Source organism: Rhizobium sp. CRRU65 (assembly GCF_048551595.1).
Taxonomy (GTDB): Bacteria; Pseudomonadota; Alphaproteobacteria; order Rhizobiales; family Rhizobiaceae; genus Rhizobium; species Rhizobium leguminosarum_J.
Window position 1 is genome coordinate 1 of sequence record NZ_JBLYZH010000021.1, and the last position, 55,001, is coordinate 55,001.

Consider the following 55,001-nt stretch of genomic DNA (forward strand, 5'->3'; position numbering starts at 1 on the left):
TGGTCTTGACCAGGCTGAAGATCGTCATCCTTGCTCCCAACGTTGGCTTTGACCAGTGCGTCGAGAGGCGAGACTGTCGCATCTCTAACTGGCCCAACTGTCGCATTACTAAATAGCCCTTACACAAATTTGCGGCGTAATATATATTATGGAACATAAGATTGCTCCTGTCTCGAAGCGAGACTTCGTTGATTGAACCAGCTGACGACGCTGGTCGAACGGCGTAGCAAGCCTGAAATGAGGGATTGGCCTGGCGTGGGTGAATTCGCAGTCTACATCTCCACACAGCCAACGTTGTCACATTTTGTTGCATTGCAAGATGCCCTCGGCAGGACTAACTAAATGCTTCAATGGTTGCGACGAATGCGCAGCTTTTGACTAGCAAGCCTCTGAAATAACTTAGAATACGATTACTGAAGAAGCTTTTCTGCATTACTAAAACTTAATCTGCCCTGTGCAGCTCGATGGCCTTCCCTGTGCTATTTGTTAGCAGCTGCAGCATTTAAGGAAAAGCGTCCCGTGAGTAGTATTCCGACAGAGAAAACCGTGCTGGTGTTTCAGGGCGGTGGTGCTTTGGGTGCCTACCAGGCCGGCGCTTACGAAGCTTTGCATGAGGCTGGCATCCGCCCCGACTGGCTGGCCGGGATATCCATCGGCTCGATCAACTCAGCCATCATTGCCGGAAGCCCCGTCGATCAGCGTGTCGATAACCTCAGGACCTTCTGGCATCGGGTATCGTCCGGCCTGCCCGGCCATTTTCTCGGCAATGGCAATGCGATGCGCAAATGGTTCAACGAATCCTCCGCTTTTCTGGGATCTTTGACCGGCGTTCCCGGCTTTTTCACGCCGCGCGTCTTTGCGCCATGGAACATCCCGGGCGACCCGATGGCCGCGATCAGCCTTTACGACACCGCGCCGTTGCAGGAGACCCTCGCCGGTCTGGTCGATTTCGACCTGATCAATTCAGGTGCCATCCGTCTCAGCCTCGGCGCAGTCGACGTTGTTAGCGGCAACTTCAATTATTTCGACAACCGCGATTGCGCGTTTTCGCCCAAACACGTGGCCGCCTCCGGGGCGTTGCCGCCGGGTTTTGCGCCCGTCGAGATCGACGGCCGCTATTATTGGGATGGAGGTATCGTTTCCAATACGCCGCTGCAGCGCATTCTCGGTGGTAGCGAGTTGGAGACAGATCTCTGCATCTTCCAGGTCGATTTGTTCAGCGCCAAGGGCGTGCTGCCCAAGGATGTCTTTGACGTCGATGCCCGCGAGAAGGAAATCCGTTTTTCCAGCCGTACCCGGCTCAACACCGACCAGTTCCGCAAGCTTCAGTCGGTGCGCATGGCGGCCAAGCGGCTGATGGAAAAGCTGCCGCCTGAGCTGAAGGACGATCCTGATGCGAAGCTTCTTGAAAGGATCGGCAATGATTGCGCCGTCACCATGGTGCACCTGATCTATAGGCGTGCCGCCTACGAAACCGGATCCAAGGACTATGAGTTTTCGCGGCTCTCCGTGGAGGAACACTGGAAGGCCGGCCATGACGATGTGGTCGAGACGCTGAACCATCCAGAGTGGCTCAACCGGACGCGTCCGACCAATGGGATACGGATTTTCGACCTTGCCGAGCAACGCCTGCGTGGGAAAAACCATGAAAATTGAAGATGTCGTTCGTAATGCCTTTGCCATGCCGCTGACGAGTCCATCCTACCCGCCAGGGCCGTACCGGTTCGTCAATCGCGAATACATGATCATCACCTATCGCACCGATCCGGAGGCCCTGCGCCGGGTCGTGCCGGAGCCGCTGCAGTTCGATGAGCCGCTGGTGAAGTACGAATTCATCCGCATGCCGGACTCGACCGGCTTTGGCGACTATACCGAATCCGGCCAGGTCATCCCGGTGACCTATGAAGGCGTACACGGCGGTTACGTGCATTCTATGTACCTCAACGACGACGCGCCGATCGCCGGTGGCCGCGAGATTTGGGGCTTTCCGAAGAAACTGGCCGAGCCGTCGCTGACATCCGTCAAGGATGCGCTGGTCGGCACGCTCGACTATGGCGGTCAGCGCGTCGCCACCGCAACGATGGGCTTCAAGCATCGAACACTTGACAAGGCGAAAATCCTCGAAAGCCTGAAGCAGCCGAATTTCATGCTGAAGATCATTCCACATGTCGATTGCACACCGCGCATCTGCGAACTGGTGCGCTACTATCTGGAGGATCTGACGGTGAAAGGCGCGTGGGAAGGTCCGGGCGCCCTGGCGCTGTTTCCGCATGCGCTGGCGCCGGTCGCCGACCTGCCGGTGCTTGAGGTCAAATCCGCCATCCATATTCTCTCGGACCTGACGCTGGGCCTCGGCGAAGTGGTCCATGATTATCTTGCAAAATAGGGAGTCCAAACCATGAAGCTCAGGGACAAGGTCTGCATCGTCACGGGCTCGGCCAGCGGTATCGGGCTGGCGATCGCAAGGAAATACGTTTCAGAGGGTGCCAGGGTCGTCATTGCCGACCTGAAGCTCGAGGCGGCGCAAGCGGCGGCCAAGGATCTGACGGCTGCCGGCCCGGGCGAGGCGATCGGTCTTGCGATGGACGTGACCAGCGAGGAAGCCGTGAACGCCGGCGTCGCCGCCGTCGTAGCCAAGTGGGGCCGGGTGGACGTGCTCGTCTCCAATGCCGGCATCCAGATCGTCAACAAGATCGAGGACTACGCCTTTTCCGACTGGAAGAAGATGCTTGCCATCCATCTCGATGGCGCGTTCCTCACCACCAAGGCTTGCGTTCCCCACATGAAAGCGCAGAAGGGCGGCGCGATCATCTATATGGGCTCGGTGCATTCGCATGAGGCTTCGCCGCTGAAATCGGCCTACGTCACCGCCAAGCACGGCTTGCTCGGCCTTGCTCGTGTGGTCGCCAAGGAAGGCGGACCGGATGGCGTGCGTGCCAACGTCATCTGCCCCGGCTTCGTCCGGACGCCGCTGGTCGACAAGCAAATTCCGGAACAGGCAAAGGAACTCGGAATTTCCGAAGACGAGGTCATCAAGAAGGTAATGCTCGGCGGCACGGTGGATGCACAGTTTACGACGGTCGACGATGTCGCAGAAGTGGCGCTGCTCTTTGCCGGTTTCGAAACCAATGCTCTCACCGGCCAGTCACTCGTCGTCAGCCATGGCTGGTACATGCAGTAACGGTCGCGCTGAGGCATCGCATCTGGGACCGTTAAGGCTCAACCCTGTTGAATGTTGCGGTCGATACCGCGTTGCTCCCGACTTCGTCAGTGCCGGCAATCTCTGATCTACAGCGCTGCGTGTCGGAAAAGACGCGCAAAGGACGCTGTAGTCCTTTGAATTGCTGCATAATTTTAATCCTGAAGTCGATTCCAGTTTAAGCAATTATGCAGTAGTCTCGAATTCTCTCCGCCGGGCAATTCAGCCGCAGGCTCATGACATTCGAACGAGCGAGAGCTGTATTTCATGACCACTCACCGCTTCATTCCGACGAGATTTCACAATGTCATCGGCTCTCTTCCGCCGGCCCTGCACATCGCCGACGGCGATACCGTGGTCACCGAGACGCTCGACGCCGCCGGGCATGACAAGGACGGCACCAAGCAGGCATCCGGGCCCAATCCGGTGAACGGCCCGATCTTCGTGGAAGGTGCTGAGCCCGGGGATGCGCTGAAGGTCGAGATCATCAGCATGATCCCGACCAGGGACACGGGGTTTACCCGCAGCGTCGTCGCCGCCAATGTCGTCGATCCCGAGGCGGTTCGCGACCTGCCGCCGCGCGACATCGCCATCTGGGCGATCGACCGTGAGGCATTGACCGTCCGGCTTTCCGAGCCGGTCGGCGGCCTCGAAAATTTCGTTCTGCCTCTCGCCCCGATGATCGGCTGTTTCGGCGTGGCGCCCAGCCTCGGCCAGGCGATATCGACCGCGACCAGCGGCGAATATGGCGGCAACATGGACTATCGGCTGTTCGGTCCCGGCACCACCGTCCGCTTGCCAGTAGCGGCCCCCGGCGCCCTTTTCTTTCTGGGCGACTGCCATGCCGTGCAAGGGGATGGCGAGATCGTCGGAACCGGTGTCGAGACGACGTTCCAAGTCATGGTGCGGCTGACGGTGGAAAAGAAGGCCGGACTGGTCTGGCCGCGCGGGGAAACCGCCGAAGACATCTTCACCATCGGCAACGCCCGGCCCCTCGATCAGGCGCTCCAGCACGCGACCAGCGAAATGTTGAACTGGCTGGCATCGGATTATGGTCTGGACAGAACGGCGGCCAGCCATCTGCTCGGCCAGGTGGTGCGTTACGATGTCGGCAACGTCTTCGACCCGGCCTACACGATGGCTTGCCGTGTCGCCAAGAAATGGCTGGTTCGCCCATAGAGGGTCCCGGCAGGACGCCTCCCCATGCGTGATTGAGGCTATCGCGACACAGCCTGCCGAACGTCAGGACGAAATGTTTCGAGGGCAGCGGAAAGCTCCGTGCGGCCACGGCGGATTTCGCCGATGCCGGCTTCGGCTCCGATCAGGCCCTTGTTGTGCGCGTCACTGAGCCTGACGATCAGCTCGGCGTAACTTTCCGAGAGTCCTGTGCGGATCAACGTTGCCGGCCACTCGGCACGCGGCAGTTCGTGTGCGACAACGCGCCGGGTCAACAATCGCCCCAGGGCCGCAGCGATCTCAAGCGCCGTGTATTCGCGCGGCCCCTCGCCATGGACGATCCGCGGCGAAGGGCCATGATCCTCATCAGCCAGCAGAAGGTCGGCAGCCATATCGCCGATATCGGCGGCGGAGACGGTCGGAAAGGGTCGTGCCAGCGGCTGGTGCATGCTCGGCATCACGCCGGTCTCATTGGCGATCTTCAGGTAGCGTGCCCAGTTTTCCATATGTTCGGCCGAACGCAGAAAGACCATCCTGGCGCTGCACTGCCGGAACCGCTCCTCCATCAAACGGAACAGCCTGGTAATGCCGGTATCGATCGTCAGATGCGCACCGTAATCCGAGATCGCCAGGACGCGCGGCGGCCGGGCGGCATCGACCGCCTCCGCCATCCGCTCGATAGACTGCAGCATCTGGCGGCTGGCATCGGCGGCGCGAGGGTCGATCGGGCAGATGAGCTGTACAGCCGTCGCATCTCTCATCGCGAGCGCCATGGCATCGGCATCGCCGACCTCAGCCATGGCAATCTCGCATCCGAGCGCCGCAAGGGGTGCGGCCTTGGCGGGATTACGGAGCACCGCCGTGACGGGAGAGCCCTCGGCCCGAAGCCTTGTTATCGTTGCCTTGCCGATTTTGCCGGTGGCGCCGAAGATGACAAACATGATCATTCCTTCCTCTGCTCGCAGTCGAAGGAAGATGCACTGCCGCTAAGGGGCATTGCCTGCGCATTCGGCCGATCCGTTGCAGGATCGGCCAATTTTTTTAATTGCGCGCGCGGGTGATGGTGCCGGGGCTGATGCCAAGCAGCCGCTTCATGCTGTTTGCCATATGGCTTTGATGCGCAAAGCCTGCTTCCAGGGCGATCTGGCTCAAGGGCAGGCCGGAGCTTCGGATCAGCACCTCGACGCGAGCCACCCGGCGGTGCAGCACATATTGATGCGGCGGCATACCGAAACTATTTCGAAACTGCGTCTTCAGATGCGAGAGGCTCAGTCCGGCAAGAGCTGCCAGTTCCGCAAGCGAAAGCGAGGTGTCGAGATTATCCTCGATGTAGTCGGCAAGCATCCGCTTCTGACGGGGCGAGAGCGCTCTGCCGCTATCCACTGGGCGAGAGCTGCCGCTGCCCGCCTCGACCAGACGGAGCGCCAAAGCTGTCGCCAGCGTATCGGCATAGAGGTTGTCGGACGGCACATCCGCTTCGAGTTCCGCTTTCAAGGCCCAGACGATGGCCTCGAGCCGCGGATCGCGGAGTTGAAATTGCGGCACGATTGCCGTCGCGGGGTCGCGGCCGAGGTCGATGGCAGCCCGATGGAAAAGATCCTTGCTGATCTTCAGTCGCAGGATCATGCATTCGCGGTCGTCCTCCCAGACGCCATCAAGGCCGGCTGGCACCACGTCGATATCGCCATGCTTCTGCAGTCGGCGATGCTCCCGCCCGTCACAGCGGCATTGCGCCCGCACCGGCCGGCCGACGTGGACCCCGAGACGATGGTAGGGCGTGCCTGAAATATGCGTGCTGCCGGGCGGAATGCGTAGCAGCTCAGCCTCCAGACCGTGCCAGCCGCGCCCCCTGCTCGTTGCGAGGATTGTCGCGCTTCCTGTCGGCGAATGATCGTTCATCGGTCCGTTCCGTTCGCTCGAATGGGACCAAGACTATCTCAAGCGTCACCTCCGCGGCAAGAAATGGTGCTGTCGGCGGGAACGATTTTTCTCAGTCGTGCCGGGACAGGAAACCGGAAACGGTCGCCAGGCAAAGCTGCTTTTCCTCGACATGCGGCATATGGCTGGAATTTTCGAAGAGCACCCATTCGCAGCCCGGAACGCGTTCGAGATAGGGCCTTACCACCAGGGGCGTCGCCTCGTCGTATTTTCCCGAGACCAGCAGCGTCGGGGCTTCGATGCGGTCCAGCCTGTTCTCGATCGTCCAGTCTTTCATCGTACCGATGACGTGAAATTCGGTCGGGCCGTTCATGTTGCGGTAGACGGTGTTGTCCTCGTCCATGATTGCAAAGGTCCGCGCCACTTCAGGCGGCCACGGCACCACGCGGCAGACATGGCGGTCATAGAAGACGCGTGAGGCGGCGATATAGTCCGGATCGGTGAGGCTTCCCGCCAGCTCATGCTTCAGCAGCGTGTCCTGCACCTCTTTCGGCAGTTCCTGCCTCAGCCGGTTCGCCTCCGAAACCCAGGTGTGCATGTTGGCCGGCGAGTTGGCGATGACAAGCGCCTTCAGACCTTGCGGCTGGCGCACCGCATGTTCGGCGCCGAGCATGCCGCCCCAGGACTGGCCGAGGAAGGCATAACGATCCCGAATGCCGAGATGGGAAAGTAGCGTGTCCAGCTCCTCGAGGAACAGGCCGACCGTCCAGAAATCCGGGCCTTTTTCCGGAAGTCGGGTGGAATTGCCATTGCCGAGCTGGTCGTAATGGATGACCGGACGGCCGTCGAGGGCGGCGATATCCTTGAAGGAATCGACATAATCATGGGTGCAGCCAGGCCCGCCATGGGCGACGACGAGGGGCAGCTTGCCGCTCTCCAGCGAACCGGTGACGCGATACCAGGTGCGATAGTCGCGAAAGGGCAGGTAAGCTTCTTTGGTCGTGACTTCGCCCACCGGTGTCTCCATCTCTTGGCGTCATGAAAAAAGCATAACGCGGCGGCAACGGTGAAGGCAGCTATCACAAGTTATAGGGTGGCCAATTATGGGTAGGCCGGTCTTCGAGCAGGCGGTAATGGGTGGCGCGCACCACGGCCTGGGTTCGGTTGCGGGCGCCGAGTTTCTTTGTCGCGGCGTTCAGATGCATCACGACGGTCGGTACCGAACGGTCGATGATGCGGGAAATTTCCTTGGCGGAGTAACCTTCCGCCGAATGGCGCAGGCATTCACGTTCCCGCTCGGTCAGGCGGATCGTGCCGACGCTCTTCGCCCGCGTGTCGAAAAGCGAATAGGCGGTCTCATGGAAAACATGGGCAAGCAGGTTGAAGTCGGCGATATAGCGCAGTGCGTGCCGTTCGAAATCTTTGTTCCGGCCGAAGCGGATGCCGGTGACGGTCGCATAGTCGCCGCGTGGCATATGAACCGGAACGGTGACGCCGGTCGACATATCGCGTTCGCTCAAATAGCGCGTCACCGGCGCGGTGTCTTCGGTCATGAAACGGTTGATCAGCGTGTCGGCGTCCGGGTCGTAGTTCCAGAAGAAGGGCGCGGAGGTGCGCAGCGCCACCTGCTGCACCGGATCGATACGGAAATAGCCGCGATTGAACCAGTAATCGTGCATATCGTCGGAGATATTCCGCAGCTTCAGCAGCGATGGTATCATGATCGCGCCGTCGAGATCGTAAGGCACCGGTGTATAGTCGTAGATCAGCGCCTCGAAGCCGATCTGCTTCATCGCCTCGAAGGCCTGGTCGATGCGTCCATCAAGCGTTTCGTGCGCTGTAAACTGCCGTCTGATCGTTCCGATATCGTCAAGAATGGGGTCGTCAAGCATGGGCTGCTCCCGGGGTTCGGCATTGCGGCCCACCCTATCACTTCTTATAGCTGGCACTGAATGCGGTTTAAGGTAAAAATTTAGCCGTGCCCAAATATTGAGCAAGCGAAATCTTCTGCCGGAGCGATCAATGTGGCGTGAAATACGGCCGGACGAGCGATTCGAGATCGATGTCGATGGCTATCGCGTCGTTGCCTATAGTTTCGGGACCGGCAGCGAGACGGTTTTCTGCCTGAACGGCGGGCCGGGTCTGCCCTGCGATTACCTGCGCGAGGCGCATTCCTGTCTCATCGACAAGGGCTATCGCGTCGTCGCCTTCGACCAACTCGGCACCGGCGCTTCCGACCGGCCGGACGATCTCTCGCTCTGGACGATCGGCCGTTATGTCGAAGAGACGGAGACGGTGCGCAAGGCGCTGGGGCTCGGCAAGGTCCACATGCTCGGCCATTCCTGGGGCGGCTGGCTGGCGATCGAATACGCGCTGACCTATCCCGAAAACCTCAAGACGCTGATCCTCGAAGATACCGTCGCCGATATGCCGCATCTGATCTCGGAACTGGAACGGTTGCGCGCGGCACTCGGTCCCGAAACTGTCTCGATGATGCAGAAGCACGAGGCGCAAGGCACCTACAATCATCCGGAATATCTCGCCGCCGTCACCATCCTCAACTACCGCCATGTCTGCCGTCTGCCGGAATGGCCGGCGCCGGTGCGCCGCTCGCTCGACGATTGGAACATGGCGCCCTATGAGACGATGCAGGGGCCGAACGAGTTTCTCTATATCGGCAACCTCAAGGACTGGAACCGTATACCCGACCTGCCGCGGCTGACGCCGCCGGTGCTCATCACGACGGGAGAACATGACGAGCTGACGCCGGCCTGTGCGCTGAGGATGAAGCTTGCGCTGCCGAATGCCGAGCTGAAGGTATTTGCCAATGCCAGCCACATGCCGTTCTATGAGAACCCGCAGGATTATTATCCGGCGCTTCTCGATTTTCTCGCCCGGCACGAGGCAGGCTGATGCAAGAGGGAGCGGACCGAACCCGACGAAGACAAAGGGGCGATCGCCGACATGCATCGCTATAAATTCGTTCTGACGCGACCGTTGCAGTTCCTCCCCGTGATCTTCGGCATCAGCGTCATTACTTTCATTCTGGTCCGGCTGATCCCCGGCGATCCGGCGCGCAATATCCTCGGGACGCGTGCGACGCCGGCGGCCCTTGCCAGCATTCGCGCCCAGTACGGCCTCGACCAGCCGATGTGGCTGCAATATGTCTATTTCCTCAAGAACCTCGCCAATGGCGAGATGGGCAAGTCGATCCTCTACAAGATCGACGTGCTGAAGCTGATCGTCACCCGAATCGAGCCGACGCTTGCGCTCGTCGTCTCCAGCGTCGTGCTTTCGGTCCTGATCGCAGTGCCGATGGCGGCGATTGCCGCACGCAATGCCGGCCGGGCGCCGGATCATGCGGTGCGCATCGTCTCGACCTTCGGCATCGGCTTTCCGCCCTTCTGGCTGGGGTTGATGCTGATCATCCTCTTCAGTGTCGAACTCGGTGTGCTGCCGGTTTCGGGCTATGGTGCAACGATCGGCGAAAAGCTGTCGCATCTGGTGCTGCCGAGCCTGACGGTCGCGCTGTCGCTCTCGACGGTGCTGACGCGCAGCCTGCGGGCGGCGATGATCGAGCAACTGAAGTCGGATGTCGCGACGGCGGCGCGCGCTCGCGGCATGCCCGAAGGCATCGTCTTCTGGCGACACGTCCTGCCGAATTCGCTGGTGCCGACGATCAATCTGCTTGCCGTCAACATCGGCTGGCTGATCGGCGGCACGGTAGTGGTCGAGAGTGTCTTTGCGCTGCCCGGCATGGGGCAGCTGCTGGTCAGGGCGATCTTCTCACGCGACTACATGGTGGTGCAGGGCGTCGCCATGGTCTTTGCCTGCGCCACCGTGCTCATCAACTTCATCGCCGACATCGTCACTGTCGCCGTCGATCCGAGGGTGAAGCTATGAGCATCGAGGCGATCGCCCCCGCATCCCCCGGCTGGCGCCGGTTCTTCGGCCGGCGGCCGATGCTTGTGCTCAGTGCCGGCCTACTGCTGTTCTTCGTGCTGGTGGCGATCGGCGCGCCCCTCGTCGCGCCTTACGACCCGATCATGCAGAATGCCGAGGTGCGCCTGCAGGCGCCTTCGCTGTTGCACCCCTTCGGCACCGACAATTTCGGCCGAGACATCCTTTCCCGCGTCATCTGGGGCGCCCGCCTCGACCTGCAGATGGCGCTGATCGGCGTCATCTTCCCCTTCGTAATCGGCACGACGGTCGGCACGATCGCCGGCTTTTTCGGCGGCATCGTCGATGCGCTGTTCATGCGCCTCGTCGATATCATCCTCGCCTTCCCCTTCCTGGTGCTGATGCTGTCGATCATCGCGATCCTCGGACCGGGCCTCGGCAGCTTCTACATCGCCATGGCGCTGGTCGGCTGGGTTTCCTATGCACGGCTGATCCGGGCGCAGATGCTGGTGCTGAAAGGCAGCGACTATGCCGTTGCCGCCGTCAGCCTCGGCTTCAGTCGCCCGCGCATCATGTTCCGCCATCTTTTGCCGAACGCGATCGCCGGCTCGATCGTCTTTTCGATGTCCGATGCGACGCTGGTGCTGCTCAGCGGCGCCGCCGTCAGCTATCTCGGCCTCGGCGTCCAGCCACCGATCGCCGAATGGGGTGTCATGGTCGCGGAAGGACAGAGCTTCATCACCACCGCATGGTGGATCACGCTGTTTCCCGGTCTCTCCATCGTCTGCCTCGCCTTCGGCTTCAGCATGCTGGGCGACGCGCTCGGCGAACTGCTGGGGGTGCATGAATGAGCGGCTCCGTGCTGTCCGTCCGTGATCTCACAGTCAGGGCGTATGTCGATTCCGGCCCGCGCACGCTGCTCGATGCGGTCTCGCTGGACCTCGGCAAGGGTGAGATTCTCGGTCTCGTCGGTGAGAGCGGCTCGGGCAAGAGCCTGTTCTGCCGTTCCCTGGTGCGCCTGCTGCCCTCCTCGCTCCTGAAGATCGAAAGCGGTAGCGTGCTGCTCGAAGGGCGTGACCTCATGCGGATCGATGATGGCGAGATGCTGAAAGTGCGCGGCGGCGAGATCGGCATGATCTTCCAGAACCCGACCAGCCATCTCGATCCGGTGATGCGGATCGGCGATCAGATCGCCGAGGGCATCCGCTATCACCAGGGCCTCAGCGCCCGCGAGGCCCGCGCCGCGGCGACGGAAATCCTGGCGCAAGTCGGCTTCCCCGATCCGAAGCGCCAGTACGACAGTTATCCGCACGAATTTTCCGGCGGCATGCGGCAGCGGGCGATGATCGGCGTGGCGCTGTCCTGCAATCCGAAAATCCTGATCGCCGACGAGCCAACGACGGCACTCGACGTGACCATCCAGGCGCAGATCCTGCGGCTGTTGATTGACATACGCGATCGGCGCGGCTTATCGATCATTCTGATCACTCACGATCTCGGTATCGTCGCCCAGACTTGCGACCGCATTGCCGTGCTGCGCGGCGGCAAGCTGCTCGAAGAAGGGCCGAAGCGGACGATCCTGGCGCGGCCGCAGCATCCCTATACGATCAACCTGATCAACAGCCACCCTTCCATCTCAAGCGAGACGCCTGCGCCGCCGCTCGAGCTTGCCGAGGCCAGCCAGCCGCCGAGACCATTGCTCGAAATCGATGATCTCCATGTGCGCTTCAGAGCGGGTGGCGCCCTGCTCAGGGGCGGTGCCAAGACGGTGAGCGCCGTTGCCGGCGTCAGCCTGCAGATCATGCCGGGCGAGACGGTCGGCATCGTCGGCGAATCCGGCAGCGGCAAGAGCACGCTTGCCCGTGCCGTGCTCGGCCTCACCCCGCTTTCCTCGGGCCACGTCACCTTCGACGGCGTCGATCTGGCGTTGCAGAAAAGCGCCGGCCTGGCAAAGCTCAGGCGCGAGACGGCGATGGTGTTCCAGGACCCCTATAATGCGCTCAATCCGCGGCTGACGATCGGGCAGATGCTAGCCGAGGTGCTGAAGGTGCAGGGCAAGGTCGCCAAGGCCGATATCCCTGTTCGAATCGGCGAACTGCTCGATCTCGTCGGCCTCGAACGCGAATTCGCCGGCCGCAAACCGCGCAGCATGAGTGGCGGCCAGTGCCAGCGCGCCGGCATTGCCCGGGCGCTGGCCGTCGATCCGAAGATGATCATCGCCGACGAATGCGTGGCGGCTCTCGACGTCACCATCCAGGCACAGATCATCGAACTTTTCCGCGATCTCACGGCGAAGATGAACCTGACGCTGATCTTTATCGCCCATGATCTCGCAATCGTCCGCAATCTCTGTGAACGGGTCGTCGTGATGTATCGCGGCGAGATCGTCGAGGAAGGCCGCTCCGAAGAAGTCTTCGCGCGGCCGAAGCACCCCTATACGGCGGCGCTGATCGCCGCGATTCCCGACATCGATCCTGACAAGCGGCTGCTTCAAGACGCCGACGGCAAGGACGATCCGCATTCGATGCCGATTCAATCAATCAAACGCATGCCATAACAACGAAGGGAACGAACTCATGACAAACAGGTGGAAATCAATCGGGCTTGCAGCCTTGCTCGCCGGTCTGGCGCTCAGCGCAAGCTATGCCGAGGCCGCTGGTGTGCTCACCATCGGCCGCCGCGAGGATTCGACGACATTCGATCCGATCAAGACCGCGCAGAACATCGACAACTGGGTGTTCTCCAACGTCTACGACGTGCTGATCCGGGTCGACAAGACAGGCACGAAACTGGAGCCGGGCCTTGCCGAAAGCTGGACCACCTCGGATGACGGACTGACCTACACGTTCAAGATCCGCGACGCGAAATTTTCCGACGGTTCGCCGCTGACGGCGGAAGATGCGGCCTACAGCCTGTTGCGCATCCGCGATGACGCTGCATCGCTCTGGAGCGATTCCTACAAGGTGATCGACACGGCCGTGGCGACCGACGCGCATACGCTGACGATCAAGCTCAAGAACCCGTCCGCGCCGTTCCTTTCGACGCTGGCGCTGCCGAATGCCTCCGTTATCTCCAAGAAGGGCATGGAATCGCTGGGCGCCGACGCCTATGGTGAAAAGCCGATCGCATCCGGCGCGTTCACCGTCGAGGAATGGCGGCGCGGCGACCGCGTCATCCTGAAGAAGAACCCGAATTTCTGGCAGGCGGACCGGGTGAAGCTCGACGGTGTCGAGTGGATCTCGGTGCCTGACGACAATACCCGCATGCTGAACGTCCAGGCCGGCGAGTTGGATACGGCGATCTTCGTTCCCTTTTCTCGGGTCGAGGAGCTGAAGAAGGACCCGAACCTCAACGTCGATATAGACGCTTCGACCCGTGAGGATCATCTGCTGATCAACCATGCGCATGGCGCGCTCGGCAAAAAGGAAGTCCGCCAGGCGCTGGATCTCGCGATCGACAAGAAGGCGATCGTCGATACCGTCACCTTCGGCCAGGGCACGGTCGCCAACTCCTATATTCCGAAGGGCGCGCTCTATTATTATGCCGACAACCTGCAGCGGCCCTATGATCCCGAAAAGGCAAAAGAGTTGCTGGCGGCCGCCGGCGTCTCGGACCTGACGCTGAACTATCTGGTCCGCGCCGGCGACGAAGTCGACGAACAGACGGCTGTGCTCGTCCAGCAGCAGCTGCAGAAGGCCGGCATCACCGCCAATCTGCAGAAGGTCGACCCGAGCCAGGAATGGGACATGATCGTTGCCGGCGACTACGACGTCTCGGTCAACTACTGGACCAACGACATTCTCGATCCGGACCAGAAGACCACCTTCGTCCTCGGCCACGATTCCAACAACAACTATTCGACCAACTACAAGAGCGAGGCGGTGAAGGAACTGGTTGCCAAGGCGCGTCTCGAACTCGACCCGAAGAAGCGCGAACAGATGTATGTCGATCTGCAGAAGATGGCCAAGGACGACGTCAACTGGATCGACCTCTATTACAGCCCCTATATCAACGTCTCTCGCAAGAATATCGAGAACTTCTATCAGAACCCGCTCGGCCGGTTCTTCCTGGAAGACACGGTCAAGAACTGAGTTCAGGCAGCACGCAAACGCTCCGCCGCCCTAAAGGCGGCGGAGCATCATTTGTTGCCACGACACGTGGCTGGCGCCGCTTGCTTACTCGGCGGCCGCGAGCTTGTCCTGCGTCCTGGTGTCGAAGTCGCTGGCGTCGTGACGCTCGTGCAACTGGCTCGAGGGATCGCCGGAGAGCCTGTTGACCATCCGGCCGCGTTGCACGGCCGGCCTGCTGTGGATGGTGTCGGCCCAGCGCAGCACGTTCTTATAGTCCTCGACCTGCAGAAACTCGGCTGCACCATAGGTCCAGCCCTTCACCAGGCCGCCATACCAGGGCCAGACGGCAATATCGGCGATCGTGTATTCGCTGCCCGCCAGATATTCGCTTTCGGCAAGGCGACGATCGAGCACATCGAGCTGGCGCTTCACTTCCATGGCGAAGCGGTCGATCGCGTATTCGATCTTCGTCGGGGCATAGGCGTAGAAATGGCCGAAGCCGCCGCCGAGATAGGGCGCGCTTCCCATCTGCCAGAACAGCCATGACAGGCATTCGGCGCGCTCGCTCGGTTCGGTCGGCAGGAAGGCGCCGAACTTCTCGGCGAGATAGGTGAGGATGGCACCGGACTCGAAGACACGGATCGGCTTTGGTCCGCTACGATCCATCAGCGCCGGGATCTTGGAATTGGGATTGACCGCAACGAAGCCGCTTCCGAACTGGTCGCCATCGCCGATCTTGATCAGCCAGGCGTCGTACTCAGCACCGCTTTGGCCAAGGGCCAGCAGCTCCTCGAGCATGATCGTGACCTTCTGGCCGTTCGGCGTGCCGAGCGAATAGAGCTGCAGCGGATGACGGCCGACCGGAAGCTCTTTGTCATGCGTCGGTCCCGCGATCGGGCGGTTGATGCTGGCGAATTGGCCGCCATTCGCCTTGTTCCAGGTCCAGACTTTCGGGGGTGTATATTCGGAAGAACCGCTCATCTTTCAAACTCCTGGCATTGGTCAGATAGGATCGCGATGCCAATGGGTTTGGCCACCGCATTTTTCCTGACATAGCAGAGGCGACGAGGTTTTGTCAGAGGTGTCGAAGCGGTTTCACGCAATCGTCAGAGCCTTGGCCAGGGATCAGATTCACGCTGTGAAGACTGGGTTTTTTATGTACCAAAAATTGGTATATTGGCTTAAAGGAGATTCAGGATGGCTAGAAATACGTCCATATCGCTCAGTGACCATTTCACCAGCTTCATTGATACGCAGGTTCAGGCTGGCCGCTATGGTTCAGCCAGCGACGTTATCCGGGCGGGCCTTCGCCTACTTGAAGAACACGAAGCCAAAGTGAAGGCATTGCAGGACGCCTTGATTGAAGGCGAAGAATCCGGCCCTGCCACGCCCTTCGATTTCGATGCGTTCAACGCTCGCAAACGGGCGGCGTTCGAGGCGAAATGACAGGCGTCATATTTTCTCCCGCCGCGCGATGATCTCGTCCAGCTGCCCCACGAGCACGCGATCGCCCTCGACGTCGCTCGCCATCCTGGAGAAGACATCCGCCATGCCGCGGAAGATGGTCGCGGCCGGATCATCTTCTCCAAGGAAATCGGCAATCTCCTGCATTTCGGCAACCCACCGATAGGCTTTCGGATACATGTCGGGTATGGATCCCGACAGCTTGCGATCGATGTCGGGAAGGCTTTCGGAGAGCTCGGCTTTCAGGCTTTCGGCCGCACCGGAACGCGATGCCGCAAGCAGCATGGCGGTGCCAAGGCCGACAAATCCCTTGTTGATGCCGGCATAACACATCTTCAGTGCCGAGGCGGCGCCGAGCGGTCCGTCGAGCCTGCGGATCCGCAGGCCGCAATCCTCGAGCAGCTTGCTTCGCTCCGCAATATCGCCGCTGATATAAATGGTCGGACCTGGTTTGCCGGGGCTCGGCGGCCCGCCGATGATCGCACCGTCAAGCACCTCGACGCGGCTGCTTTCGAAGCGTGCCGCCAAAGCCTGCATGGTTTTCGGCGCGATTGCGTTGAGGTCGATGAAGGGAGGCGGCGTCGGCATCCCCGACGATATGTCCGCGATGAGGTCTGCGACCTTAATCGCCTCAGCCGGCGGAACGATCGACAGGATCAGCTCGGCCTTCGTCAGCTCCTGGCGGCCGACCGGCACCATGCCGGCTGCCTTTGCCCGCGCAATCGTCCGCTCGCTCCTGCCCTCGAGGTAAGTCAGCACCGTAGCGCCGTGGTCGATCAGCCGTTTGGCGACGGCACTTCCCATCGCGCCCGATCCGATAATCGCAAAATTCGGCATGTGAACCTCAATCAATGACGTCATCAGATTAGAACTGTTGCCGATGGCCATATCGTCAACTGCGACGATTCAGCCGAAACCCCTTCCGAAGAGCCGGCCGCTTCGTGCGCGCTGCCGTTGCGGCACTTTTTCTTGATATTCGTCAATGCCGGGACGGTCGACACCGGTATGATCGGTGCTATCATTCGCATTCGAGGATATGGATTTCAAATGTATCGGACGATCATCTGCGGCATCGGCATGGGTCCCCGCCAAACGGCCAGCCGCCTTCTGCGCCGGGCTGCTGCGCTGATGGACGAAGGCGGAAGCATCGTCGTCATGCACGTCATCGAGCATATCCCGCGCCGTCACCTGACGGAGCTTCCCGAGGAATTCGAAACGACCGCCATCGTCGACGCCGAAAAGAAACTTGCATCGCTCTGCAAGGAGCTGGGAATTCCGGCGATGACCGAGGTTCGTATCGGCGTTGCCGCCTCCCTGCTCGTCTCCGTCGCAAGGGAGAAATCGGCCGATCTTATCCTGGTTTCATCCCATGTGACCGATATCACCGACTTCGTCTTCTCCTCGATAGTCGACAAGGTCGTGCGCCATGCCGGGTGCTCGGTTCTAATCGATCGACGACCCGATCCTGCGCATGAAGGCTCGGCGCCTCAAGTGGAAGACGCAGCGTTGTTCTAGTTCCGCTGCTGATTGATGAAGTCGATCACAGCAACCGGCCTCCCCTCCCCGACGGCGGTCAGACAACCTATATCATTCCCAAGCCAACCAGCAGTATTCGCTGCCCGACCGGAGATATGTATGAGCCAGGATCCCTATGAGCTTCTGGGCGTGAAGCGGGATGCGACGCAAAAGGATATTCAAAGCGCGTTCCGCAAGCTCGCCAAGAAACTTCACCCCGACCTTAACCCCGGCGACAAAAAGGCTGAGGAACGGTTCAAGCAAATTTCAGCGGCCTACGAGATCTTGAGTGATGAGGAAAAACGCGGACGCTTTGACCGCGGGGAGATCGATATAACAGGCGCCGAGCGGGCGCAGCGCAATTATTATCGCGACTACGCGTCGAAGAGCGGGCCTGGCGATCCCTACCACAACAGCGCCGGCTTTGCCGATTTCAGCGATGCCGACGATATCTTCGCCAGCTTCTTTTCACGCCGTGCCGGCGGCGGCCAGACCCGTGGTCGTGGCCGTGACCGGCAATTTTCCATGGAGGTCGACTTTCTCGAGGCCGTCAACGGCACCAGGACGGAGGTCAAGATGCCGAATGGTCCGGCGCTCGACGTACAGATCCCGCCGGGGACGCGCGACGGCCAGACCTTGCGGCTGCGCGGCAAGGGCGAGCCGGGCATCGGCGGTGGGCCGGTGGGCGATGCCTTGATCGAAATCCGTGTGCGCCCGCACCGCTTCTTTACGCGAGACGGCGACGATATCCGCCTGGAACTGCCGATCTCGCTCAGTGAGGCCGTGCTTGGTGGCAAGGTTCGCGTGCCGACGCCGTCGGGAGCGGTCAATCTGACGCTGCCGCCTCATTCGAACACGGGCAAGGTCCTGCGTCTCAAGAGCAAAGGTGTCGCAAAACGCGGCGGCGGACACGGTGACGTCTACATTTCGCTGAAGATCGTGCTGCCCGACGCCCCGGATGAGCGGCTGACGGGCTTGATGAAGGAATGGGCGACGGCAAACTCCTACGATCCGAGAGAGAACATGGAGGCTTGATCATGAATGATCTCGAATTCCGTCTTTACTTGAAAATCGACATCGTCCAGCTCGATCTCTGGATCGAACAGGGTTGGCTGATCCCGGAGATCTCAGGCGGCCAAAGGCAATTTCGTGACGCCGACGTCGCACGCGCCCGGCTGATCCTGGACCTCATGGCAAACATGGGCGTCAACGAAGCCGGCGTCGATATCGTCATGGAGCTGGTCGACGAGTTGCACGGCCTGCGGGGAACGATGGGCAAGTTGATGACCGCCATCGGCAAGCAGGAGCGGGATGTTCAGCGCCAGCTGTTCGAGAGCCTCGAGGACATGGATCGGTTTTAGACAGAACCAGCTTCTACGCGGTGAACCAATAGCGGACGATGTGGAAGAACAGCGGTGCGGCGAAGGTGATGGAGTCCAGGCGGTCGAGCACGCCGCCATGGCCCTCGATCACATAGCCCCAGTCCTTGGCATTGAGATCCCGCTTGATGGCCGAGAGCACGAAGCCGCCGAAGAAGCCCGCGACGACGATGACCGTGCTGATGGCAGCGGCCTGCAGCGGCGAGAACGGCGTCAGGCGATAAAGCAGCGTTCCCACGAGGATGGCCGAGGCGCCGCCTCCGACCAGCCCTTCGATCGTCTTCGACGGGCTGATATTCGGCGAGAAGCGGTGCTTTCCGAGGAGCTTGCCCCAGACATACTGGAAGACGTCGCTGAGCTGTACGACCACGACCAGATAGACGAGAAGAAGTGCGGACGGCGTGCCGGTCTCCAGCATGAGCAGTGCGGGAGCGTGGCTGATCGAATAGACCGTCAGCATCAATCCCCATTGCACCCTGGCGCTGCGGGCGAGGAATTCGTTGACGTCACCCGTCAAGGTCGCCACCGCCGGCAGGATCAGGAAGGCATAGACTGGGATGAAGATCGCAAACAGGCCGTACCATTCCGTTCCGAGCAGCACATAATGTAGCGGCAGCACAACGAAGAAGGACAGGAAAAGCGCCAGGTGATCGCCGCGCCGCGATGGTGTCAGCGTCCAGAATTCGCGAAGCGCCATAAAGGACAGGAATGCGAACAGGATGACCGTCGCCGTGTCGCCGAGCAAGATCGCGCCGCCGAACACCGCGACCATGATCCACCAGGAGCGGATGCGGGCGTTGAGATTTTGGACGGTGGCGACGGAGCCGGGCTCGGTCGCGCGCCGCTGCAGGATGAAACCGACCGCGGAGGCGACGGCAAGCAGGCCGAGGATCGCGGCCAGCACGATGGAGAACAGGCTGGTCATGCGTTATGCCCCCCATCTGCGAGCTCAATGACCGCAGCACGGGCACGAGCCAGGAATTCGGTCTTTTCCTCGCCTGGTTCGACGCGGAGCGGCTTGCCGAAGCGCGCCGTGCAGGTGATCGGCACGATCAGCATGCTTCCCTTCGGCAGGATGCGCTGAAGGTTGTCGAGATGGATCGGCACGAGATCGACATCCGGAAAACGGCAGGCGAGGCGATAGATGCCGCTGCGGAACGGGGCAATCTCATCGGTGGTGCTTCTCGTTCCCTCAGGAAAAATCAGGATCGAATGCCCCTCCTCGAGCAGACGCTCTACCGGAGCCAGCGGATCGCTGTCCGGCGGAGGCTTGCGGTCTATCAGGACGGCACGCAGGCATTTCTCCGCGATGAAACGGCGAAAGGCGCTGGTTCCCCAATAATCGCGCGCCGCAACCGGATGGGTCATGCGGCGCACCTGATATGGCAGGGCGGCCATGACGGCGACGGTATCGATGTGGCTGTTGTGATTGGCGAAATAGATGCGGCGGCTGGGATCGGGCGCGCAGCCCCGCCACTCGCTTCGGGCGCCGACCAGGATACGGACGAACAGCACGAGAAGGCGACGGATGAGCGCGATCATAGTCTCTCCAGGGAACGGGCAAGCGTTATCGTGCGTGTGATGCAGGTGACAAGGCTGCCGGCCGCGATGACCGCGGATGCCAAGATCAGCGACCAGTGGCTGCCTGATGCCAGCGTCTCGACGCTCTGGGCGAGGAGGCCCGCCGTCAGCACCGCCATGCGGCGCTGCTTGGCCATGATGCCGCTGAAGTCCTGGGGAAGACCGACCGATCCTCCAAAGACCCTGATATAGGCGGTGAGTGCGGCGAGCAGCGCAGCCAGCCAGCCGAGCCAGCCAAAGCCGCAGGCATAGCCAGCCGCGACGAGAAACAGGCTGTCGGCGACCCGGTCGGGGAATTCATTATAGAGCGGCCCGCTCTTGGTTTTCTTGCCGCCTTCGATCGCGACCATTCCGTCCAGCAGATTGCAGACGAGCCGCAGTTGCACCGAGATCGCGGCGCAAACCATGGCAATCGGATGTGTTGTGAAAACAATGAGCGCCGCGCCTATGCCCGCGAATACGACCGATAAAAGCGAAATGCCGTTCGGCGTCGCGCCGCTGCGCGCCAGCCACGCGCTGAGGCCGATGGCCCAGGACGACGACCGGCTCGCGATCGGTCGCCGCGAGGCGCCTTCTTCTTCCCCCATTATCATTTTCCCCAACCCCTATCCTCCCTGCATATCCTGCCAATGTCGTCGCGCCAAGTCGTAACGCCCTGTATATTCGGCCCAGGGTCTGTCGCGCTGACCCGGAAAAGCGCTTTTTTTGGAAGAGAGCCCTGACTTCTTGAGAACTTGCCGGCGTAGCGTGCCATGCCACGTCCTTTCAACTAAGCCGTGACGCTATCCGAACTCGGAAAAAATTGGCTGATGAAGACAGGCTGCACTGGGGACTGAACAGCCTGATTTTTAAGCCTGTTTGCCGCTTGACACATTTTTGGGCGCTACTATGATTTTTGAACCAAATGGTAAAAAAGGGGAACAATCAATGACCAAAGATATCCTGATTTCACGCCGGGCAGTGATCGCGTCCGGCATTGCGCTTGGGGTCAGCGGCTTTGCCCCGCTGGCAAGGGCTGCTGCGCCGCTGAAGGTTGCCGGCATCCATGCGTCGCCGGTCGAAAACGCCTGGAACTCCTGTCTGCACAAGGCGTTGCAGGACGCCGCCAAGGAAGGCGTGATCGAATATGTCTTCTCCGAAGGCGTCTCCGGCACCGATTATCCGCGCGCCATGCGCGAATATGCCGAACAGGGCAACAAGCTGATCATCGGCGAGGCCTATGCGGTGGAGAAAGAAGCCCGGCAGGTCGCGGCCGATTATCCCGATACCGCTTTCGTGCTGGGTTCGAGCGGCGAGCAGGCCGGCGACAATTTCGGCGTCTTCGGCACCTGGAACCATGACGGCGCCTATCTCGCCGGCATGCTGGCCGGCAAGATGACCAAGTCGAATGTCGTCGGTTCGGTCGGCGCCATTCCGATCCCCGAGGTCAACATGTTGATCAACGCCTTCGCAGCCGGCGTCAAGGCGGTCAATCCCGATGCCAAGCACCTGGTCTCCTTCATCGGCACCTTCTTCGATCCGCCGAAGGCCCGCGAAGCCGGTCTTGCCCAGATCGATGCCGGCGCCGACATCCTGTTCGGCGAGCGCATCGGTACTGCCGATGCCGCCAAGGAGCGCGGCATCAAGTCGGTCGGCTCGTTGATCGACTATACGCCGCGTTATCCTGACACGGTATTCGCCAACGCCATGTGGTATTTCCGCCCGATCCTGGACGCTGCGATCGCCGATGTCGCTGCCGGAAAGCCGGTCGGTAGGAACTACACGTCCTACGGCCTGATGAAGGAAGGCGGCAGCGATATCGTCTTCGTGAAGGGCGTGGCGCCCGCCGAGGCTGAGGCTGCCATGGAAGCCAAGCGGGCGGAGATCAAGGCCGGCACCTTCGAAGTTCCGAAGATGATGGACGAGCCGAAGTAATTCGGCTGATGCGTGGCGATGCGACGGATCTGGCGACAGCGATCAGGCATGGCAGCTTGAGCGCTGCAGAGGCGATGCAGGCGTCCCTTGCCGCGGCCGTGCTGCAGGAGCCGCTCGGCGCCATCGCCTATCTCGATGCCGCCATGGGCCTTGCCTCGGCCGACGACCGCGACAGTGAGCGGCGGAGCGCGCCCGATCGCTTTGCCGCGAGGCCCTTTGCCGGCGTGCCGACCTTGGCGAAGGATCTTGGCGGCCCCTTTGCCGGGCTGCCGGTAACGGCCGGTTCCGGTCTTTTCGAAAGAAAGGGCGGCGAAGCGGATTCCGATCTGGCTGCCCGTTTCCGCGACGCCGGCTTCTGTCTGTTTGGCCTGACGACGAGCCCGGAATTCGGCCTGTCGCTTGCCAGCGAACCGGCGATCGGACCGATCTGTCGCAACCCACTCGATCCGGCACGAACCGCGGGCGGCTCTTCCGGCGGTGCGGCGGCAGCGGTTGCCGCCGGGATCGTCGCGATTGCGCATGCCACCGATGCCGGCGGCTCGATCCGTGTGCCAGCCGCCTGCTGTGGCCTCGTCGGACTGAAGCCGACGCGCGGCGCCATCCCCGGCGGGCCATCCTTCGGCAACCACTTGGCCGGTATCGCAAGCGAACTCGCGGTCTGCCGTTCGGTGCAGGATATGGCGCTGATTTTCGACAGGCTGAGCGGCAAATCGCGAGGACCTTTTCCCGACCCCTCCCCTGTCGACAGCGATAACGGCCGTTTGCGGATCGGCCTGCTTGTTGATACCGGGTCGACCTATCCGACGGAGGGTGATCGGCTCGCAGCCGTCGAAGATGCGGCCCGTGCGCTCGAAAGCGACGGACACGTCATTGTTCCGCTGAACTGGGCCGAGTTCGATTGGAGCGTCGCTTCAAGCGGCCGCGCCTTCGCCGATATCGTCTCGGTCAATCTCGCAGCACTCATGAAGGCGGCGGCTCTCGATGAAGGCAGGGCCGAGCCTCTGACGCAGGCTTTCGCGGCGCGCGGACGAGCGCTGTCGGCCACCATGCTTTGGAACACGCTGAGCGAGGCCGTCCTGGTGAGCGGTAACCTTTGGGCGCTGTTCGACACGGTCGATTGCATCCTCATGCCGATGCTGTCTTCCGCGCCTCTTGCGATTGGCTCCTTTCCGTCCGATCATGCCGACACGGATCTGCATCTCGAGCGGATGACGGCATTTGCGCCGCTTGCCTGCCTCGCCAATATTTCGGGTTTTCCTGCTTTGACACTGCCTTTCGGACAGGATGAGCATGCCATGCCGCTGCCGGTGCAGATCATGGCGCCGATGGGTCACGAGCCGCGCCTCCTGTCGCTTGCCGGGCGCCTGGAGGCCGAGGGGCGATGGCAGCATCGTTTTCCCGTTACAGGACTACCGTCATGACCGGGCCTGTGCTGGAAATTATCGGCGTCAGCAAGCGCTTCGGCGACAATCTTGCCAATGACGATATTTCCATGACGCTTGCAAAGGGCGAGGTCGTGGCCCTGCTCGGCGAGAACGGCGCGGGCAAGACCACGCTGATGAGCATCCTTTTCGGCCATTACATGCCGGATGCCGGCCGCATTCTGATCGAGGGCACGGAGGTGCCGCAGGGCAAGCCGCGTGCGGCGATCCGCGCCGGCGTCGGCATGGTGCATCAGCATTTCTCGCTGGCGCCCAATCTGACCGTCCTCGAAAATGTCATGACCGGCACCGAAAGGCTGTGGTCCTGGCGCTCGGGAACGTCGGCGGCGCGGAAGAAACTCTTGGCAATTTCCGAGCGCTTCGGCCTCAAGGTCGATCCGGATGCCCGCCTTGGCGACTTGTCGGTCGGCGAGCAGCAGCGCGTCGAGATCCTCAAGGCGCTCTATAACGACGCCCGCATCCTGATCCTCGACGAGCCGACGGCGGTGCTGACCAATATCGAGGCCGAACGGCTGTTCACGACGCTAAGGGAAATGGCCCGCCAGGGCCTGTCGCTGATCTTCATCTCCCACAAGCTGGACGAAGTCATGGCGGCGGCCGACCGCATCGTGGTCTTACGCGGCGGCAAGATGGTCGCCGAACGCAAGGCGTCGGACACCAGCAAGGCGGAACTCGCCGAACTGATGGTCGGGCGCCGCGTGACGCGGCCCGTACGCGAGCCTTCCACACCCGGTGCCGTTGCCCTCGAAGCGGTCGATGTGACGGTGCGTATCGACGGCGTCGATCGATTGAAATCGATCAGCTTCCGCCTGCATCAGGGCGAGATCCTCGGCATCATCGGCGTTTCCGGCAATGGTCAGGCGGCACTGGCGCATCTTCTTTCCGGCATACTGTCGCGCAGCGCCGGCGACCTTCTGCTGTTCGGGAAAGCCATCGGCAATCTTGGTGTTACCGATGTCGTCGAAGCCGGCATCGGCCGCATTCCCGAGGACCGCAACGAGGAGGGTGTGATCGGCGAAATGGCGATCTGGGAAAACGCCGTGCTCGAGCGCATCGCATCGCCGGCGTTTTCTCGCCGTGGCCTCGTCAACCGCAAGGCGGGCATGGCCTTCGCGAAGGAGATTATCGACGGCTTCGATGTCCGCGGCGGTGGGCCGGCGATCCGCACCCGGCTGCTCTCCGGCGGCAATATGCAAAAACTCATTCTCGGCCGCAACCTGCATCGGCGGCCGCGCATCCTGATCGCGGCGCAGCCCGCGCGTGGCCTCGATGAGGGAGCGGTGGCGGCCGTGCACGCTCGTCTGCTCGAAGCCCGCCGGCAGGGCACGGCCGTGCTGCTGATCTCCGAAGACCTCGACGAGATGATCGCGCTTGCCGATCGCATACAGGCAATCGTCGGCGGCCGCCTGTCCCCGCCCGTCGCGGCCGAAAGCGCCGATGCCCGCAGGCTGGGGTTGATGATGGCCGGCGAATGGCAGGAAACCCCAGAGGCCGGCCATGCGATTTGAGCGCCGCGAACACGGTCCGCTTTACCTGCTGATCGTCACCCCTGTGATCGCGGTCATCGCAGCGCTGGCGCTGGCTGGCATCCTGATATCAATCGCCGGCGCGCCTGTTCTCGATGCCTATTGGCGCATCCTGACCGGTGCTTTCGGCTCGCGGCTGTCAGCGACCGAAACGCTGACGCGGGCAACGCCGCTGATGCTGACGGGGCTTGCCGCCGCCGTCGCTTTCCGGGCGCGGCTCTGGAATATCGGCGCTGAAGGCCAGTTCTATCTCGGCGCCATCGCCGTTGCCGCGGCAAGCTCGAAATTGCTCGGCAATCTTCCCGCACCTATCCTCATTCCGCTACTGCTGCTGGTCGGCGCCATTGCCGGCATGGTGCTGATCCTGATCCCGCTCTGGCTCAGGCTGCGCTTCTCGGTCGATGAAGTCGTCACCAGCCTGCTCCTGAATTTCATCGCCGTGCTCTTCGTCTCGATGCTCATCGACGGCATCCTCAAAGACCCGCTCGCCTTCGGCTGGCCGCAGTCGCAATCCGTCAGCGATCACGCCATGCTGCCCAAGCTGATCGCCCGCTCGCGCCTGCATATCGGCTTTGCGATCGCGATCGCACTGGCGGTCGTCGTCCATTTCGTCCAGTCCCGCACCGTGTTCGGCATGCAGTCGCGCGCTGCGGGCCTCAATCCCGGAGGTGCAGTCTTCGCCGGCGTCCCGCTCGGCAGGACGCTGGTGAAGGTTGCCTGCCTTTCGGGCGGGCTTGCAGGGTTGGCGGGCGCGATCGAGGTCATGGGCGTCAAGGGTTATGTGACGACCGATCTGTCGCCCGGCTTCGGATATGCCGGTATCGTTGTCGCCATGCTCGCCAACCTCAATCCGCTCGGCGTCGTCTTCGCCGCCATTTTCACGGCCACCATGTTCGTGGGCGCGGATGGCATGAGCCGCGGCCTCGCCATCCCGACCTATATCGCCGATGTCACGGTGGCGCTGTCGCTGCTGACGATGCTGATTGCCTTGTTCTTTACCCAATACAGGATCCGGCGATGATGCAGCTGTTCGACATCATTGCTTCCGCCGGGCTCTGGGCGGCAATCCTGCGGATCGCCACGCCGCTGATTTTCGGCACGCTCGGCGCCCTGCTTTGCGAACGGGCCGGTGTGCTCAATCTCGGCATCGAAGGCATCATGACCTTCGGCGCGATGATTGGCTGGCTTTCCGTCTATCACGGCGCCGATCTCTGGACCGGCCTGCTGATTGCGGCGCTGGCCGGCGGCGTCTTCGGTCTGCTGCATGCAGGCCTGACGGTGACGCTCGGCCTCTCCCAGCACGTCTCCGGTCTCGGCGTCACGCTGTTTGCCTCCAGCTTCAGCTACTATGTCTTCCGGTTGATCGTGCCGCTTGCCAATACCCCACCCACCATCGTGCCGTTCCAGCCGATCGCCATTCCGGGTCTCTCGACGCTGCCTTTCATCGGGCCGGCCTTCTTCACCCAGACGGCGCCGACCTATCTGGCGATCATTATCGCCCTGCTGATGGCCTACATCATCTTCCGCACGCCCGTCGGCCTTGCAATCCGCATGACCGGCGAGAACCCGCATGCGGCCGAAGCCCAGGGCGTCAATCCGATGAAGGTGCGTTATGGCGCCGTCATCATGGGAAGCGCGCTGATGGGAATGGGCGGCGCCTTCCTGACATTGTCGGCGTTCAACAGCTTTTTCCCGACCATGGTGCAGGGGCGTGGCTGGATCTGCATCGCGCTCGTCGTCTTCGCTTCGTGGCGGCCGGGCCGCGCGCTGTTCGGCGCCCTGCTCTTTGCCTTCTTCGACGCCTTCCAGCTTCGGCTGCAAACCGCACTCAGCGGGCTCGTGCCTTATCAGCTGTTTCTGATGACGCCCTATATCCTTTCCATTGCCGCCCTTGCCGTCATGGCCCGCCGCGCCCGCGTTCCGCAGGCACTGATGCAGCCCTATCGCCGCGGCGAACGATGAAACCGCCCACACTCAATGAGGCTCCGATGTTCGATCTGATCGTCAGAAATGCAAATCTCCCCGATGGCCGAAAGGGTATTGATATTGGCATCCAGGGCGGCAAGATCGTTGCCATTGAGAGTAATCTCCAGGCGCAGGCGGGAGAAGAAATCGACGCGACCGGCCGGCTGGTCAGTCCGCCTTTTGTCGATCCGCATTTCCATATGGACGCCACCCTATCGCTCGGCCTGCCGCGCATGAACGTGTCCGGCACCCTGCTCGAAGGCATTGCGCTCTGGGGGGAGCTGCGCCCGATCGTGACGAAGGAGGAACTGGTCGATCGCGCGCTGCGCTATTGCGATCTGGCGGTCACGCAGGGCCTGCTCTTCATCCGCAGCCATGTCGATACCAGTGATCCCAGGCTGGTGACCGTCGAGGCGATGATCGAGGTTCGCGAAAAGGTAGCGCCCTATATCGATCTGCAATTGGTCGCCTTCCCTCAGGACGGCTATTACCGCTCGCCGGGCGCGATCGATGCGCTGAACCGGGCCCTCGACATGGGCGTCGATATCGTCGGCGGCATTCCCCATTTCGAACGGACGATGGGCGAAGGCACGGCGTCCGTCGAGGCGCTCTGCCGCATCGCCGCCGATCGCGGCCTGCCTGTCGATATCCATTGCGACGAAACCGACGATCCGCTTTCGCGCCATATCGAGACGCTGGCTGCTGAAACCATCCGCTTCGGCTTGCAGGGGCGCGTTGCCGGCTCGCATCTGACCTCGATGCATTCGATGGACAATTATTATGTCTCCAAGCTCATTCCGCTAATGGCGGAGGCCGAGATCAACGTCATCCCCAATCCGCTGATCAACATCATGCTGCAGGGCCGGCACGACACCTATCCGAAACGCCGTGGCATGACCCGCGTTAGGGAATTGATGGACGCCGGGCTCAACGTGTCCTTCGGGCACGATTGCGTCATGGACCCCTGGTATTCGATGGGATCGGGCGACATGCTGGAGGTCGGCCATATGGCAATTCACGTCGCGCAGATGGCCGGCATCGACGACAAAAAGAGGATCTTCGACGCACTGACCGTCAATTCGGCGAAGACGATGGGGCTTGCAGATTACGGCTTGGAAAAGGGATGCAACGCCGACCTCGTCATCCTCCAGGCCAGCGACACGCTGGAAGCGCTGCGGCTGAAGCCGAACCGCTTGGCGGTCATCCGCCGCGGCAAGGTCATCGCCCGCTCGGCGCCGCGCATCGGCGAGCTTTTCCTCGACGGACGCCCGGCACGGATCGACGGCGGGTTGGATTACGTGCCTCGTTATTGAGATGCTGCGGAGGCTTTCCGGCTTACCGGAGGAGCTTCCATCTGCGCCAAAACAAAAGGGCCGCGAAGGCGACAGAAAATCCCTGGAAAATCAGAGCTTCCGGTACTGTCGCGGAATTTAGGAATTACGCGACGGTATGATGCCGAACCGTCTCCTAAGCATAGGCTAGGCACCAGCCGGGAGCGCGAACCCAACATCGCTCGACCGGCACCTCATCAGTACGATACAGCCGGGTCACCCGCTTGTGCTCCCCGCTTTCGAACGCCGCCGCGAGCGCTTTTTCCGATTCCTCATCGCGCATTCCTTCACAGGGGAAGATGGCGACCGGCGAAATCCATTGCGCGTGAAATTCCTCACCCCTGCGCATCACGAGGAACACCGCACCGCGAAGGTGCATGTTGCTCCAATTGCTGCTGGTAAATCCAAGATCGGTCGTAAGCGGTAGGATCAGCCTTCCGCCATTATTGAGCCGGTCCAGCCAGATATTCGCGGGCCGGGTCGCGCCCGCGTTCACATAGATCACATCGGCTGTATCGAAAGCCACGGAACTGCCATCGCCCGGAACTACGGAAACATTCGGATAGGGAGCGAGATTTGCTTTCGCGCGTGCGGCAAGCTCCGGCTCGAACTCGATCGCCGTCACCTTGCCGGATGCGCCAACGAGTTTCGCCATGATCGCAGAATAGTAGCCGGCACCAGCGCCAACATGCACGATATGCTCGCCCGCTCGCGGCGCAGCCTGCGAAAGCAGGAAGGCATGAAGTGACGGTTGTCCGTTGTTGATGTGGCGCTCAGGGACGATACCAACAACGTCATCCGTGTAGAGGTAAACCGGGTCGGCGGCCGGGGTCGGAACATAGGCTTTTCGCATTCGGAAGATCGGCCACGGACCGGGACCAAGGAAATCTTCCCGCGGCACTTCGGCAAAAGCTGTTTCAACACGCTCATCGGCAACTCTCGCAGCCGCCGTGATCTGCTTCGCATAAGCTCGCCGCACGATCTTCATTTCATCAGGTGTCATCGGCAGAACCGACTCCATGGATTCCTGTCGCGAAAGTCCCGAAACATGTGACAGATATGATCCAAGTCAATGTCGACCTGCAAAGTCCGCTCTAGGCGTCCTCGCCTCCTGCCATGAACGGCCGAGATGGGGTCGGAGCCGGCCGTTCAAATGTTGCAAAAATCCTAAGTTCGCGACAAAAATCGCCACCGCAGAAAAATCGGGGAAATTTCTGTCGCAAAGCAATTCACGTTGGGTTACGGGCTGGGCGAAACCGTGCCCACTACAATCCGCCCTGGCCCGGTGCTTTACTTCTTCGAGGCCTCGTAAAGCGCCTTGGTTTCGGCGTTCATCGGGTAGAGGCCGGGCAGCGATACGCCTTCATCGATCCTGGTCATGATCCAGGCTTCCATGCGCTCCTGTTCCGGCGCTTCTGTCAGCACGACGTCGAGCAGATCGGCTGGGATCAGCACCGCGCCGTCCTGGTCGACGACGATGATGTCGTCAGGGAAAACAGCCACGCCGCCGCAGCCGATCGGCTGCTGCCAGGCGACGAAGGTAAGGCCGGCGACCGATGGGGGTGCTGCGACGCCGCGGCACCAGACCGGCAGATTGGTGTCGAGCACGCCGGCAAGGTCGCGCACGACGCCGTCGGTGACGAGTGCGGCAACGCCTCTCTTCTGCATGCGGGCGCAGAGGATATCGCCGAAGATGCCGGCATCGGTGACGCCCATCGCGTCGACGACGGCGACACAGCCTTCCGGCATCGCTTCGATCGCGGCGCGGGTCGAGATCGGCGAGGCCCAGGATGCCGGCGTCGCCAGATCTTCGCGGGCCGGAACGAAGCGCAGGGTGAAGGCCGGGCCGACGATGCGCGGCTGGCCGGGCTTCAGGGGAACGGCGCCGCGGATCCAGACGTTCCGCAGGCCCTTCTTCAGAAGAACGGTCGTCAGGGTCGCCGTCGAGACGGTCTTGAGAGTTGCTATCGCTTCAGCGTTGAGGGCCATCGGTATTCGGTTCCAATTCGGTTTCTGTCAGATGCTCTGGATCATGCCGCCATCGACGCGGATCACCGATCCGGTGAGATAGGAGGCAGGTTCGCTCGCCAGGAAGGTGACGACATTGCCATATTCTTCCGGCCGGCCATAGCGGCCGAGCGGAATGCTGCCGGTGCTTTCTGCGACGACGTCATCGATGGAGCGGCTTTCGCGTTTGGCCTTCTGCTCGTCGAGGAAGGTGATGCGGCCGGTGGCGATCCGGCCCGGCAGGACGATGTTGACGGTGATGCCGTCGCGTCCGACCTCGCGCGCCAGCGTTTTCGACCAGCCGACCAATGACAGGCGCAACGCGTTGGAGAGGCCGAGATTGGGGATCGGCGCGACCACGCCCGACGAGGTCGAGGTGACGATGCGCCCCCATTTGCGCGCCCGCATCTCAGGCAGCACGCGATCGGTAATGGCGATGACGGAGAGGACCATGCTTTGGAAATACTGGTTCCAGAGCGTCGGATCCTGGCCGGAGACGGTGGTCGGCGGCGGGCCGCCGGTATTGTTGATGAGGATATCGACCGGTCCGAACTGGCGCTCGATTGCAGCGACACGCGCATCGATCGATCCGAGATCGGAGAGATCCCATTGCAGCGCCAGCGCCTTACCGCCTTCGGATTCAACCGAAGCCGCGGTCTTCTCAGCGGCGGCGAGATCTATATCCGCTGCGGCAATTCTGGCGCCTTCGCGCGCAAGTTTGACGGCAATCGCGCTGCCCAGTCCGCCGCCGGCGCCAAGCACCAGGGCCGTCTTGTCCTTCAGGCCGAAATCCATTTCATCTCCTCATATGGTCGGGCCATCTTTCGGAGCAATGGATCGTAAATAAAATATCGCTTCTGCTTCGTTCAAGAGATAGAAAAACTATCGATGGACACACGTTTTCTCGAAACTTTCATTGTCGTTGCCGAGCGGCACTCGCTGGCGGAGGCCGCCCAGCGGCTGAACCTCACGCCTGCGGCTGTTGCCCAGCGTATCCGCGCATTGGAGGCCGAGCTCGGGATGAGGCTGCTGGTGCGCTCCGGCCGCGTCATGCGGCCGACGGAGGCGGGATTTGCCATTCTCGACCGCTGCAGGGATCTGGTGCGCGACACACGCGACCTGAAGGCGATGGCCGGTACGGCGACGATTTCGGGCGAGATGCGGATCGGTGCGATCAATACGGCGCTGACCGGCCTCGTTCCCGACATTCTCCACCGTCTCGCCCAGGATTACCCGCTGATCGAGATCTTCCTCAAGCCGGGCGCGTCGATGGACCTCTATGCCGAGGTTTTAAACGGCGCGCTGGATGCGGCCTTCATCATCGAGCCGCGATTTCCGATGCAGAAGACGCTGACTTTCAACAAACTGCGCCAGGAACCGCTGGTGCTGATCGCTCCGCGGGATTGCGAAGGGGCGGATCCGCTCGAACTGCTGCAGACCCTGCCCTTCATCCGCTACGACCGCAACCAGTGGGGTGGCCACATCGCCGACGAGTATCTGCGCGAGATCGGCATCCGCCCGGTCGAGCGTTATGAGCTCGACGCGCTGGAGGCAATCGCGGTGATGGTGGACCGCGGTCTCGGAATCTCGATCGTGCCGGATTGGGCGCCGCCCTGGCCGGCTGGCCTTGATATCCTCAAGCTGCCCCTGCCCCGCTCGTCCGCCGTGCGCACCGTCGGCATCGTGGTGACGCGATCCTCGCCGAGGACAAATCTCGTCGCCGCGCTTCTGGAAACCAGCCGCGCGGCGATGGGAGCCTGATCAATTTCAGGCGATCTTCTGGCGGACCGGCAGTTTCCAGCCGGGCCGGACGAAATGGCAGGTATAGCCGTTCGGAATCCGCTCCAGATAATCCTGATGCTCGGGTTCGGCTTCCCAGAAATCGCTGACCGGCACGACTTCGGTGACGACCTTGCCGGGCCAGAGGCCCGATGCATCGACATCGGCGATCGTATCTCTGGCGACGCGCTCCTGCTCAGGGGTGACGTAGAAGATTGCCGAGCGGTAGCTCAAGCCGACGTCGTTGCCCTGGCGGTTGCGCGTGCTCGGGTCGTGGATCTGGAAGAAGAATTCGAGGATTTCCCGATAGCTGATCCTTGCGGGGTCGAAGATAATCTCGATCGCCTCGGCATGGGTTCCGTGGTTGCGGTAGGTGGCATTCGGCACATCGCCGCCGGTATAGCCGACGCGGGTCGAAATCACGCCCTTGTATCGGCGGATGAGGTCCTGCATGCCCCAGAAGCAACCACCGGCGAGGACTGCACGTTCTTCGGTCATTGGATATCTCCTTTTCCGCAAGAGATAGTGTCTCCTGCCGCCGATTTCCACACGGTGCAAAGAGCACAGCTGTGCAATTTTCCGCCGATACGCCCGCCCCTGTCATGTCGATGTTACGCGCCGGCGCTAGCAAGGCCCCAGACATCCTGCGGAGGCGCAGCCTCGACACCTGATGGAGACGGGTTATGAATAGACGCGAATTTCTGATCACATCGTCCGCTGCAGCCGGTCTGCTGGCTCTTCCGCGTTTCGCATCGGCTGCGGCCGGAACGATCGATCTCTACAGTGGTTCGGATGCCAATATCGTCGACCTCTGGAACAACGTCATCCGCCCGGCCTTCGAAAAAGCGCATCCGGGTCTTGCCCTGAAGGTGACCGATGCCGGCGACAATAATGGACTGCGCGCCATCGGCGACCGCGCGCTCGCCGCGCTGAAGACGAAGACCGATCCGCAGGCCGATCTTTTCGAGCAGTTCGATCCGCGGCTGCCGTCCGGCGGCATCGACGCCGGGCTCTGGGTCAAGTTCTCCGCCGAAAACGTCGACGGTTACGACCGCATCAACCCGCTTGCCTTCGACACGCCCTATTCGCTGCCCTATCGTGGTTCGCAGGTCCTGCTCGCCTATGACAAGACCAAGCTCGATCCGAAGGATGCACCGAAGAGCTGGGATCAGCTCACCGCCTGGATCAAGGCCAATCCGGGCCAGTTCATTTACAACAGACCCGACAAGGGCGGTTCGGGCGGCAACTTCGTTCGCCGCGCGATCCATGAGGCGAACGGCCGCGATCCGAAGAAGTTCAAGATCGACAATTTCACCGCCGACTTCGCCACTGAGACGCTGACGCCGGCCTGGAAGATCCTCAACGACCTCGCCCCTGCGCTCTACGACAAGGGCGCTTATACAGCCGGCAACACCCAGTCGATCCAGCTGCTCGCCCAGGGCGTCGTCACCATGGTGCCGGTCTGGTCGGACCAGGTGCTGCAGGCGATCTCCCAGGGTGTGCTGCCTGATACGACCGGCCTGGTGCAGCTTACCGATCTCGCCCTTTGCGGCGGCTTCTCCAGCATCACCGTCTTCTCCAACGGCGCCAACAAGGATGCGGCCCTGAAGCTGGCCGCATTCATGCTGACGAAGGAAATGCAGGAAGCGATCATCACCGAGATCGGCGGCTTCCCGGCTATTTCCTGGGACCACATTTCCGACGACCTTCGCAAGAAATATGCCGACGTCATTCCGTCGACCATTCCGACCTTCCCAGGCGGCAATTGGGAAACGACGATCAATGACGGCTGGTATCGCAACGTCGCTCCAGGCATCAGCCGCACCTGATGTCCACTGACATTGCACGGGCGGTTCTGCGTCGTCACCGGTCCATCAACAGGGGGAGCTCCATCGGGCTCCTCCTCGTTGCCCTGCCGGTCTTCCTGCTCGCATGGCTGATCGTCTTCCCGATCTTTTCGGCGGTCTTCGGCACGATCTTCGTTCGTGGCCCTGACGGCGCGACGGAGTTTTCTGTTGCCTCCTACCGCTTCTTCTTCACCGACGGCTACAGCCTCGGCAATCTGTGGCTGACGCTCTGGACCACTGCCGTCTGTGGCATTCTGCTTCTGGCGATCGGCCTTCCGATCGCGCTTTACCTCCGCTTCTCGCAAGGGCGTCTTGCCGCCTATGTGCAGGCGCTGGCAATCTTCCCGATGTTCGTGCCGTCGATCATTCTCGCCTATGCGCTGATCCGCACCATCGGGCCGAACGGCACCGTCGACCTGCTGCTGAACGCCATCGGCCTGCCCAAGCTGCGCACCCCCTATCTGACGCCGTGGGGGCCTGTCATCGGCCTCGTCTGGGACAATCTCCCGCTGACGGTCCTGATGCTGACATCAGGGCTCTCCTCCGTCTCGAACAGCGCCGTCGAAGCCGCAAGGGATGTCGGCGCAAGGCCGCTTCGTGTCTTCATCTCGATCATTCTGCCGCGCATGGGCAATTCGCTGCTGGTGACCGCTTCCTTCGCCGTGCTCGGCATCTTCTCCGCCTTCACCCTTCCCTATGTACTCGGCGGGGCGTCGCCGGAGATGATGGGGCCGTTCATGCAGCGGACCTTCGCCGACATGAACGACCCGCTGAACGCCATGACCCAGGCCGTCATCACATTCGGCTTCTGCCTGATCTTCGGCATCCTCTATATCAGGTCGATCGCCCGCAACCGCGAGGCCCAGCCATGAATGCGGGCAGATCGGGCTTCGGCCTGCGCTTCGACTGGATCGGCCTGCTCTTCGCATGCCTGCTGACGCTGTTCATCGCGCTGCCGCTGATCGTCGTCGGAACCTGGGCCTTCACCGAGGTCTGGCGTTATCCCTCGGTGATCCCGCAGCAATTCGGCCTGCGCTTCTGGGGCCAGACGCTGGCGCGCGGGGATGTCTGGGACGCGCTCTTCCTCAGCCTGCGGCTGACGGCGACGGTGACCCTGCTCTCCGCCATCATCTGCCTTCCCGCCGCTTACGCCTTCGCGCGCATGCGTTTTCCCGGCAGGAATATCTTGTTTCTCTCCTTCCTCGCATCGCATGCCTTTCCGAAATTCGGCCTGCTCGTCGCCATTGCCGGCATCTTTCTGCAGCTCGGCCCGATCAGCACCTTCTGGGGCGTCGTGCTGATCCAGCTTGTCGGCACGCTGATGCTGATGATCTGGATTCCGGTCGCAGCCTTCCAGAATGTCGACCGGCGCATGGAAGAGGCGGCGCGCGATGCCGGCGCAACCCCGCTGCGCGTCTTCTGGTCGATCACCCTGCCACAGGCCGGACCCACGATCGCAGCCGCACTGCTTTTGACCTTCGTCGGCACCTTCTACGAGACCGAAGGTGCCTGGCTGATCGGCGCGCCTCAGATCCGCACCATGCCGGTGCTGATGATCAGCTTCATCAACAACCAGATCGTCGTGCAATACGGCGCCGTACTGTCAGTCATGCTGTGGGTGCCGTCCTTCATCGCGCTGATGTTTGCCCGCCGCGTGATCGGCACCGGCGCATTCGCACGAGGCTTCGGCGCATGAGGCGCGTACCAGTTCAAGGAAGGGTTTGAGAATGGCACATCTTTCGATCGAGGGCGTTTCGAAGCTGTTCGGGACCACCTTTGCCGTTCGCGACTTCTCGCTCGAAGTGGGCGACGGCGAACTCGTCTGCCTGCTTGGCCCATCCGGTTCCGGCAAGTCGACGCTTCTCAGGATGATCGGCGGCTTCGAGCGCCCGAGCGGCGGAACGATCCGCATCGACGCGAAGGATGTGACGACGCTGCCGCCCGAGCGACGCCCGACCGGTATGGTATTCCAGAGCCATGCGCTCTGGACGCACATGGATGTCTTCAACAACATCGCCTTCGGCCTGAAGCTCCGCCGGCTGCCGAAATCCGAAATCCGTGAGCGTGTCGAGGATGCGCTTGCGCTGGTCGGCCTTGCCGACTACGGCCGCCGGATGACGACGCAACTGTCAGGCGGTCAGCAGCAGCGCGTCGCGCTTGCCCGCTCGCTGGTGCTTGAGCCGAAGATCCTTCTGCTCGACGAGCCCTTCGCCAGCCTCGACCAGCACTTACGAGAAAGGCTGCGGGAGGAAGTGCGCGATATTCAGCAGCGCCTCGGCATCACCACGCTCTTCGTCACCCATGGCCAGGACGAGGCCTTAGCGCTCGCCGACCGCATCGTCGTCATGCGCGACGGGTGCACCGAACAGATCGCGCCGCCGAGCACCATCTACCGGCAGCCGCAGACGGCCTTCGTCGCCGGTTTCATCGGCTCGATGAATTTTGTCCAGAGTCAGACCAGAAACGGCGTCTGCGAACATCCGCTCTTCCCGCTTGCGGTTCCTGTCGAGGATGGGCCGGTGACGCTGGCCGCCCGCCCGGAAGCGCTGACCATCCGTCCCTCGGAGCGGGTCGATGCCGCGACAGTCCATCGCATCGTCGATTTCGGCACCCACAAGATGGTCGATGTCGATCTTGCCGACGGCAGCCGTCTGAAGGCGATGGTGGCGCCGGACGATCGCATCCGGGCCGGGATGAGGGTCGAGCCGCGTTTCGCCGGCTTTTTCGTCTTCCGCGACAACGAGCTCGTCCATCAGTCGATGCCGGCAAAGGGCGATGTGGAGATCGAAGAGCTCCTGCGAGTTTAGACGCTCGGGCGCGCCGGTTCACGCCTTGCTCTGGAAGCCTTCCAGCAGCCAGGGATGCAGCGCCTTGCTGGCGGCAAGGATATCGCCCTGCCCGTTGACTTCGGCCCCGGAAAACCGGGTGACGATGCCGCCCGCCTCTTCGACCAGCAGCGCCGAGGCGCCGAAATCATGGATCGCGAGCCCGTCCTCGAAGAATCCGTCCAGCCGGCCGCAGGCGACATAGGCGATCGACAAGGCTGCCGAGCCGAGGCGGCGCAAACCCGCCGTATTGGCCATCAGCCGTTTGATGGCTTCGAAATAGGTCGCTTCCGCAACCGCCGTGACCTGGCCGGGGATCGGCAGCCCGGCGCCGACAAGCACATTCTCGATGTCGCCGACATCGGCGCAGCGGATACGCTCGCCGTTGAGATAAGCGCCGCCGCCGATCTCGGCGCTGAACAGCTCGTCCTGCATGGCGTCATAGACGACGCCCATGACGAGCCTGCCGCCTTCGACGATCGAGATCGTCATGCCGAAATGCGGAATGCCCCAGGCGTAATTGGTCGTGCCGTCGATCGGGTCGATGTAGATGATCGGCGTTTCTGGACCCGCCGTGCGGTTGCCGACGGCTTCCTCGCCCTGGATGGCATAGTCCGGGAAGGCCTTCGTCATCTCGTCGACGATGATCCGCTCGACGGCGACATCGATTTCGGTCTGATAATCGCGCGGCGCCTTGGCGAGCATTTCTGCCGACGTTCGTCGCCGCAGCGAGCCACGGGCGGTCTCGCCCGCCTTCAATACCGTTTCGGCAAGCACAACGAGGCGGGACGAGGCGGTCGGGGAAAGACGCGCGGTAATCGAGGGTGATGTCATGAGGAAGGTCCGGATGTAGCGGAGGGAATCGCGAGAAGCCATCCCTTCGCAGAGGCTGATGATGGTTTTATGAAGCGCTCGTCACACCGTGCCGGTTATCTCAGGATCGCTTCAAGCTCGGAAGTGGTCGGAAACGCCTTTCTTGTTCCATGTCTTGAGACGGTGATGGCTGCGGCCGCGGCTGCGTGTTCGATGGCTAGACGGTCCAGCCTCTGCCCGCGCATCACGCAGGATGCCAGTGCTGCGGCCATGAAGGTATCGCCTGCGCCCGTTGTATCCACAACATCGCAGACCTGGGCCGGTACTTCGACACTATCGTGCCGGTTCACGAGCATCGCGCCGTCGCTGCCGAGCGTCAGAACGACGTCTCGCAGGCCCCGGCTTAGCAGATATTCGGCAGCCTGCCCGCCCGTCGTTCCCGTCAGGGTCTGCGCCTCGCCCTTGTTGAGGAAGGCGATGTCGATCAACCCCCAAAGATCAGAGAAATAAGAGCGCACCGGCGAGGGGTTGAAGGCGGTGACCATGCCCATCGCTCTTGCATGCTCCAGGATATCGCGGGTCGTCTGGTCGGACAGATTGCCCTGCAGCATCATAAGATCGCCAGGGCCGGCCGTCGACAGGATCCGCCTGACATCGGACAGGGACAGGCTCTGCGCCGCTTCCGTCGTCGTGACGATGGCATTTTCGCCGCCCGGCAGCCGGAAGATGATCGAGACATCGCTCGATGCATTTTCCATTTCGATCAGTTCGCTCCGAAGCGGTTCGTCCGCGAGGTAATGGCGTATTGTATCGGCCCTCGCATCCCTGCCGATGGGCGCCACCAGCGTTGTCGGAACGCCGCAGCGGGCCATGACGACCGCCTGGTTCGTGCCCTTGCCGCCGAGATCGCTGCCACCGGCATTGCCGAGGATGGAGGCACCGATAACGGGAAGTTCGGAGACGGCGATGGTTTCGTCGATGGCGACGTTACCGACTATGTAGGCGCGCATGCATCCGCTTTCGCAAGGTGAAGCTAAAGATAAGGCGCATCGTGAAAATCGATCTCGAGTTGCATCGCCCGGCCGAAGATTGCGCTGAGCCGCGCTTTCTCATCCTCTTCCAGCGTTTCTCCTGCCATGTCGAGTTCATTCTTCAGCCATTGCGCCTGGGCGGCGAAATTCGGATCGACATGCAGGTCGACCCATTCCTTCAAGAGGGGATCGCTGATCGGGCGGTTAGCTGCTTCCTTCGACCAGGTCCAATACATCCACTCGGCCGCAAACATCGCCGCGACCGTGTCGAGGAAGCCGCCTTGGCGAGCGATTTCCAACATGCCGGCGCGAAAGGCCTCGACCTCGGCGATGCCGGTGTCGAAGGACGAGGGATCGATGCCGCGGCCGGCGAAGGTGCGTTCGAAATAGGCGATCTGCTCGTTGGCAAGCGCGTCGAGAACCGCGATCAGCCAGCGCTTCTGCGTCATGGTGTTGGCGGTCGCCGCCGCATAGGCGAAGATCGAGATGGCGCTGTCGACGAAGGCGCCTTCATAGACGAGATAACGCTCGAAAGCCTCCTTGCTCAGCCTGTCGTTCTTCACGTCCTCGACAAAGCGGTGGTTCAGCATCGCGCCAAGGACAGCGTTGTTCTCGCGCAGGATGCGGGCCGAAAGGCTCTCTGCCGCCATGCTCAGCCCTCCAGGCCCGGTTCGGCCGCCGCGCGGAAGGCGCGCACGCGCTCGATATCGACCGGGTTCCACCAGACGCCGCCGTGTTTCAACGAAGACGCAACGATGACGCCATTGGTGCGGGCGAGAATATCGACGATATTGTCCTTGTTGACGCCGGAGCCGACGAGCAGCGGCAGGTGTGTCGCCGCGCCGATTTCCTCGATCTCCTCCATCGTTGCCGAATTGCCGGTCCGTTGGCCGGTGGCGATGACGCCGTCGGCATCGAAGAAGGCGAGATCGCGCGTCAGCTCCTGGATCGAACGGTCGGCGACGATGGCGTGGCTGCCATGCTTGACGTGGCTGTCAGCAAAGACCTTGATGTGTTCGGCCCTCAGCAGCGAGCGGTAGCGCATGGCTTCGGCGGCCCTGCCCTCCATAAAACCTTCATTGGCGACATAGGCATTGGCCCACTGATTGACGCGGATGAATTTGGCGCCACCGGCCATGGCGATGGCGAAAGCCGGGATCGGCGCATTGGCCAGCACGTTGACGCCGAGCGGAATGCCGGCCGCGCGCGCGATCCGGTCGGTGACGACAGACATGAAGCCGGTCGTCTCGGGGCCGATATCCTCGGGCTTCGAAAACGGCACATCGCCGTGATTTTCGATGATCAGCCCATGCAGGCCGCCTTCCATGCAGGCTTCGGCGTCGCGCATGCAGGCGTCGTAAATCGCATTCATCGCAGCCCCCCGGTAGCGCGGCGCGCCCGGAAAGGCCGGGCAATGGATCATGCCGATCAGAACCTTGTCCCTGCCGAAGATATCCCTGATGGCGTGGGACGGCCTGTCCGAAATTTCCTGCATGTCATTCCTCCCTTTCCAATTCCTGGCGCGTGCCGACATCACGCCTGCTTTTCGGTGAGCCAGCCGAGGATGTTCTTCCAGAGCCGGCCGTAGCCCTCCCATTCACAGAAAGCGGGCGAGAGCCAGTGCGGGCCGATATCCGACGTCCAGGCCGCCGTCCGGCCAGTGCCATGCGTGCCGACGACGAGCAGCGGATGGCCGCCCTGATCCTCGGGCAGGCGCGCGACGATCTCGACATCGGCGCGGGCTCGCACTTCGACCTCATTGACGCCGAGAAGCACCGGCCAGGCGCCTTCAAGCCCCTGCACCGTCGGATGCTCCGGCTTCACCACCTCGGCAACCGTGCCCTCGGGGATCTCGACGCGGTCGTCGTAAGGCAGGCACGTGACGGGCAGCGTGTCTTCGACGGGGGTGCGCCGCCAGCGCGCCTTGCCGTCGATGCCCTGGAAGGAGAAGTAGCCGCCGACCATCAGCAGGCCGCCGCCCTTTTCCACCCATGCCTTCAGAAGTTTCAGCCGGTTCGGCACCGTGCGCGAATGCAGCCATACATCCGGCGGCAGCAGCAGCGAATTGGCGCCGATATCCGAGAGGATGATGGCGTCATAGGCATCGAGCCCCGCCATATCGAAGGGGAACTTCTCCACTGCCTCGTGCGCCGGCATATAGGTGAGCTCGAAGGCGCTGGCGGCGAGCGCTTTCACCAGCGGTTCGGCGCCGAGATGGAAGGTGACGCTGCCGAACTGGTCGAAGCCTTTGTAATGCGTGGCGGAGCTGACCCAGCTCTCGCCGACAAGGAGGATTTTCTTGGTCATGGTCTGCGGTTACCTGTGATCGATTGATTGGATGGAGCTACGCTCCGGCATGAAAGACGCGGCGCGGATTGCCGCGCATCATCTCGTCGAGAACCGTCCTATCGAGGCCGTGCCGCTCCAGACGGGGAAGAAAATGGCGAAGGATATAGGCGTAGCCATTGCCGCCGTAATGCGTCAGCATCATCTTCAGAAAGACGTCATGCGACAGAAGAATCCGGTTGAGATATCCGGCCTCGACGAGACGCACGATCGCACGCGCCGCCTCCTCGTCGCTCGGGCATTGCACCTGCTGGTCGGCATAGAAGAAATCCATGCCGATCATGTCGTATTCGATGAAGGCGCCACGCTCCGCCAGCTCGCTCTGATAGGCGATGTCGTCATGCGACGGGTTCATGTGGCAAAGCACGGTATGGCGGAGATCCGCCCCCTCTTCGGCGACCACGTCAAGCACGCGGTGGCCGAGACGGAACCAACCCGGCAGATGCACCATCAGGGGAAGCCCGGTCAGCACCTGCGCACGCGCCGCACCGCGTAGCGACTTTTCCTCCTCGGCGGTGAAATCCGAGGAGACGCCGATCTCGCCGATCAGGCCGATCCTGACGCCGGTGCCGTCGACGCCTTGCCTCGCCTCGCGGACAATTTCACCCGCGATCTCATCGACGCTCATTGCCGCGACGCCTTCCGGATGCGAGGAGCCGAGGTAATAACCCGCCCCCATCACGATGTTGAGGCCGGATGCTTTCGAGATGCGCTGGAGCGCCAGCGGATCACGGCCGATGCCCTTGCAGGTCGGCTCCACCACGGTGCGCCCGCCCGCCGTGGCGAAATCCTTGAGTTCGGTCACCGCCAGATGTTCGTCGTCGAGCGTGATATTGTGCTTGTTGACGAAGGGGTCCTGCCGGAGTTCGCCGAGGATCTCCATGCAGACGAAGCTTTCGGCGAGATATTGCCGTTCCGGTGTCTTCGGCGCGTGCCACCAGCAGCGGCAATCGTTGAGGATATGCTCGTGCATCAGCGTCACGCCGAGCGCATCCGCCGAAATCGGGCCGGTGACGGTCATCACCTTGCCGGAGCGGACATGCGCTTCAGACAGGCTTTCTGCTGCCTGTTCGCTCATAGCTTCATCCTTTCCTGCCCAGCCGGAAATGGAAATTGGCCGTGAAGATGCGCGTGTTCAGCCAGATGGCGACGAGAATGATGGCGCCGGTGACGATCTGGGTGAAGAACGGCGATATGTGCATCAGGATCAGGCCATTGCCGATGACGGCGATGGTCAGCGTGCCGAGTACGGTGCCGAGAATGGTGCCGCGTCCGCCCATCAGCGACGTTCCGCCGAGCACGACGGCCGCGATCACCTGCAGCTCGAAGCCGACGGCGGCATTGGACGAGCCGGAGCCGAGGCGAGCGGCGATCAACAGGCCGGCGACGGCGCAGGCGACGCCGGAGATGATATAGACCGAGGCGATAATCCATTTGGCGGGCATGCCGACACGCCGCGCCGCCTCCGCATTGGAGCCGACCGCCACGACCTGGCGGCCATACTTGGTCGCGGTGATAACGACGTAACCGAGAATGGCGATGATGACGGCGATGACCGCGGGGATCGGGAAGCTGAGGATTTCGCCCCGGCCGAGCGCGAAGAAGCCCGGCGCATCCTTGATCGGAATGGAATAGCCCTGGGTCAGATAGAGCGCCAGACCGCGCAGGATCGATAGGCCGGCAAGTGTCACGATGAAGGCCGGGATGCCCTGATAGGCGACAAACCAGCCCTGGACCAGTCCCATGAAGCCGCCGAGCACGATCATGCCGATGACCACCGACGGCCAGGGAACACCCATCGCCATAACGATCGCCGCGACCGCGTTGATGAGGGCGACCTGCGAGCCGACCGAAAGATCGATGCCGCCGGTGATGATGACGAATGTCATGGCGATGGCGACGATCAGGATGGGAGCAGCCTGCCGCACGATGTTCAGGATGTTGCCGAGCGTGAAGAAGGTTTCGCTGCCGATCGAGAAGAAGATCATGCAGGCCAGAAAGAAGATGGCGATCGACAGGACCTGTGCGTGTTCGCCGAAGAAATCGGCGACGCGCGAGCCGTGGCCGCGTTCCGTATAAGCCGTCATTGTCTGGCTCCTTCACCGACGATCAGCCTGACGAGATCTTCGAGATTGGTGCTACCGATCTGCCGTTCGGCCACCTTCGTGCCCTCGTACATCACCGCAATTCGGTCACAGACCCGAAAGAGATCCTGCAGCCGGTGGGTAATGAGGATCACCGAAACCCCGTTCGCCTTGACGCGGTTGATCAGGGCCAGAACCGCTTCGACCTCGGCGACGGCAAGTGCCGACGTCGGCTCGTCCATGATCAGCACCTTCGGCTTGAAGGAGGCAGCGCGTGCGATCGCGATCGCCTGACGCTGCCCGCCGGAGAGCTGGGCGACCTTGCCGGTCAGCCTCGGGATGCGGATCTCAAGCGAATCCAGCATCTTGCGGGCTTCGGACAGCATCGTCCTGGTGTCGAGAAACGGCCCGCGGCTGAGTTCGCGGCCGAGGAAGAGATTGCCTACGACATCGATATGGTCGCAGAGACTGAGATCCTGGAACACCATTTCGATGTTTCTGCCACGCGCATCCGCGGGGCCGGAGAAGCGAACCTCTTCGCCTTCCATACTGATCGTGCCGGCATCGGGAATGTAGGTTCCCGAGATGATTTTCGTCAGCGTCGATTTGCCGGCGGCGTTATCGCCGACAAGGCCCAGGCATTCGCCGGGGAAGATGTCGAGATCGACGCCGCGCAGGGCCTGGTGCGAGCCGAACGACTTGCGGATGCCGCGCAGCGAGATGCGCGGGTCGGATCGGGTGCCGCCGGATGTTCCGGTTCCGGAGGATGCGACGCCTCCGGAACCGGCGGCAGCGATGTCACGCTGTCCGCTTTCGATCATTTGAAGACGGCCCGGTACGGCTCGACATTCTCCTTGGTCACTATGGTGATCGGCACCGAGATCGTCTTGGTGACGGCTTCGCCGGCCGAGGCCTTGACGAGCGCGTCGACGGCGGCACCGCCCATTGCGGCCGGATCCTGCTGGACGACGGCGACGACGAAGCCGGCATCGATGCCGGCAATGGCTTCGGCAGTCAGATCCCAGCCGAACACCTTGATCTTATCCTGCTTGCCCTGGCTCTGGACGGCGGCGATCGCCCCCATCAGGGCCGGCTCGCCGGTGGCGTAGATCGCGGTCAGGTCAGGATTGGCGGTGATCAGGTTTTCTGCCGCCGCAAGGGCGTTGTCCTGGATGTTCTGCCCGTCGACGACGCCGGCCATTTCAATGCCGTCGACGCCTTTCAGGGTCTTCTCGAAGCCGTCCTGGCGGATATTCTGGATGAACGAGTTCAGCGCTCCGACAACGCCGAGCTTGGCCTTGCCGCCCATGTTCGCCTTGACGTAGTCGAGGAAGTATTTGCCCATGTCGCCGCCGGCTGCGGCATTGTCCACGCCGATCTGCGCCTTCTGCGGACCATCAGGCAGGATGGCGTCGATGGCGACGACCGGAATGCCGGCATCGGCCGCCTGCTTGACCGCCGGCATGATGCCATTGACGTCGATCGCCACGACGGCAAGGCCGGAGACCTTTTCCTGGACGTAGGTTTCGATGGCACTGTTCTGCGCCGTCGTCTCGTTGTTGGCGTTGAAGATCACCAGCTTGACGCCAGCGGCATCGGCCGCCTTCTGGGCGCCCTCATTCATCTGATTGAAGAAAAGCGCCTGCTGGTTGATCTGCACCAGCGCGACAGTCTTCTTTTCCTGCGCCGCGGCGCTGGACAGGCCGATGAAGGTCAATGCCGTGAAGCCGGCGGCTGCGATCATCGTTCGTCTTGTCAAATTCAGTGTCATGTTCTCATCCTCTTTTGGTTTTTTGACGTTGCTGATTATTATTTCGCAGGCGGCGCAACGGAGTTCCGCACCACGATTTCGACAGGCAGGAGTTCTTCCGAGGCGGATGGTTTCCACTCGTGCCAATTGGTTTCCAGAAGCAGCTCCAGCGACCGCCGGCCGATCTCACGCACCGGCTGGCGGATGGCCGTCAGCGGCGGCGCAAAGAGATGAAGCGGACCGACGTCGTCGAAGCCGATGACTGAGATGTCGCCTGGGATCGAGACGCCTCGGCTTCTGAAGACCTCGACCAGCCCGATGGCGATCTCGTCGGAGCTGGCAAAGATCGCCGTCGCTTTTCGGTCTCCGGAGAGATAGTCGAGTGCCGCCGCACGGCCATATTCGATCGTATATTCGCCGGCATAGCGATCGGCTCGGGCCTCGCCGCCATGCCGCTCCCTGAGCGCCTTCAGCAGGCCGTCATAGCGCCTGCGGGCGCTGATCATACGCTCGTCGCCGCCGATGAAGAGGACATGGCGATGGCCTTGTTCGGCCAGGTGCTGACCGGCGAGATAGCCGCCCTGCTCATTGTCGCAGAATAGCTTCGGCGCCTTCGAATCGGGAATGTCCTCATCGACGATAATGACCTTGCCGCTGCCGTTGATCAGCGCGGCAAGCGCGCCATCGTCGGGGTGGTTGGTGACGAAGATCAGACCGTCGACGTGATTGCGCTCGATCAGCTGCAGATATTCAATCTCGCGTCCCGGCCGGTTGAGGGTGGCGTGCAAGGAGACCGCGAGCTTCTTTTCATCGGCCGCCTGCTCCACGGCGGCGACGAGCGTCGCGAAGAAGGGATTGGCGATATCGGGCACGACGAGGCCGATCGTATCCGAGCGCCCCCTGCTTAAGCGACGCGCATGCGGGTTCGGCCGGTAGTTCAGCGTCTTGATCGCATCCTCGATGCGCTTCTTGGTCTGAAAGGGAAGATCGAGACTGCCATTGACGAAACGCGACACGGTGGTGATCGACACGCCGGCCGCTGCCGCAACATCCTTCAGACTTGGTGTCGTTCCCTTGGCCATTGACTGAACCTATTGTAAAGCGGTTTAGTAAACCGCTTTACAAGACAATATCGATTGTGCCCCGTTGTCAACAGCGATGATCGTGCGGCATTCGTTTTTCTTGCGATCCGATCGAAGCTCGACCGGACAGGCCCTCAGGCGATCGTCCGGTCGAGCTTGTCGCGCAGCCAGTCGCCGGTGATGCTTTCGAGATCTGGCTCGACGGCGTCGCCGGGTTCGATTTTATGACAATTCCAAGCCGAGGGCTGCTGCCTTTATATGAGGTGATCCGTCGACGCGTCGAAGAGATGGACCTGGCCCGGATCGACCGAAAGTCCGATCATGTCTCCTGCCTTGACCCTGTCGCGGCGCGTCTCGACGATTGTCAGTTCCGGCTGGGTCTCCGCGACGATGAAGGTCGACGAGCCGGTCGATTCGACGAAGGCGATCGGCACGTCGAAGCTGCCATGGCCGGGCTCGACGACGCCGATGTGCTCCGGCCGGATGCCGGCGATGAGCTTGCGGCCGGGTTCGATGGCACGTGATATCGCAAGCGTCTGCTTCACCGCGCCGAAGTCCAGGATCAGGCTCTTGCCGTCTTCCGCGGCGATCGCGGGAATGAAATTCATCGCCGGCGAGCCAATGAAGCCGGCAACGAACCGGTTCGCCGGCCGGTCGTAGAGGTCGAGCGGCGCGCCTTGCTGTTCGATGATGCCGTCGCGCATCACCACCACATGGTCGGCCATCGTCATCGCTTCGACCTGGTCGTGCGTGACGTAGACGAAGGTTGCGTGCAGCCGGTCGTGCAGCGACCGGATTTCCTTGCGCATGTGGACGCGCAGCGCAGCATCGAGATTGGACAGCGGCTCGTCGAACAAGAAGGCCTTGGGATGGCGGATGATGGCGCGGCTCATGGCGACGCGCTGGCGCTGACCGCCAGAGAGCTCGCGCGGATAGCGCTTCAGGAGATGCGAAAGACCGGTCGTCGCCGCCACGTCTTCGGCCGCCTTCTTGGCCTCGGCCTTGGCGATGCCGCGAATGCGCAGGCTGTAGGTCAGGTTCTCCTCGACCGTCATATGCGGATAGAGGGCATAGGACTGGAACACCATGGCGACGTCGCGCTTGCGTGGTGGCACGCCGTTCATCAGCTCGCCGGCAATCCTGAGATCGCCCGACGAAATGCTTTCGAGGCCGGCAAGCGAGCGCAGCAGCGTGGACTTGCCGCAGCCCGAGGGGCCGACGAGCGCGACGAAAGTGCCCTTGGCGATCGAAAGGTCGATGTTCTTCAGGGCGTGGAAGGCGCCGTAATATTTGTTGACGCCTCTGAGCTCGATCTGTGTGGTCATTTGAGGGCTCCAGAGGTGAGGCCGGATACGATGCGGCGCTGCAAGAGAACGAAGATGGCAAGGATCGGCGTCACATACATCGTGGCGTAGGCCATGATGTTGTTCCACTCGTTGGTGTTCGGCCCCATGAAGGAATTGAGGCCGACGCTTGCCGGCTGAAGGTCGACCGCCTGGATCATCGACTTCGAATAGACGAATTCGCCGAAGGCCTGCATGAAGATCAGGATGGCGCTGACCAGGATGCCGTTGCGGGCAAGCGGCAGCACGATGTTGAAGAAGGCGCCGACGCGCGAATTGCCGTCGACGAGAGCCGCCTCCTCCAACTCCTGGGGAACGCTCATGAAGGTGGCGCGCACCAGGATGACGAAGAAGGGCATGCTCTTTGCCGCGACCGCGATGATGACGGCAAGGCGTGGATAATTCAGCATGCCGATCTGCGAAAAGCCGACGAAGATTGGCGTGATCATCAGCGATGCCGGTAGGACCTGCAGCATCAGGATCAGGAACAGACCGATATCCACCCAGACATTGCGGTATCTGGCGAGCACATAGGCGCAGCCGACGCCAAGCAGCGTGATGAGCGCCATGGAGCCGAGAGCGATGACCAGCGAGTTCCAGAGATAACGGCCCATGTCGCGGCTTTCCCAGACATAGGCATAGGTGCCCCATTGGGGTGCAGCCGGCCAGAAGCTCGGCGGCGTCGCGAACATCTCCGAGCCGCTTTTCAGCGCGGTGATGTACATCCAGTAGAGCGGGAACAGATAGATCGCCGCCATGACGATCGATATGGCGAGCATCAGGCGGTCGCGATTCGTCGTAATCATCCGCGCACCTCGTGGCGTGTGGACCGGACATAGACGACGGACGCGAACATGACGAAGACGATCATGATGACGGAGATCGTTGCGCCCTTGGCGAAGTCGTATTGGCGGAAGGAGAGATCCCAGGCCCAATATTGCGTGACGTTCGATGAATTGTTCGGCCCGCCCGACGTGATCGCGGCGAAAAGATCGAATTGCTGTAACGTGAAGATCAGGCCAAGTGCGATGATGGCGCCGATGGTCGAGCGCATCATCGGCAGCGTGATCGTCCAGAAGCGCTGCCAGACATTGGCGCCGTCGAGTTCGGCCGCTTCGTAGAGATCGGCGGGAATGCCGGCAAGGCCGACGGAAAGCAGGATCATGTTGAACGAGGTGCCGAGCCAGACATTGGCGATGATGACGGCATAAAGCGAATAATGCGGGTCCGAGCGCCAGAAGATGTTACCCGAGATAATGCCGCTTTCCTTCAGGATGAAATTCAGCACGCCGAAATCGCCCGACAGAATCCAGTTCCAGATGGCGCCGACGACGAGGCCGGGCATCACCCAGGAGACGAGGAACAGGCCGCGCATCCATGAGGCGCCGGGAAAATTGACCCAGAAGAACAGCGCCAGGCCGAAGCCGATCAGGAACTGGCCGGCGATGGAGCCGACGACGAAGATGACGGTGTTGTAGAGGATCGGCAGCGTCTCCGGCTGCGCGAAGAGGTCGGTATAATTCTTGAAGCCGACGAAGGGACGCGAGAAGGTCCCGAGGCTGAACATGTCGACCTCCTGGAAACTCATCACGACATTGTAGATCAGCGGCAGCCCCGCCATCAGGAACAGAAAGCCGAGCGGGAAAGCGACCAGCACGATATCGAAACCGCGGCCGTCCCTGACGCTCATCAGGATCCTCTTCATGGGTCCTCCGATACTCCGAACGGGGCCGCCTGGCGCATGCTGCGGAAGACGGCCCCTGCCGGGAGGAAATGATGCGATGAACCGAGGCTCATCCGGTTAAAAGACGCGTTGCTTCCGGTTCCTCTTCTCCCCGCTGGGGAGAAGAGGGAGCAAGCGGCTCGCTCGCAGCCAATGATCAGCCTAGTACTGCCTTGATCTTGTCGGCTGCCTGGTCGAGCGCGTCTTTCGGGCTCATCTGGCCGGTCAGTGCTGCCTGGATGGCGTCCTGGATCGCCTTGGAGATCTTCGGCCATTGCGGATGCGGGCCGCGCGGCTTGGCGTATTTCAGCTGTTCGAGGAAGACCTTGAGGGCTGCATCCTTCAGCGGCTGGCCGGTCTCGGGGATCGAGATGTCGGAACGGGCCGGAAGCTGGCCGAAGTTCTTGAACATCTTGTCGTCCTGCGAGGCGAAATATTCGAGCGCCTTGAAGGCTTCGGCCGGATGTTTGCTGGTGGCGAAGATCGCCCAGTTGAAGTCGCCCATGGCCGAGGAGCGTTCAGCCCCTTCCTTGGGAACCGGGAGCAGCGTGACGCCCCAGTCGAACTTCGCTTCCTGCGTCATGCGGTCGAGCTCCCACGGGCCCGAGATCGCCATTGCCGCATTGCCGGAATTGAAGGTGCCGGTCGAATCCCACTGGCCGCGCGTCAAGGTGTCGGGAGAAGCGAGCTTCTCGTCCATGATCGTCTTCCAGATCCCGAGCGCCTTCACCGCGCCTTCGGCATTGATGTTCTCATAGCTGCCGCCGCCCATCTGAGCCCAGGGAAGGAACTGGAAGGTGCCCTCCTCGTTGGCCTTGGCCGAGAAGGCGAGACCATAGACGTTCTTGGCGGGGTCGGTCAGCTTACGCGCGTCCCCGACGAGCTCGTCCCAAGTCTGCGGTGGCTTGTTCGGGTCGAGGCCCTTGGCCTTGAACATGTCCTTGTTATAGTAAAGCGCGATCGTATTGGTCGCCTTCGGCACGCCAAAATACTTGCCGTCCCACTCGACCGATTTCAGCGGGCCGGGGAAATAATTCTCCGGTTTGATGACGGTCGACTTGGCGATCATGTCGGTAAGATCCAGGAAGGCGCCGCGCGACGAAAACAGCGCATGCTCCGGATTGTCGACGGCGATGATGTCGGGCGCCTGGCCGGTCGCATAGGCACGCATCGCCTCGGTGACGACGTCGTCGAACTGGATCAGCCGATATTCGATCTTGATGCCGTTGTTCTGGGCGTTGAACTCCTTGACGAGGTTCGGCGCCGGCTGGGTGTCCTTATCCAGCGACCAGAGCGTCAGTGTGACGTCTTCGGCCTTGGCCGAAAGACCGAACAGCGAGACGCCTGCAAGTGCGAGAGCGCCCAGAATTGCATATTTGCGGATAGCCATGGTTCTCCTCCTTTGTGGTTATCCCCGTTTCCGGCAATTCCTCCTTGCCGGAAACGATATCATCAGATGGGGTCGACGACGAATTCGCCGCCCCGGGCATGCTTGAGGTGGTTCAGCGCATAGACCTGGCCGGTCATTTCAAGCGCGTCGCGATAGACCGGGTCGTGCCAGCCTTCGATGTCGATCGAGCCCGACCAGCCGGCGAGGCGCAGTTCAGAAATGATGTCGGTCCAGTTGCTGTCGCCGAAGCCCGGCGTGCGCATGAAGACGAATTTCTCCTTGCCGAAGATACCGTGTTCCTTGATGACCTCCCAGCGGATGGTCGCGTCCTTGCCGTGGACGTGGAAGAACTTGTGCGCCCATTTGCGGATCTGCGGCAAAGGGTCGATCAGATAGACCATCTGATGGCACGGCTCCCACTCCAGCCCGATATTATCGTCAGGCGTCTCGTTGAACATCAGTTCCCAGGCGTCGGGATTATGCGCGATATTCCAGTCGCCGGTCGCCCAGTTGCCGTCCATGGCGCAATTCTCGAAAGCAATCTTGACGCCCTTGTCGGCCGCCCGCTTGGCAAGCTCGCTCCAGATCTGCTTGTAGCGAGGCAGGCTGTCTGTCAGCGGCTTGCCGCGGATGCGGCCGGTGAAGCCGGCAACGCAGGTGGCGCCGAAGTGATGGGCATTGTCGATACAATGTTTCCAGCCCTCCAGCGTCTCGAGGTCGATTGCGGTCTCTTCCAGCGGATTGCCGAACATGCCGAGCGTCGAGATGGTGATGTCGCGGTCGCCGATCGCATCGAGGCAACGCTTGCCGAGCTCGGCCAGGTCCTGGCCCTTCGTCGTCTGCCAGAAGAAGGGCTCGAAGCTTTCGAAGCCCATGCCGGCGATCTCGCCGATGCGCGCGGCGGCATCGCCCTTGTTGCCGCTGACCATGGTGCCGATACGAATGGATTTTGCAGGGTTGCTCACGTCACGTCATCCTATGCTGAAATTTCGACGCGCCTGCCCGTCTTGGCGCTTTCGATTGCGCCGAAGACCATGGCAAGGCTTCGGATATTGTCGGAATTGACCGTCTCGGGCCGTTTGCCGGTGCCGATCGCCGCGATGAAGTCGGCGATGACGCTGGCGTGGCCATGGGTTTCCTCGTCATGTTCCGGACCGGGAACGTTTACGGCAGCGGAACCATGCAAAAGGCCGGGCTCTTCGCCGGCAACAGTCGCCTTGAAACTCTCCTCGCCATCCCAGGTGAGCATCCCCTTCGAGCCGACGAGACGCCACTGGCTTTCCCAGCTGGTGCGCTCGCCCTCGGCGCACCAGGAGCCGCGATAGGTGAAGACGATGTCGTCGGTAAATTCGAAAATGGCATTGGCCGAGGCGCCGTGCCGGTACCACGAACCCTTCGGATTGCGCTCGACGCAATAGACGGCGAGCGGCTTCCGGTCGGCGACGTAGCGCGCCGAATCGAAGGTGTGGATTGCCATGTCGAGAAGCAGGACATTGTCCATCTCTTCGCGGAAGCCGCCGAAATGCGGCGCCAGGAAGAAGTCGCAATGGATGCCGGTGAGTTCGCCGATCGCGCCGCTGTCGACGAAGCGACGCAGGCGCCTGACGCCTGATATGAAGCGACGGTTCTGGATGACAGCGTGGATACGGCCGGTCTCGGCGGCAAGATCGACCAGCGCAGCGCCCTCGGCAAGCGAGGCCGCCATCGGCTTTTCGCTGAGCACATGGCAGCCGGCCTTGAGTGCCGTCGAAACGACGTCGTAGCGCGCAGCCGGAATGACGATGTCGAAGACCAGATCAGCCTTCGTGGCAGTGATGACCGCAGACAGGTCCGAACCGATGACGGCGCCTTCAAGGCCGAACTCCGCGGCAAGCTTTTCGGCCGTCTCCCGGTTCAGGTCGACAAGGCCGACGATGGTGATGGATTCGGCCAGCAGAGGGTTGGAAGCGATGGCGCGCAACCAACCTTTGGACATAGCTCCGCACCCGCACAAAATGGCACTGAATTTCACGATTTCCTCCGAAAGAATGGCGCCAACTCCTGATGACACGCACTCCGTAAACGTTTACGACTGTATGCGGAAACATTTTACCGTGTCAATAGAGGCAAAATGCGAAATTGCAGACCGAAAGAAAATCGCGGCCGATGAAGGGGATTCGCCAGCTTGCCGAATACCTGGATATCTCGATCGGCACGGTCTCCCGTGCGCTGAACAGCAAGCCCGATGTCAATGAGGAAACCCGCCGGCGGGTGCTGGCGGCGGCCAAGGAACTCGGCTATGTCGCCAATCAGTCCGGGCGGAGCCTGAGGCAGGGGGAGACGAAGGTCATCGGGTTGATGATCGAATCCAGCAAGGAAACGGTCGAGAACGCCGACAACTTCTTCCTCGGCGTCACCAGCGGCCTGCAAAGCGTCTTTGCCCGCCACAAGCTCGACCTCATCATGCTGCCCTGCCCGAGCGACGAGGACCCGCACGAATATCTGAAGCGGATGGTGGCGCGGCGCATCGTCGATGCGATGATCATCTCGGACACGCAGCGCGTCGATCGGCGCATTGATTTTCTGTCGAGGGCGAAAATCCCCTTCGTCGCGCTCGGCCGCAGCCTTTCGGCCGGCAATTTTCCATGGATCGATCTCGATTTCGAGGGCGTGGCCGACCATGCCGTCGAGCGGCTGATCACGCTGGGCCACCGCCGGATCGCGATCACCGCGCCATCGAGCGAGGCCAACCTCGGCTATCTCTTTATCGACAGCTATCGCCGCGCGCTCGAGCGGCACGATATTCCCTTCGACCCCACGCTCGTCATTCGCATCAAGTCGAGTGAACAGGGCGGCTATCTGGCGGCCCATGAGCTGCTGCTGCTCGAAGAGCGGCCGACGGCGGTGATCTTGATCTACGAGCTGATGGCGATCGGCCTTTACCGCCGCCTGATGGAATCGGGCGTCATGCCCGGCCGCGACCTTGCGGTGATCGGCTTCCGCGACGCTCCGCGCGCACGGTTCCTGCAGCCCTCGCTCAGCTGCTTTCGAATGTCGCTCTACGATCTCGGCGTCGCGCTCGCCCGGATGCTTCTCGCCACCATGCCGGTCTATCGAGATTTCTATCCGGGAGGCGACCGCAACATCATCTGGCCCCTCGAACTGATGGCGGGCGAAAGCGACGCGTTTCGGGTTGAGGTCATGGCCTGAGCACTATTGGCTTGCTTCCGGAAAACAGAAGCGAGCCCCTTCATGTACCTGCTGCAAAGAACCGGTTCTCAGGCCGCGGCAATCCGAGATGTTCGCGCAGCGTCGTGCCCTCGTATTCGCTACGGAACAGGCCGCGGCGCTGCAGCTCGGGAACCAGCCGGTCGGTGACGTCGAGGAGACCCTGCGGCAGATAGGGGAAGACGACGTTGAAACCATCCGAGCCTTCCTCATCAAGCCAGCGTTCCATCTCGTCGGCGATGCTGGCAGGCGTGCCGACGAAGGCAAGGCCGGCATAGCCGCCATAACGTTGCGCCAACTGACGCACCGTCAGATTTTCCTCCGCGGCAAGCTTCAGCACCTGTGCCCGGCCGGTCTTGCTGGCATTGGTGTCGGGAATATCGGCCGGTAGCGGCGCGTCGGGATCAAAGCCCGAAGCGTCATGGCCGAGCGCGATTGAAAGCGAGGCGATGGCGCTGTCGTAATGCACCAGACTGTCGAGCGTGGCGCGTTTGGCGCGCGCCTCCTCGATGCTGTCGCCGACGATGACGAAGGCGGCGGGCAGGATCTTCAGGTGCTCGCGGTTACGGCCGATGGCTTCCATGCGGCCCTTGATATCGGCATAAAGCGCCCTGCCCGCGGCAAGATCGCGCGGCGAACAGAAGACCATCTCGGCGGTTTCCGCGGCAAGCTGGCGGCCGGGGTCCGACTGGCCGGCCTGGACGATGACGGGCCAACCCTGCGGCGGCCGGGCGATATTGAGTGGCCCGCGCACGCTCAGTTCCTCGCCCTTGTGGCCCAGCACATGCATCTTTGCCGGATCGAAGAACAGGCCGCTTTCCCGATCGCGGATGAAGGCATCGTCGGCGAAGCTGTCCCAGAGCCCGGTGACCACGTCGTAGAATTCCCGGGCGCGATGATACCGCTCGCCATGCTCCACATGTTCGTCGAGGCCGAAATTGAGCGCGGCATCGGGGTTCGACGTCGTGACGATGTTCCAGCCGGCGCGGCCGCCGCTGATATGGTCGAGCGAGGCGAAACGCCGGGCAATGTGATAGGGCTCGTCGAAGGTGGTGGAGGCCGTGGCGACGAGGCCGATGCGCTCCGTCACCGCTGCCAGCGCCGAGAGCAGCGTAAAGGGCTCGAAGGAGGTCACGGTGTGGCTGCGCCTGAGCGCCTCGACCGGCATGTTGAGCACGGCAAGATGATCGGCCATGAAGAAGGCGTCGAATTTCGCCCGTTCCAGCGCCTGTGCGAAGGACTTCAGATGCGCGAAATTGAAATTGGCGTCGGGATAAGAACTGGGATAGCGCCAGGCGCCGGTATGCAGGCTGACGGGACGCATGAAGGCGCCGAGGCGCAACTGCCGTGGGGTCATGACTTTCCTCATGGATCGGGCAAGGCGGCCGCCTGCCCCGCATTGGGCGTTCTGTCTGGAGCCGCTGCGGCGACGCA

The 55,001-nt window shown here is 61.8% G+C and carries 56 protein-coding genes (1 of these 56 running past the window's edge); 25 read left to right on the plus strand and 31 right to left on the minus strand.

What is annotated here, in order from left to right; genetic code table 11:
* Positions 1-519 precede the first annotated feature (519 nt).
* The 4 genes from ACM5SV_RS31515 to ACM5SV_RS31530 all read left to right on the plus strand — a co-directional run bounded on the left by ACM5SV_RS31515 (position 520) and on the right by ACM5SV_RS31530 (position 4,378).
* Positions 520-1,656, plus strand: a complete 1,137-nt coding sequence (locus tag ACM5SV_RS31515; protein WP_017997152.1) for a DUF3734 domain-containing protein — start codon at positions 520-522, stop codon at positions 1,654-1,656.
* Positions 1,646-2,386 carry an acetoacetate decarboxylase gene (locus tag ACM5SV_RS31520; protein ID WP_012760102.1) on the plus strand — a complete coding sequence of 247 codons (741 nt, stop codon included), beginning with the start codon at positions 1,646-1,648 and terminating at the stop codon, positions 2,384-2,386. Before ACM5SV_RS31515 ends, ACM5SV_RS31520 begins: the two co-directional genes overlap by 11 nt.
* Positions 2,387-2,398: 12 nt before the next feature.
* Positions 2,399-3,181 carry a 3-hydroxybutyrate dehydrogenase gene (locus tag ACM5SV_RS31525; RefSeq protein ID WP_017997154.1) on the plus strand — a complete coding sequence of 261 codons (783 nt, stop codon included), beginning with the start codon at positions 2,399-2,401 and terminating at the stop codon, positions 3,179-3,181.
* 285 nt (positions 3,182-3,466) lie between these two features.
* Positions 3,467-4,378 carry an acetamidase/formamidase family protein gene (locus ACM5SV_RS31530; protein WP_113545378.1) on the plus strand — a complete coding sequence of 304 codons (912 nt, stop codon included), beginning with the start codon at positions 3,467-3,469 and terminating at the stop codon, positions 4,376-4,378.
* Positions 4,379-4,416: 38 nt separating this feature from the next.
* Here ACM5SV_RS31530 and ACM5SV_RS31535 read toward each other — a convergent pair whose 3' ends face one another.
* The 4 genes from ACM5SV_RS31535 to ACM5SV_RS31550 form a co-directional block, all read right to left on the minus strand.
* A complete protein-coding gene (locus ACM5SV_RS31535) occupies positions 4,417-5,322 on the minus strand; it encodes an NAD(P)H-binding protein (protein ID WP_017997156.1) in 906 nt (301 codons plus the stop codon).
* Positions 5,323-5,416: 94 nt separating this feature from the next.
* Entirely contained in the window at positions 5,417-6,274 is an 858-nt protein-coding gene (locus ACM5SV_RS31540) for a helix-turn-helix transcriptional regulator (RefSeq protein ID WP_017997157.1), read from the minus strand.
* A gap of 91 nt (positions 6,275-6,365) precedes the next feature.
* Positions 6,366-7,268 carry a proline iminopeptidase-family hydrolase gene (locus ACM5SV_RS31545; protein WP_222005246.1) on the minus strand — a complete coding sequence of 301 codons (903 nt, stop codon included), beginning with the start codon at positions 7,266-7,268 and terminating at the stop codon, positions 6,366-6,368.
* Between the two features lie 64 nt (positions 7,269-7,332).
* The gene (locus ACM5SV_RS31550; protein ID WP_011649700.1) at positions 7,333-8,145 is read right to left on the minus strand and encodes a helix-turn-helix transcriptional regulator; all 813 of its coding nucleotides are present in this window, start codon (positions 8,143-8,145) and stop codon (positions 7,333-7,335) included.
* A gap of 130 nt (positions 8,146-8,275) precedes the next feature.
* Here ACM5SV_RS31550 and ACM5SV_RS31555 point away from each other — a divergent pair, with 130 nt between their 5' ends.
* From ACM5SV_RS31555 to ACM5SV_RS31575, 5 genes are read left to right on the plus strand one after another with little or no spacing between them, the layout of a single operon-like run.
* Positions 8,276-9,166, plus strand: a complete 891-nt coding sequence (locus ACM5SV_RS31555) for a proline iminopeptidase-family hydrolase (protein WP_221975047.1) — start codon at positions 8,276-8,278, stop codon at positions 9,164-9,166.
* A gap of 51 nt (positions 9,167-9,217) precedes the next feature.
* On the plus strand, positions 9,218-10,156 hold the full coding sequence (locus ACM5SV_RS31560; protein ID WP_018069399.1) for an ABC transporter permease: 939 nt from the start codon (positions 9,218-9,220) through the stop codon (positions 10,154-10,156).
* Positions 10,153-11,004: an ABC transporter permease gene (locus ACM5SV_RS31565; RefSeq protein WP_003551931.1), complete on the plus strand. Its 852-nt coding sequence runs from the start codon at positions 10,153-10,155 to the stop codon at positions 11,002-11,004. Before ACM5SV_RS31560 ends, ACM5SV_RS31565 begins: the two co-directional genes overlap by 4 nt.
* Positions 11,001-12,710 carry a dipeptide ABC transporter ATP-binding protein gene (locus tag ACM5SV_RS31570; protein WP_222005247.1) on the plus strand — a complete coding sequence of 570 codons (1,710 nt, stop codon included), beginning with the start codon at positions 11,001-11,003 and terminating at the stop codon, positions 12,708-12,710. The genes ACM5SV_RS31565 and ACM5SV_RS31570 overlap by 4 nt, the downstream gene beginning before the upstream one ends.
* A gap of 19 nt (positions 12,711-12,729) precedes the next feature.
* A complete protein-coding gene (locus tag ACM5SV_RS31575) occupies positions 12,730-14,244 on the plus strand; it encodes an ABC transporter substrate-binding protein (protein ID WP_222017812.1) in 1,515 nt (504 codons plus the stop codon).
* Between the two features lie 84 nt (positions 14,245-14,328).
* Here the strand turns inward: ACM5SV_RS31575 and yghU are convergent, their stop codons facing one another.
* Positions 14,329-15,204 carry a glutathione-dependent disulfide-bond oxidoreductase gene (gene yghU, locus ACM5SV_RS31580; RefSeq protein WP_017997164.1) on the minus strand — a complete coding sequence of 292 codons (876 nt, stop codon included), beginning with the start codon at positions 15,202-15,204 and terminating at the stop codon, positions 14,329-14,331.
* A 216-nt stretch (positions 15,205-15,420) separates the two neighbouring features.
* Between yghU and ACM5SV_RS31585 the strand changes: the two genes are divergently transcribed.
* Entirely contained in the window at positions 15,421-15,669 is a 249-nt protein-coding gene (locus tag ACM5SV_RS31585; RefSeq protein WP_017997165.1) for a type II toxin-antitoxin system ParD family antitoxin, read from the plus strand.
* Positions 15,670-15,675: 6 nt separating this feature from the next.
* On the opposite strand, the gene ACM5SV_RS31590 is transcribed toward ACM5SV_RS31585, so the two are convergent.
* Positions 15,676-16,575 (minus strand): NAD(P)-dependent oxidoreductase, encoded by a 900-nt coding sequence (locus ACM5SV_RS31590; protein WP_017997166.1) that lies wholly within the window; start codon positions 16,573-16,575, stop codon positions 15,676-15,678.
* Positions 16,576-16,734: 159 nt separating this feature from the next.
* Here ACM5SV_RS31590 and ACM5SV_RS31595 point away from each other — a divergent pair, with 159 nt between their 5' ends.
* From ACM5SV_RS31595 to ACM5SV_RS31605, 3 genes are all read left to right on the plus strand, one after another.
* The gene (locus ACM5SV_RS31595) at positions 16,735-17,202 is read left to right on the plus strand and encodes a universal stress protein (protein WP_017997168.1); all 468 of its coding nucleotides are present in this window, start codon (positions 16,735-16,737) and stop codon (positions 17,200-17,202) included.
* A 120-nt stretch (positions 17,203-17,322) separates the two neighbouring features.
* Positions 17,323-18,237, plus strand: coding sequence for a DnaJ C-terminal domain-containing protein (locus ACM5SV_RS31600; protein ID WP_017997169.1), 915 nt, complete (start codon positions 17,323-17,325; stop codon positions 18,235-18,237).
* Positions 18,238-18,239: 2 nt separating this feature from the next.
* Positions 18,240-18,563, plus strand: a complete 324-nt coding sequence (locus ACM5SV_RS31605; RefSeq protein ID WP_026157693.1) for a chaperone modulator CbpM — start codon at positions 18,240-18,242, stop codon at positions 18,561-18,563.
* Positions 18,564-18,576: 13 nt separating this feature from the next.
* Here the strand turns inward: ACM5SV_RS31605 and ACM5SV_RS31610 are convergent, their stop codons facing one another.
* The 3 genes from ACM5SV_RS31610 to ACM5SV_RS31620 are packed head-to-tail and all read right to left on the minus strand — an operon-like array spanning position 18,577 to position 20,749.
* Entirely contained in the window at positions 18,577-19,506 is a 930-nt protein-coding gene (locus tag ACM5SV_RS31610; protein ID WP_017997171.1) for a phosphatidate cytidylyltransferase, read from the minus strand.
* The gene (locus ACM5SV_RS31615) at positions 19,503-20,123 is read right to left on the minus strand and encodes a lysophospholipid acyltransferase family protein (protein ID WP_222005249.1); all 621 of its coding nucleotides are present in this window, start codon (positions 20,121-20,123) and stop codon (positions 19,503-19,505) included. Before ACM5SV_RS31615 ends, ACM5SV_RS31610 begins: the two co-directional genes overlap by 4 nt.
* Positions 20,120-20,749, minus strand: a complete 630-nt coding sequence (locus tag ACM5SV_RS31620; protein WP_017997173.1) for a CDP-alcohol phosphatidyltransferase family protein — start codon at positions 20,747-20,749, stop codon at positions 20,120-20,122. Before ACM5SV_RS31620 ends, ACM5SV_RS31615 begins: the two co-directional genes overlap by 4 nt.
* Positions 20,750-21,089: 340 nt before the next feature.
* Here ACM5SV_RS31620 and ACM5SV_RS31625 point away from each other — a divergent pair, with 340 nt between their 5' ends.
* From ACM5SV_RS31625 to ACM5SV_RS31650, 6 genes are read left to right on the plus strand one after another with little or no spacing between them, the layout of a single operon-like run.
* The gene (locus ACM5SV_RS31625; protein WP_017997174.1) at positions 21,090-22,076 is read left to right on the plus strand and encodes a BMP family protein; all 987 of its coding nucleotides are present in this window, start codon (positions 21,090-21,092) and stop codon (positions 22,074-22,076) included.
* 8 nt (positions 22,077-22,084) lie between these two features.
* Entirely contained in the window at positions 22,085-23,497 is a 1,413-nt protein-coding gene (locus ACM5SV_RS31630) for an amidase (protein ID WP_017997175.1), read from the plus strand.
* Positions 23,494-25,026, plus strand: coding sequence for an ABC transporter ATP-binding protein (locus tag ACM5SV_RS31635; RefSeq protein WP_017997176.1), 1,533 nt, complete (start codon positions 23,494-23,496; stop codon positions 25,024-25,026). Before ACM5SV_RS31630 ends, ACM5SV_RS31635 begins: the two co-directional genes overlap by 4 nt.
* Positions 25,016-26,065: an ABC transporter permease gene (locus ACM5SV_RS31640; protein ID WP_017997177.1), complete on the plus strand. Its 1,050-nt coding sequence runs from the start codon at positions 25,016-25,018 to the stop codon at positions 26,063-26,065. The genes ACM5SV_RS31635 and ACM5SV_RS31640 overlap by 11 nt, the downstream gene beginning before the upstream one ends.
* Positions 26,062-27,006 (plus strand): ABC transporter permease, encoded by a 945-nt coding sequence (locus tag ACM5SV_RS31645; RefSeq protein WP_017997178.1) that lies wholly within the window; start codon positions 26,062-26,064, stop codon positions 27,004-27,006. The genes ACM5SV_RS31640 and ACM5SV_RS31645 overlap by 4 nt, the downstream gene beginning before the upstream one ends.
* A 26-nt stretch (positions 27,007-27,032) precedes the next feature.
* Positions 27,033-28,322, plus strand: coding sequence for an amidohydrolase family protein (locus tag ACM5SV_RS31650; RefSeq protein WP_020487149.1), 1,290 nt, complete (start codon positions 27,033-27,035; stop codon positions 28,320-28,322).
* Between the two features lie 154 nt (positions 28,323-28,476).
* On the opposite strand, the gene ACM5SV_RS31655 is transcribed toward ACM5SV_RS31650, so the two are convergent.
* From ACM5SV_RS31655 to ACM5SV_RS31665, 3 genes are all read right to left on the minus strand, one after another.
* Entirely contained in the window at positions 28,477-29,361 is an 885-nt protein-coding gene (locus ACM5SV_RS31655) for a protein-L-isoaspartate O-methyltransferase family protein (RefSeq protein ID WP_012760075.1), read from the minus strand.
* 269 nt (positions 29,362-29,630) lie between these two features.
* Complete coding sequence (locus ACM5SV_RS31660; RefSeq protein WP_017997180.1) at positions 29,631-30,329, minus strand: ribonuclease activity regulator RraA; 699 nt, start codon at positions 30,327-30,329, stop codon at positions 29,631-29,633.
* Positions 30,330-30,356: 27 nt separating this feature from the next.
* The gene (locus ACM5SV_RS31665) at positions 30,357-31,142 is read right to left on the minus strand and encodes an SDR family oxidoreductase (protein ID WP_012760073.1); all 786 of its coding nucleotides are present in this window, start codon (positions 31,140-31,142) and stop codon (positions 30,357-30,359) included.
* Positions 31,143-31,235: 93 nt separating this feature from the next.
* Here ACM5SV_RS31665 and ACM5SV_RS31670 point away from each other — a divergent pair, with 93 nt between their 5' ends.
* The gene (locus tag ACM5SV_RS31670; protein ID WP_017997181.1) at positions 31,236-32,108 is read left to right on the plus strand and encodes a LysR family transcriptional regulator; all 873 of its coding nucleotides are present in this window, start codon (positions 31,236-31,238) and stop codon (positions 32,106-32,108) included.
* A gap of 6 nt (positions 32,109-32,114) precedes the next feature.
* On the opposite strand, the gene msrA is transcribed toward ACM5SV_RS31670, so the two are convergent.
* Entirely contained in the window at positions 32,115-32,624 is a 510-nt protein-coding gene (gene msrA / locus ACM5SV_RS31675) for a peptide-methionine (S)-S-oxide reductase MsrA (RefSeq protein ID WP_012760071.1), read from the minus strand.
* A gap of 185 nt (positions 32,625-32,809) precedes the next feature.
* Here msrA and ACM5SV_RS31680 point away from each other — a divergent pair, with 185 nt between their 5' ends.
* The 4 genes from ACM5SV_RS31680 to ACM5SV_RS31695 are packed head-to-tail and all read left to right on the plus strand — an operon-like array spanning position 32,810 to position 36,780.
* Positions 32,810-33,955, plus strand: coding sequence for an extracellular solute-binding protein (locus tag ACM5SV_RS31680; RefSeq protein ID WP_017997182.1), 1,146 nt, complete (start codon positions 32,810-32,812; stop codon positions 33,953-33,955).
* Positions 33,955-34,845 carry an ABC transporter permease gene (locus ACM5SV_RS31685; RefSeq protein WP_017997183.1) on the plus strand — a complete coding sequence of 297 codons (891 nt, stop codon included), beginning with the start codon at positions 33,955-33,957 and terminating at the stop codon, positions 34,843-34,845. The genes ACM5SV_RS31680 and ACM5SV_RS31685 overlap by 1 nt, the downstream gene beginning before the upstream one ends.
* Positions 34,842-35,669 carry an ABC transporter permease gene (locus ACM5SV_RS31690; RefSeq protein WP_419425474.1) on the plus strand — a complete coding sequence of 276 codons (828 nt, stop codon included), beginning with the start codon at positions 34,842-34,844 and terminating at the stop codon, positions 35,667-35,669. The genes ACM5SV_RS31685 and ACM5SV_RS31690 overlap by 4 nt, the downstream gene beginning before the upstream one ends.
* Before the next feature lie 31 nt (positions 35,670-35,700).
* Positions 35,701-36,780, plus strand: coding sequence for an ABC transporter ATP-binding protein (locus ACM5SV_RS31695; RefSeq protein WP_221964834.1), 1,080 nt, complete (start codon positions 35,701-35,703; stop codon positions 36,778-36,780).
* Positions 36,781-36,798: 18 nt separating this feature from the next.
* On the opposite strand, the gene ACM5SV_RS31700 is transcribed toward ACM5SV_RS31695, so the two are convergent.
* From ACM5SV_RS31700 to ACM5SV_RS31775, 16 genes are all read right to left on the minus strand, one after another.
* Positions 36,799-37,632, minus strand: a complete 834-nt coding sequence (locus tag ACM5SV_RS31700; protein WP_026157694.1) for an inositol monophosphatase family protein — start codon at positions 37,630-37,632, stop codon at positions 36,799-36,801.
* Between the two features lie 95 nt (positions 37,633-37,727).
* A complete protein-coding gene (locus ACM5SV_RS31705; RefSeq protein WP_017997187.1) occupies positions 37,728-38,621 on the minus strand; it encodes a ribokinase in 894 nt (297 codons plus the stop codon).
* 23 nt (positions 38,622-38,644) lie between these two features.
* The gene (locus ACM5SV_RS31710) at positions 38,645-39,292 is read right to left on the minus strand and encodes a TenA family protein (RefSeq protein WP_017997188.1); all 648 of its coding nucleotides are present in this window, start codon (positions 39,290-39,292) and stop codon (positions 38,645-38,647) included.
* Between the two features lie 2 nt (positions 39,293-39,294).
* On the minus strand, positions 39,295-40,137 hold the full coding sequence (locus ACM5SV_RS31715; protein WP_012760066.1) for a BtpA/SgcQ family protein: 843 nt from the start codon (positions 40,135-40,137) through the stop codon (positions 39,295-39,297).
* Between the two features lie 38 nt (positions 40,138-40,175).
* Complete coding sequence (locus ACM5SV_RS31720) at positions 40,176-40,949, minus strand: glutamine amidotransferase (protein ID WP_017997189.1); 774 nt, start codon at positions 40,947-40,949, stop codon at positions 40,176-40,178.
* A gap of 37 nt (positions 40,950-40,986) precedes the next feature.
* A complete protein-coding gene (locus ACM5SV_RS31725; RefSeq protein WP_012760064.1) occupies positions 40,987-42,066 on the minus strand; it encodes a phosphotriesterase family protein in 1,080 nt (359 codons plus the stop codon).
* Between the two features lie 4 nt (positions 42,067-42,070).
* Complete coding sequence (locus ACM5SV_RS31730) at positions 42,071-43,075, minus strand: ABC transporter permease (RefSeq protein ID WP_017997190.1); 1,005 nt, start codon at positions 43,073-43,075, stop codon at positions 42,071-42,073.
* A complete protein-coding gene (locus ACM5SV_RS31735) occupies positions 43,072-43,893 on the minus strand; it encodes an ATP-binding cassette domain-containing protein (protein WP_012760062.1) in 822 nt (273 codons plus the stop codon). The genes ACM5SV_RS31730 and ACM5SV_RS31735 overlap by 4 nt, the downstream gene beginning before the upstream one ends.
* Positions 43,890-44,843: a substrate-binding domain-containing protein gene (locus tag ACM5SV_RS31740; protein WP_017997191.1), complete on the minus strand. Its 954-nt coding sequence runs from the start codon at positions 44,841-44,843 to the stop codon at positions 43,890-43,892. The genes ACM5SV_RS31735 and ACM5SV_RS31740 overlap by 4 nt, the downstream gene beginning before the upstream one ends.
* Before the next feature lie 38 nt (positions 44,844-44,881).
* Positions 44,882-45,904: a LacI family DNA-binding transcriptional regulator gene (locus ACM5SV_RS31745; RefSeq protein WP_017997192.1), complete on the minus strand. Its 1,023-nt coding sequence runs from the start codon at positions 45,902-45,904 to the stop codon at positions 44,882-44,884.
* A gap of 254 nt (positions 45,905-46,158) precedes the next feature.
* Positions 46,159-47,229, minus strand: coding sequence for an ABC transporter ATP-binding protein (locus ACM5SV_RS31750; RefSeq protein WP_012760059.1), 1,071 nt, complete (start codon positions 47,227-47,229; stop codon positions 46,159-46,161).
* A complete protein-coding gene (locus ACM5SV_RS31755) occupies positions 47,226-48,053 on the minus strand; it encodes a carbohydrate ABC transporter permease (RefSeq protein WP_017997193.1) in 828 nt (275 codons plus the stop codon). Before ACM5SV_RS31755 ends, ACM5SV_RS31750 begins: the two co-directional genes overlap by 4 nt.
* Positions 48,050-48,952, minus strand: coding sequence for a carbohydrate ABC transporter permease (locus ACM5SV_RS31760; protein ID WP_003552007.1), 903 nt, complete (start codon positions 48,950-48,952; stop codon positions 48,050-48,052). The genes ACM5SV_RS31755 and ACM5SV_RS31760 overlap by 4 nt, the downstream gene beginning before the upstream one ends.
* A 175-nt stretch (positions 48,953-49,127) precedes the next feature.
* The gene (locus ACM5SV_RS31765) at positions 49,128-50,360 is read right to left on the minus strand and encodes an ABC transporter substrate-binding protein (protein WP_222017806.1); all 1,233 of its coding nucleotides are present in this window, start codon (positions 50,358-50,360) and stop codon (positions 49,128-49,130) included.
* Between the two features lie 62 nt (positions 50,361-50,422).
* The gene (locus ACM5SV_RS31770) at positions 50,423-51,325 is read right to left on the minus strand and encodes a sugar phosphate isomerase/epimerase family protein (protein WP_012760055.1); all 903 of its coding nucleotides are present in this window, start codon (positions 51,323-51,325) and stop codon (positions 50,423-50,425) included.
* A gap of 11 nt (positions 51,326-51,336) precedes the next feature.
* Entirely contained in the window at positions 51,337-52,371 is a 1,035-nt protein-coding gene (locus tag ACM5SV_RS31775; RefSeq protein ID WP_017997194.1) for a Gfo/Idh/MocA family protein, read from the minus strand.
* A 134-nt stretch (positions 52,372-52,505) separates the two neighbouring features.
* On the opposite strand from ACM5SV_RS31775, the gene ACM5SV_RS31780 reads away from it, so the two are divergent.
* The gene (locus tag ACM5SV_RS31780; RefSeq protein ID WP_026157695.1) at positions 52,506-53,549 is read left to right on the plus strand and encodes a substrate-binding domain-containing protein; all 1,044 of its coding nucleotides are present in this window, start codon (positions 52,506-52,508) and stop codon (positions 53,547-53,549) included.
* A 40-nt stretch (positions 53,550-53,589) separates the two neighbouring features.
* On the opposite strand, the gene ACM5SV_RS31785 is transcribed toward ACM5SV_RS31780, so the two are convergent.
* Positions 53,590-54,924, minus strand: coding sequence for an LLM class flavin-dependent oxidoreductase (locus tag ACM5SV_RS31785; RefSeq protein WP_017997196.1), 1,335 nt, complete (start codon positions 54,922-54,924; stop codon positions 53,590-53,592).
* Between the two features lie 8 nt (positions 54,925-54,932).
* A protein-coding gene (locus ACM5SV_RS31790; RefSeq protein ID WP_017997197.1) for a hypothetical protein crosses the window boundary here: on the minus strand, positions 54,933-55,001 show its final stretch. Its footprint extends 75 nt past the window's final position; the window shows 69 of its 144 coding nt (coding positions 76-144); its start codon lies beyond the right edge, outside the window; it ends in the stop codon at positions 54,933-54,935.

What these genes read in the sequence shown, in the direction of transcription:
- ACM5SV_RS31520 (WP_012760102.1), top strand. Translation starts at nt 1,646, where the DNA reads ATGAAAATTGAAGATGTCGTTCGTAATGCCTTTGCCATGCCGCTGACG.
- ACM5SV_RS31525 (WP_017997154.1), top strand. Translation starts at nt 2,399, where the DNA reads ATGAAGCTCAGGGACAAGGTCTGCATCGTCACGGGCTCGGCCAGCGGT.
- ACM5SV_RS31530 (WP_113545378.1), top strand. Translation starts at nt 3,467, where the DNA reads ATGACCACTCACCGCTTCATTCCGACGAGATTTCACAATGTCATCGGC.
- ACM5SV_RS31535 (WP_017997156.1), bottom strand. Translation starts at nt 5,322, where the DNA reads ATGATCATGTTTGTCATCTTCGGCGCCACCGGCAAAATCGGCAAGGCA.
- ACM5SV_RS31540 (WP_017997157.1), bottom strand. Translation starts at nt 6,274, where the DNA reads ATGAACGATCATTCGCCGACAGGAAGCGCGACAATCCTCGCAACGAGC.
- ACM5SV_RS31550 (WP_011649700.1), bottom strand. Translation starts at nt 8,145, where the DNA reads ATGCTTGACGACCCCATTCTTGACGATATCGGAACGATCAGACGGCAG.
- ACM5SV_RS31555 (WP_221975047.1), top strand. Translation starts at nt 8,276, where the DNA reads ATGTGGCGTGAAATACGGCCGGACGAGCGATTCGAGATCGATGTCGAT.
- ACM5SV_RS31560 (WP_018069399.1), top strand. Translation starts at nt 9,218, where the DNA reads ATGCATCGCTATAAATTCGTTCTGACGCGACCGTTGCAGTTCCTCCCC.
- ACM5SV_RS31565 (WP_003551931.1), top strand. Translation starts at nt 10,153, where the DNA reads ATGAGCATCGAGGCGATCGCCCCCGCATCCCCCGGCTGGCGCCGGTTC.
- ACM5SV_RS31570 (WP_222005247.1), top strand. Translation starts at nt 11,001, where the DNA reads ATGAGCGGCTCCGTGCTGTCCGTCCGTGATCTCACAGTCAGGGCGTAT.
- ACM5SV_RS31575 (WP_222017812.1), top strand. Translation starts at nt 12,730, where the DNA reads ATGACAAACAGGTGGAAATCAATCGGGCTTGCAGCCTTGCTCGCCGGT.
- yghU (WP_017997164.1), bottom strand. Translation starts at nt 15,204, where the DNA reads ATGAGCGGTTCTTCCGAATATACACCCCCGAAAGTCTGGACCTGGAAC.
- ACM5SV_RS31585 (WP_017997165.1), top strand. Translation starts at nt 15,421, where the DNA reads ATGGCTAGAAATACGTCCATATCGCTCAGTGACCATTTCACCAGCTTC.
- ACM5SV_RS31590 (WP_017997166.1), bottom strand. Translation starts at nt 16,575, where the DNA reads ATGGCCATCGGCAACAGTTCTAATCTGATGACGTCATTGATTGAGGTT.
- ACM5SV_RS31595 (WP_017997168.1), top strand. Translation starts at nt 16,735, where the DNA reads ATGTATCGGACGATCATCTGCGGCATCGGCATGGGTCCCCGCCAAACG.
- ACM5SV_RS31600 (WP_017997169.1), top strand. Translation starts at nt 17,323, where the DNA reads ATGAGCCAGGATCCCTATGAGCTTCTGGGCGTGAAGCGGGATGCGACG.
- ACM5SV_RS31605 (WP_026157693.1), top strand. Translation starts at nt 18,240, where the DNA reads ATGAATGATCTCGAATTCCGTCTTTACTTGAAAATCGACATCGTCCAG.
- ACM5SV_RS31610 (WP_017997171.1), bottom strand. Translation starts at nt 19,506, where the DNA reads ATGACCAGCCTGTTCTCCATCGTGCTGGCCGCGATCCTCGGCCTGCTT.
- ACM5SV_RS31615 (WP_222005249.1), bottom strand. Translation starts at nt 20,123, where the DNA reads ATGATCGCGCTCATCCGTCGCCTTCTCGTGCTGTTCGTCCGTATCCTG.
- ACM5SV_RS31620 (WP_017997173.1), bottom strand. Translation starts at nt 20,749, where the DNA reads ATGGGGGAAGAAGAAGGCGCCTCGCGGCGACCGATCGCGAGCCGGTCG.
- ACM5SV_RS31625 (WP_017997174.1), top strand. Translation starts at nt 21,090, where the DNA reads ATGACCAAAGATATCCTGATTTCACGCCGGGCAGTGATCGCGTCCGGC.
- ACM5SV_RS31630 (WP_017997175.1), top strand. Translation starts at nt 22,085, where the DNA reads ATGCGTGGCGATGCGACGGATCTGGCGACAGCGATCAGGCATGGCAGC.
- ACM5SV_RS31635 (WP_017997176.1), top strand. Translation starts at nt 23,494, where the DNA reads ATGACCGGGCCTGTGCTGGAAATTATCGGCGTCAGCAAGCGCTTCGGC.
- ACM5SV_RS31640 (WP_017997177.1), top strand. Translation starts at nt 25,016, where the DNA reads ATGCGATTTGAGCGCCGCGAACACGGTCCGCTTTACCTGCTGATCGTC.
- ACM5SV_RS31645 (WP_017997178.1), top strand. Translation starts at nt 26,062, where the DNA reads ATGATGCAGCTGTTCGACATCATTGCTTCCGCCGGGCTCTGGGCGGCA.
- ACM5SV_RS31650 (WP_020487149.1), top strand. Translation starts at nt 27,033, where the DNA reads ATGTTCGATCTGATCGTCAGAAATGCAAATCTCCCCGATGGCCGAAAG.
- ACM5SV_RS31655 (WP_012760075.1), bottom strand. Translation starts at nt 29,361, where the DNA reads ATGGAGTCGGTTCTGCCGATGACACCTGATGAAATGAAGATCGTGCGG.
- ACM5SV_RS31660 (WP_017997180.1), bottom strand. Translation starts at nt 30,329, where the DNA reads ATGGCCCTCAACGCTGAAGCGATAGCAACTCTCAAGACCGTCTCGACG.
- ACM5SV_RS31665 (WP_012760073.1), bottom strand. Translation starts at nt 31,142, where the DNA reads ATGGATTTCGGCCTGAAGGACAAGACGGCCCTGGTGCTTGGCGCCGGC.
- ACM5SV_RS31670 (WP_017997181.1), top strand. Translation starts at nt 31,236, where the DNA reads ATGGACACACGTTTTCTCGAAACTTTCATTGTCGTTGCCGAGCGGCAC.
- msrA (WP_012760071.1), bottom strand. Translation starts at nt 32,624, where the DNA reads ATGACCGAAGAACGTGCAGTCCTCGCCGGTGGTTGCTTCTGGGGCATG.
- ACM5SV_RS31680 (WP_017997182.1), top strand. Translation starts at nt 32,810, where the DNA reads ATGAATAGACGCGAATTTCTGATCACATCGTCCGCTGCAGCCGGTCTG.
- ACM5SV_RS31685 (WP_017997183.1), top strand. Translation starts at nt 33,955, where the DNA reads ATGTCCACTGACATTGCACGGGCGGTTCTGCGTCGTCACCGGTCCATC.
- ACM5SV_RS31690 (WP_419425474.1), top strand. Translation starts at nt 34,842, where the DNA reads ATGAATGCGGGCAGATCGGGCTTCGGCCTGCGCTTCGACTGGATCGGC.
- ACM5SV_RS31695 (WP_221964834.1), top strand. Translation starts at nt 35,701, where the DNA reads ATGGCACATCTTTCGATCGAGGGCGTTTCGAAGCTGTTCGGGACCACC.
- ACM5SV_RS31700 (WP_026157694.1), bottom strand. Translation starts at nt 37,632, where the DNA reads ATGACATCACCCTCGATTACCGCGCGTCTTTCCCCGACCGCCTCGTCC.
- ACM5SV_RS31705 (WP_017997187.1), bottom strand. Translation starts at nt 38,621, where the DNA reads ATGCGCGCCTACATAGTCGGTAACGTCGCCATCGACGAAACCATCGCC.
- ACM5SV_RS31710 (WP_017997188.1), bottom strand. Translation starts at nt 39,292, where the DNA reads ATGGCGGCAGAGAGCCTTTCGGCCCGCATCCTGCGCGAGAACAACGCT.
- ACM5SV_RS31715 (WP_012760066.1), bottom strand. Translation starts at nt 40,137, where the DNA reads ATGCAGGAAATTTCGGACAGGCCGTCCCACGCCATCAGGGATATCTTC.
- ACM5SV_RS31720 (WP_017997189.1), bottom strand. Translation starts at nt 40,949, where the DNA reads ATGACCAAGAAAATCCTCCTTGTCGGCGAGAGCTGGGTCAGCTCCGCC.
- ACM5SV_RS31725 (WP_012760064.1), bottom strand. Translation starts at nt 42,066, where the DNA reads ATGAGCGAACAGGCAGCAGAAAGCCTGTCTGAAGCGCATGTCCGCTCC.
- ACM5SV_RS31730 (WP_017997190.1), bottom strand. Translation starts at nt 43,075, where the DNA reads ATGACGGCTTATACGGAACGCGGCCACGGCTCGCGCGTCGCCGATTTC.
- ACM5SV_RS31735 (WP_012760062.1), bottom strand. Translation starts at nt 43,893, where the DNA reads ATGATCGAAAGCGGACAGCGTGACATCGCTGCCGCCGGTTCCGGAGGC.
- ACM5SV_RS31740 (WP_017997191.1), bottom strand. Translation starts at nt 44,843, where the DNA reads ATGACACTGAATTTGACAAGACGAACGATGATCGCAGCCGCCGGCTTC.
- ACM5SV_RS31745 (WP_017997192.1), bottom strand. Translation starts at nt 45,904, where the DNA reads ATGGCCAAGGGAACGACACCAAGTCTGAAGGATGTTGCGGCAGCGGCC.
- ACM5SV_RS31750 (WP_012760059.1), bottom strand. Translation starts at nt 47,229, where the DNA reads ATGACCACACAGATCGAGCTCAGAGGCGTCAACAAATATTACGGCGCC.
- ACM5SV_RS31755 (WP_017997193.1), bottom strand. Translation starts at nt 48,053, where the DNA reads ATGATTACGACGAATCGCGACCGCCTGATGCTCGCCATATCGATCGTC.
- ACM5SV_RS31760 (WP_003552007.1), bottom strand. Translation starts at nt 48,952, where the DNA reads ATGAAGAGGATCCTGATGAGCGTCAGGGACGGCCGCGGTTTCGATATC.
- ACM5SV_RS31765 (WP_222017806.1), bottom strand. Translation starts at nt 50,360, where the DNA reads ATGGCTATCCGCAAATATGCAATTCTGGGCGCTCTCGCACTTGCAGGC.
- ACM5SV_RS31780 (WP_026157695.1), top strand. Translation starts at nt 52,506, where the DNA reads ATGAAGGGGATTCGCCAGCTTGCCGAATACCTGGATATCTCGATCGGC.
- ACM5SV_RS31785 (WP_017997196.1), bottom strand. Translation starts at nt 54,924, where the DNA reads ATGACCCCACGGCAGTTGCGCCTCGGCGCCTTCATGCGTCCCGTCAGC.